The 56776-nt window shown below is 70.4% G+C and carries 54 protein-coding genes and 1 pseudogene (1 of these 55 only partly in view); 23 read left to right on the forward strand and 32 right to left on the reverse strand.

Annotated features, from left to right (window positions below; all coding sequences use genetic code 11):
* The 6 genes from ACPXB1_RS26460 to ACPXB1_RS26485 form a co-directional block, all read right to left on the reverse strand.
* On the reverse strand, positions 1-36 hold the 5' portion of the coding sequence (locus ACPXB1_RS26460; RefSeq protein ID WP_355596531.1) for an MFS transporter. It extends 1236 nt beyond the left edge of the window; 36 of the gene's 1272 nt are visible here — the first part of the coding sequence; it begins with the start codon at positions 34-36; its stop codon lies beyond the left edge, outside the window.
* Positions 23-1447 (reverse strand): aldehyde dehydrogenase family protein, encoded by a 1425-nt coding sequence (locus ACPXB1_RS26465; protein ID WP_355596533.1) that lies wholly within the window; start codon positions 1445-1447, stop codon positions 23-25. Before ACPXB1_RS26465 ends, ACPXB1_RS26460 begins: the two co-directional genes overlap by 14 nt.
* Positions 1440-3173, reverse strand: coding sequence for a thiamine pyrophosphate-dependent enzyme (locus tag ACPXB1_RS26470; protein WP_425735930.1), 1734 nt, complete (start codon positions 3171-3173; stop codon positions 1440-1442). The genes ACPXB1_RS26465 and ACPXB1_RS26470 overlap by 8 nt, the downstream gene beginning before the upstream one ends.
* Positions 3170-4243 carry an ABC transporter substrate-binding protein gene (locus ACPXB1_RS26475; protein WP_355596537.1) on the reverse strand — a complete coding sequence of 358 codons (1074 nt, stop codon included), beginning with the start codon at positions 4241-4243 and terminating at the stop codon, positions 3170-3172. Before ACPXB1_RS26475 ends, ACPXB1_RS26470 begins: the two co-directional genes overlap by 4 nt.
* Positions 4244-4356: 113 nt before the next feature.
* Positions 4357-5229, reverse strand: coding sequence for an ABC transporter permease (locus ACPXB1_RS26480; RefSeq protein ID WP_355596539.1), 873 nt, complete (start codon positions 5227-5229; stop codon positions 4357-4359).
* Between the two features lie 21 nt (positions 5230-5250).
* Positions 5251-6048: an ABC transporter ATP-binding protein gene (locus ACPXB1_RS26485; RefSeq protein ID WP_355596541.1), complete on the reverse strand. Its 798-nt coding sequence runs from the start codon at positions 6046-6048 to the stop codon at positions 5251-5253.
* Between the two features lie 173 nt (positions 6049-6221).
* Here ACPXB1_RS26485 and ACPXB1_RS26490 point away from each other — a divergent pair, with 173 nt between their 5' ends.
* On the forward strand, positions 6222-6842 hold the full coding sequence (locus ACPXB1_RS26490) for a cysteine hydrolase family protein (protein WP_355596543.1): 621 nt from the start codon (positions 6222-6224) through the stop codon (positions 6840-6842).
* On the opposite strand, the gene ACPXB1_RS26495 is transcribed toward ACPXB1_RS26490, so the two are convergent.
* The 3 genes from ACPXB1_RS26495 to ACPXB1_RS26505 form a co-directional block, all read right to left on the reverse strand.
* The gene (locus ACPXB1_RS26495) at positions 6773-7702 is read right to left on the reverse strand and encodes an IclR family transcriptional regulator (protein ID WP_425735931.1); all 930 of its coding nucleotides are present in this window, start codon (positions 7700-7702) and stop codon (positions 6773-6775) included. The two genes, ACPXB1_RS26490 and ACPXB1_RS26495, sit on opposite strands and share 70 nt — an antisense overlap.
* Positions 7703-7776: 74 nt before the next feature.
* Positions 7777-8976 (reverse strand): FAD-dependent oxidoreductase, encoded by a 1200-nt coding sequence (locus ACPXB1_RS26500; protein ID WP_355628338.1) that lies wholly within the window; start codon positions 8974-8976, stop codon positions 7777-7779.
* 2 nt (positions 8977-8978) lie between these two features.
* Positions 8979-9770 (reverse strand): maleate cis-trans isomerase family protein, encoded by a 792-nt coding sequence (locus ACPXB1_RS26505; protein ID WP_355596549.1) that lies wholly within the window; start codon positions 9768-9770, stop codon positions 8979-8981.
* 173 nt (positions 9771-9943) lie between these two features.
* On the opposite strand from ACPXB1_RS26505, the gene ACPXB1_RS26510 reads away from it, so the two are divergent.
* Positions 9944-10777: a GNAT family N-acetyltransferase gene (locus ACPXB1_RS26510; protein WP_355628341.1), complete on the forward strand. Its 834-nt coding sequence runs from the start codon at positions 9944-9946 to the stop codon at positions 10775-10777.
* A gap of 18 nt (positions 10778-10795) precedes the next feature.
* Here ACPXB1_RS26510 and ACPXB1_RS26515 read toward each other — a convergent pair whose 3' ends face one another.
* From ACPXB1_RS26515 to ACPXB1_RS26530, 4 genes are all read right to left on the reverse strand, one after another.
* Entirely contained in the window at positions 10796-11722 is a 927-nt protein-coding gene (locus ACPXB1_RS26515) for a hypothetical protein (RefSeq protein WP_355628344.1), read from the reverse strand.
* The gene (locus ACPXB1_RS26520; RefSeq protein WP_355628347.1) at positions 11719-13077 is read right to left on the reverse strand and encodes a hypothetical protein; all 1359 of its coding nucleotides are present in this window, start codon (positions 13075-13077) and stop codon (positions 11719-11721) included. The genes ACPXB1_RS26515 and ACPXB1_RS26520 overlap by 4 nt, the downstream gene beginning before the upstream one ends.
* Positions 13074-13379 (reverse strand): DUF6403 family protein, encoded by a 306-nt coding sequence (locus ACPXB1_RS26525; protein WP_355596557.1) that lies wholly within the window; start codon positions 13377-13379, stop codon positions 13074-13076. Before ACPXB1_RS26525 ends, ACPXB1_RS26520 begins: the two co-directional genes overlap by 4 nt.
* A 142-nt stretch (positions 13380-13521) precedes the next feature.
* Positions 13522-14250: an SDR family NAD(P)-dependent oxidoreductase gene (locus ACPXB1_RS26530; protein WP_355596559.1), complete on the reverse strand. Its 729-nt coding sequence runs from the start codon at positions 14248-14250 to the stop codon at positions 13522-13524.
* Positions 14251-14337: 87 nt separating this feature from the next.
* Here ACPXB1_RS26530 and ACPXB1_RS26535 point away from each other — a divergent pair, with 87 nt between their 5' ends.
* From ACPXB1_RS26535 to ACPXB1_RS26545, 3 genes are all read left to right on the forward strand, one after another.
* Positions 14338-15171, forward strand: a complete 834-nt coding sequence (locus ACPXB1_RS26535) for a patatin-like phospholipase family protein (protein ID WP_355628350.1) — start codon at positions 14338-14340, stop codon at positions 15169-15171.
* A gap of 46 nt (positions 15172-15217) precedes the next feature.
* Positions 15218-15679: a peroxiredoxin gene (locus ACPXB1_RS26540; protein ID WP_355596563.1), complete on the forward strand. Its 462-nt coding sequence runs from the start codon at positions 15218-15220 to the stop codon at positions 15677-15679.
* Positions 15680-15762: 83 nt separating this feature from the next.
* The gene (locus tag ACPXB1_RS26545) at positions 15763-16449 is read left to right on the forward strand and encodes a hypothetical protein (protein ID WP_355596565.1); all 687 of its coding nucleotides are present in this window, start codon (positions 15763-15765) and stop codon (positions 16447-16449) included.
* 6 nt (positions 16450-16455) lie between these two features.
* On the opposite strand, the gene ACPXB1_RS26550 is transcribed toward ACPXB1_RS26545, so the two are convergent.
* Positions 16456-16908 carry a MarR family winged helix-turn-helix transcriptional regulator gene (locus ACPXB1_RS26550; protein ID WP_355596567.1) on the reverse strand — a complete coding sequence of 151 codons (453 nt, stop codon included), beginning with the start codon at positions 16906-16908 and terminating at the stop codon, positions 16456-16458.
* Between the two features lie 96 nt (positions 16909-17004).
* Between ACPXB1_RS26550 and ACPXB1_RS26555 the strand changes: the two genes are divergently transcribed.
* Positions 17005-17526, forward strand: a complete 522-nt coding sequence (locus tag ACPXB1_RS26555) for a hypothetical protein (protein WP_355596569.1) — start codon at positions 17005-17007, stop codon at positions 17524-17526.
* A gap of 153 nt (positions 17527-17679) precedes the next feature.
* Here the strand turns inward: ACPXB1_RS26555 and ACPXB1_RS26560 are convergent, their stop codons facing one another.
* Positions 17680-18873: a GNAT family N-acetyltransferase gene (locus ACPXB1_RS26560; protein WP_425735932.1), complete on the reverse strand. Its 1194-nt coding sequence runs from the start codon at positions 18871-18873 to the stop codon at positions 17680-17682.
* A gap of 200 nt (positions 18874-19073) precedes the next feature.
* On the opposite strand from ACPXB1_RS26560, the pseudogene ACPXB1_RS26565 reads away from it, so the two are divergent.
* Positions 19074-19808: pseudogene (locus ACPXB1_RS26565) on the forward strand (class I SAM-dependent methyltransferase); the annotation flags it as partial.
* 39 nt (positions 19809-19847) lie between these two features.
* Here ACPXB1_RS26565 and cydB read toward each other — a convergent pair.
* Together cydB and ACPXB1_RS26575 are read right to left on the reverse strand one after the other, a co-directional pair.
* A complete protein-coding gene (cydB, locus tag ACPXB1_RS26570) occupies positions 19848-20846 on the reverse strand; it encodes a cytochrome d ubiquinol oxidase subunit II (RefSeq protein WP_355596573.1) in 999 nt (332 codons plus the stop codon).
* Positions 20847-20861: 15 nt separating this feature from the next.
* Entirely contained in the window at positions 20862-22277 is a 1416-nt protein-coding gene (locus ACPXB1_RS26575; RefSeq protein WP_355596575.1) for a cytochrome ubiquinol oxidase subunit I, read from the reverse strand.
* A 233-nt stretch (positions 22278-22510) separates the two neighbouring features.
* Between ACPXB1_RS26575 and ACPXB1_RS26580 the strand changes: the two genes are divergently transcribed.
* On the forward strand, positions 22511-23284 hold the full coding sequence (locus ACPXB1_RS26580) for a lysophospholipid acyltransferase family protein (protein WP_355628355.1): 774 nt from the start codon (positions 22511-22513) through the stop codon (positions 23282-23284).
* A gap of 31 nt (positions 23285-23315) precedes the next feature.
* Here the strand turns inward: ACPXB1_RS26580 and ACPXB1_RS26585 are convergent, their stop codons facing one another.
* Positions 23316-24152, reverse strand: a complete 837-nt coding sequence (locus ACPXB1_RS26585; RefSeq protein ID WP_355596579.1) for a nitroreductase/quinone reductase family protein — start codon at positions 24150-24152, stop codon at positions 23316-23318.
* A gap of 321 nt (positions 24153-24473) precedes the next feature.
* Between ACPXB1_RS26585 and ACPXB1_RS26590 the strand changes: the two genes are divergently transcribed.
* From ACPXB1_RS26590 to ACPXB1_RS26600, 3 genes are read left to right on the forward strand one after another with little or no spacing between them, the layout of a single operon-like run.
* Complete coding sequence (locus tag ACPXB1_RS26590) at positions 24474-25241, forward strand: glycerophosphodiester phosphodiesterase (protein WP_355628358.1); 768 nt, start codon at positions 24474-24476, stop codon at positions 25239-25241.
* Positions 25242-25258: 17 nt separating this feature from the next.
* Positions 25259-26653: an MFS transporter gene (locus tag ACPXB1_RS26595; RefSeq protein WP_053661158.1), complete on the forward strand. Its 1395-nt coding sequence runs from the start codon at positions 25259-25261 to the stop codon at positions 26651-26653.
* A gap of 57 nt (positions 26654-26710) precedes the next feature.
* Positions 26711-27427, forward strand: coding sequence for a thymidine kinase (locus tag ACPXB1_RS26600; RefSeq protein WP_425735933.1), 717 nt, complete (start codon positions 26711-26713; stop codon positions 27425-27427).
* Between the two features lie 84 nt (positions 27428-27511).
* Here the strand turns inward: ACPXB1_RS26600 and ACPXB1_RS26605 are convergent, their stop codons facing one another.
* Together ACPXB1_RS26605 and ACPXB1_RS26610 are read right to left on the reverse strand one after the other, a co-directional pair.
* Entirely contained in the window at positions 27512-28702 is a 1191-nt protein-coding gene (locus ACPXB1_RS26605; protein WP_355596583.1) for a low temperature requirement protein A, read from the reverse strand.
* Positions 28689-29147, reverse strand: a complete 459-nt coding sequence (locus ACPXB1_RS26610) for a hypothetical protein (RefSeq protein WP_355628361.1) — start codon at positions 29145-29147, stop codon at positions 28689-28691. Before ACPXB1_RS26610 ends, ACPXB1_RS26605 begins: the two co-directional genes overlap by 14 nt.
* Positions 29148-29293: 146 nt before the next feature.
* On the opposite strand from ACPXB1_RS26610, the gene ACPXB1_RS26615 reads away from it, so the two are divergent.
* Both ACPXB1_RS26615 and ACPXB1_RS26620 read left to right on the forward strand, forming a co-directional pair.
* Positions 29294-30997 carry an acyl-CoA dehydrogenase family protein gene (locus tag ACPXB1_RS26615; protein WP_355596587.1) on the forward strand — a complete coding sequence of 568 codons (1704 nt, stop codon included), beginning with the start codon at positions 29294-29296 and terminating at the stop codon, positions 30995-30997.
* Between the two features lie 29 nt (positions 30998-31026).
* Entirely contained in the window at positions 31027-32196 is a 1170-nt protein-coding gene (locus ACPXB1_RS26620) for a hypothetical protein (RefSeq protein WP_355628364.1), read from the forward strand.
* Between the two features lie 3 nt (positions 32197-32199).
* Here ACPXB1_RS26620 and ACPXB1_RS26625 read toward each other — a convergent pair whose 3' ends face one another.
* The 6 genes from ACPXB1_RS26625 to ACPXB1_RS26650 all read right to left on the reverse strand — a co-directional run bounded on the left by ACPXB1_RS26625 (position 32200) and on the right by ACPXB1_RS26650 (position 36770).
* Positions 32200-33198 (reverse strand): tyrosine-type recombinase/integrase, encoded by a 999-nt coding sequence (locus ACPXB1_RS26625; RefSeq protein WP_425735934.1) that lies wholly within the window; start codon positions 33196-33198, stop codon positions 32200-32202.
* Between the two features lie 143 nt (positions 33199-33341).
* The gene (locus ACPXB1_RS26630) at positions 33342-33767 is read right to left on the reverse strand and encodes an Hsp20/alpha crystallin family protein (protein ID WP_355596593.1); all 426 of its coding nucleotides are present in this window, start codon (positions 33765-33767) and stop codon (positions 33342-33344) included.
* 101 nt (positions 33768-33868) lie between these two features.
* Complete coding sequence (locus tag ACPXB1_RS26635; protein WP_355596595.1) at positions 33869-34363, reverse strand: GNAT family N-acetyltransferase; 495 nt, start codon at positions 34361-34363, stop codon at positions 33869-33871.
* Positions 34364-34417: 54 nt separating this feature from the next.
* Positions 34418-34933: a DUF2087 domain-containing protein gene (locus tag ACPXB1_RS26640; protein ID WP_355596597.1), complete on the reverse strand. Its 516-nt coding sequence runs from the start codon at positions 34931-34933 to the stop codon at positions 34418-34420.
* A 302-nt stretch (positions 34934-35235) separates the two neighbouring features.
* Positions 35236-35742: a DinB family protein gene (locus ACPXB1_RS26645; protein WP_425735935.1), complete on the reverse strand. Its 507-nt coding sequence runs from the start codon at positions 35740-35742 to the stop codon at positions 35236-35238.
* Positions 35739-36770 carry an aldo/keto reductase gene (locus ACPXB1_RS26650; RefSeq protein ID WP_425735936.1) on the reverse strand — a complete coding sequence of 344 codons (1032 nt, stop codon included), beginning with the start codon at positions 36768-36770 and terminating at the stop codon, positions 35739-35741. Before ACPXB1_RS26650 ends, ACPXB1_RS26645 begins: the two co-directional genes overlap by 4 nt.
* A gap of 114 nt (positions 36771-36884) precedes the next feature.
* Here ACPXB1_RS26650 and ACPXB1_RS26655 point away from each other — a divergent pair, with 114 nt between their 5' ends.
* On the forward strand, positions 36885-38438 hold the full coding sequence (locus ACPXB1_RS26655) for a glycosyltransferase family 39 protein (protein WP_425735937.1): 1554 nt from the start codon (positions 36885-36887) through the stop codon (positions 38436-38438).
* A gap of 37 nt (positions 38439-38475) precedes the next feature.
* On the opposite strand, the gene ACPXB1_RS26660 is transcribed toward ACPXB1_RS26655, so the two are convergent.
* The 3 genes from ACPXB1_RS26660 to ACPXB1_RS26670 all read right to left on the reverse strand — a co-directional run bounded on the left by ACPXB1_RS26660 (position 38476) and on the right by ACPXB1_RS26670 (position 41400).
* On the reverse strand, positions 38476-39690 hold the full coding sequence (locus ACPXB1_RS26660) for an MFS transporter (RefSeq protein WP_425735938.1): 1215 nt from the start codon (positions 39688-39690) through the stop codon (positions 38476-38478).
* 82 nt (positions 39691-39772) lie between these two features.
* A complete protein-coding gene (locus ACPXB1_RS26665) occupies positions 39773-41002 on the reverse strand; it encodes an RNA polymerase sigma factor (protein ID WP_425735939.1) in 1230 nt (409 codons plus the stop codon).
* 41 nt (positions 41003-41043) lie between these two features.
* Positions 41044-41400 carry a YciI family protein gene (locus tag ACPXB1_RS26670; RefSeq protein WP_425735940.1) on the reverse strand — a complete coding sequence of 119 codons (357 nt, stop codon included), beginning with the start codon at positions 41398-41400 and terminating at the stop codon, positions 41044-41046.
* Between the two features lie 281 nt (positions 41401-41681).
* On the opposite strand from ACPXB1_RS26670, the gene ACPXB1_RS26675 reads away from it, so the two are divergent.
* The 9 genes from ACPXB1_RS26675 (at position 41682) to ACPXB1_RS26715 (ending at position 51513) form a co-directional block, all read left to right on the forward strand.
* Positions 41682-42143 carry an HNH endonuclease gene (locus ACPXB1_RS26675; protein ID WP_355596609.1) on the forward strand — a complete coding sequence of 154 codons (462 nt, stop codon included), beginning with the start codon at positions 41682-41684 and terminating at the stop codon, positions 42141-42143.
* 596 nt (positions 42144-42739) lie between these two features.
* Positions 42740-43381, forward strand: coding sequence for a transcriptional repressor LexA (gene lexA / locus ACPXB1_RS26680; RefSeq protein ID WP_425735941.1), 642 nt, complete (start codon positions 42740-42742; stop codon positions 43379-43381).
* Between the two features lie 120 nt (positions 43382-43501).
* Positions 43502-45613 carry a P-loop NTPase fold protein gene (locus tag ACPXB1_RS26685; protein WP_425735942.1) on the forward strand — a complete coding sequence of 704 codons (2112 nt, stop codon included), beginning with the start codon at positions 43502-43504 and terminating at the stop codon, positions 45611-45613.
* Positions 45614-46003: 390 nt separating this feature from the next.
* Positions 46004-47386: a Mu transposase C-terminal domain-containing protein gene (locus tag ACPXB1_RS26690; RefSeq protein ID WP_425735943.1), complete on the forward strand. Its 1383-nt coding sequence runs from the start codon at positions 46004-46006 to the stop codon at positions 47384-47386.
* Between the two features lie 62 nt (positions 47387-47448).
* On the forward strand, positions 47449-48162 hold the full coding sequence (locus ACPXB1_RS26695) for an AAA family ATPase (RefSeq protein ID WP_425735944.1): 714 nt from the start codon (positions 47449-47451) through the stop codon (positions 48160-48162).
* A complete protein-coding gene (locus tag ACPXB1_RS26700; protein ID WP_425735945.1) occupies positions 48152-49507 on the forward strand; it encodes a hypothetical protein in 1356 nt (451 codons plus the stop codon). Before ACPXB1_RS26695 ends, ACPXB1_RS26700 begins: the two co-directional genes overlap by 11 nt.
* Positions 49504-50259 (forward strand): helix-turn-helix domain-containing protein, encoded by a 756-nt coding sequence (locus tag ACPXB1_RS26705; protein WP_425735946.1) that lies wholly within the window; start codon positions 49504-49506, stop codon positions 50257-50259. The genes ACPXB1_RS26700 and ACPXB1_RS26705 overlap by 4 nt, the downstream gene beginning before the upstream one ends.
* Positions 50260-50452: 193 nt before the next feature.
* A complete protein-coding gene (locus ACPXB1_RS26710) occupies positions 50453-50854 on the forward strand; it encodes a RusA family crossover junction endodeoxyribonuclease (RefSeq protein ID WP_425735947.1) in 402 nt (133 codons plus the stop codon).
* The gene (locus ACPXB1_RS26715) at positions 50839-51513 is read left to right on the forward strand and encodes a hypothetical protein (RefSeq protein WP_425735948.1); all 675 of its coding nucleotides are present in this window, start codon (positions 50839-50841) and stop codon (positions 51511-51513) included. The genes ACPXB1_RS26710 and ACPXB1_RS26715 overlap by 16 nt, the downstream gene beginning before the upstream one ends.
* 157 nt (positions 51514-51670) lie before the next feature.
* Here the strand turns inward: ACPXB1_RS26715 and ACPXB1_RS26720 are convergent, their stop codons facing one another.
* Genes ACPXB1_RS26720 through ACPXB1_RS26730 form a run of 3 tightly spaced genes read right to left on the reverse strand, consistent with a single transcriptional unit; the run spans position 51671 to position 56489 of the window.
* Positions 51671-53728, reverse strand: a complete 2058-nt coding sequence (locus ACPXB1_RS26720; RefSeq protein WP_425735949.1) for a hypothetical protein — start codon at positions 53726-53728, stop codon at positions 51671-51673.
* A gap of 53 nt (positions 53729-53781) precedes the next feature.
* Positions 53782-55797, reverse strand: coding sequence for a hypothetical protein (locus tag ACPXB1_RS26725; protein WP_425735950.1), 2016 nt, complete (start codon positions 55795-55797; stop codon positions 53782-53784).
* Positions 55794-56489 (reverse strand): hypothetical protein, encoded by a 696-nt coding sequence (locus tag ACPXB1_RS26730; RefSeq protein ID WP_425735951.1) that lies wholly within the window; start codon positions 56487-56489, stop codon positions 55794-55796. Before ACPXB1_RS26730 ends, ACPXB1_RS26725 begins: the two co-directional genes overlap by 4 nt.
* Positions 56490-56776: the final 287 nt, after the last annotated feature.

A 56776-nucleotide genomic window follows, 5' to 3' on the forward strand; every position in this document is an offset into this window, starting at 1 on the left:
AACCGGTGACCCGGCCGGGCGGTCAGCCTGCCGCACCAGCGCCTCCCATGCCGTACCCCTGCGGGGTGCCGCCGGTCAGCGAGGTCCACACCGACTTCGAGCGCAGGTAGAGCCGGGCCGCCTCGGTGCCGTTCTCGCGGCCGTATCCGGACAGGCCGACACCGCCGAACGGCACCAGGTCGGACATCACCCGGTAGGTGTTGATCCACACCGTGCCCGCCCGCACCTGCCCGGCGAACCGGTGTGCGCGGGCGATGTCGGCGGTCCAGATGCCCGCAGCCAGGCCGAACTCGGTGTCGTTTGCCAGCCGCAGCGCGTCGGCGTCGTCGCGGAAGGACGACACCGCGAGGACCGGCCCGAACACCTCCTCGCGCAGCAGGCGGGCATTGTCGTCCAACCTGTCGAACACCGTCGGCGCCACGTAGAAGCCGTTGCGCAGCCGCTCGGTGTCCGGCAGCGTGGCCTGCGCGACGAGCCGACCCGCGCCGCGGGACTCGGCGATGAACGCCGCCGTCTTGTCCCGCTGCACGGCGGTGATCTGCGGACCCAGGTCCGTCTCGGCGTCGAACGGGTCGCCCACCCGCAGCGCCCGTACCCGCTGGGCCACCCGGTCCAGCACGTCGTCGTAGATCGACTCGTGCAGGACCAGCCGGGAGCCGGCGATGCACATCTGCCCGCAGGAGGCGAATACGCCCAGCACCACTGCGTCCACGGCCTGGTCCAGGTCGGCGTCGGGGAAGAGGACCTGCGGCGACTTGCCCCCCAGCTCCAGCGCCACCGGGGTGAGGTTGGCCGCCGCCGACCGGGCGATCGCCTTGCCGGTGTCGTGGTGGCCGGTGAACACGATCAGGTCGACGTCCGGGTGCGACACCAGTGCCACGCCGGTCTCCCGGCCACCGGGCAGCACCCGCACCAGCCCGTCGGGCACACCCGCCTCGGCCAGCAGGCCGGCCAGCCGCAGGGCCGTCAACGGCGTCTCCTCGGCCGGCTTGAGCACGCAGGCGTTGCCGAAGGCGAGCGCCGGGGCGATCTTCTTGACCGCGAAGAAGAACGGCACGTTCCACGGGATGACACCGGCGACGACGCCGTGCGGCTCGGGCACCGTGTAGGTGTGGTACTCCGGCCCGACCGGGATGGTCTCGCCCCGTACCTGCTCGGCCCAGCCGGCGTAGTAGCGGAAGCTGTTCGCGGCCCGGATCGCCTCCCGGCGGGTGTCGCTGAGGATCTTGCCGGTGTTGCGGGTCTCGGTCTCGGCCAGCTCGTCGATGCGGGCCTCGATGAGGTCGGCGACCGCGTGCAGGATCCGGCTACGGTCGCTGCCGGTGCGGCGGGCCCACGCCGGCTGGGCGGCGCGCGCCTCCCGGACGGCGGCGTCGACCTCGGCAGGCGAGGCGGGCGCGATGTGGGTCAGGACCCGGCCGTCGATAGGCGAAACGACATCAGCCATCGGTGTTCCCTTCGTCGTGAGCCGGGCGCGCCCGGCGTGCCGGGTCCATCGACCCGGTGAGATGCTCGGGCACCCAGACGTCCAGCACGGCCGGGACGCGGTCGCGCGCCACCGCCGTACGGGCCCGGTCCAGGGCCGCGGTGAGGTCGGCCGCCCGCACCACCTGCTCCCCGTAGCAGCCCTGCGAGCGGGCGTGCGCCGCGAAGTCCGGCGACGGGGTGAGGTGGCCGCCGAGCACTGTGGGTTCGGTGACGGCCAGGCCGTCCGGGTAGTGCGCGGCAAGGGTTGTCGTGCCGGTGCGGTAGCCGCCGTTGTTGACCACCACGGTGACCACCGGCGCGTCGTGCTGCTGCTGCAACCACAGGCACGAGTCCGGCGAGCCGAACAGGTACGAGCCGTCCCCGGTGACCGCCACGGCGTGCGCGCCGCCGGCGGCCATGCTGGCGCCGGTGGCCGCCGCCACCGACCAGCCGAGGCTGGACCCGCCCTTCTCGAAGAGGGTGCCCGGCTTCGTCCGGCGGACCGGCGCGGTGTCGAACACCTCCCAGGTCAGCAGGTCGTCGGGGCGCAGGTGCCGGTCCAGGGCGGCGGCGATCAGCGCGGGCGTGGGAGCACCGGAGACCGCCGCGTTGCCACCGGCCGGTCGCGGCGCGGCGGCTGGCGGTCGTTGCCGCCGCCGGCGTACGGCGTCGGCGTCGCCCGGTCCGGCCGCGCCGACCTCGGCCAGCACGGCGGCGAGGAACGCCGCCGGGTCGGCGGTGGTACGCGCGTCGGCGCGCAGCTCGTACAGCGGGACACGACCCTCGATCGGGTCGGGCCCGGCCCAGCCGATCCACGCGTCGTCGTGGGGGCGTTCCACGGCGGGCATCCACGGCACCGGATGGTCAAGCACGATGATGACGTCGAACTCGTCAAGTGGCGCTGTGGTGTGCCACGGGTTGTCGTCGGGCAGGTTCATCCGGTAGCGGGTGGCGCGTACCTCCACGCCGAGGGTGTCGGCCAGCTCGGCCAGCAACGTCACGGCGTGCGGGTTGACGCCGACGCGGTCGGTGACGATGACGGGCCGCCGGGCGGTCGTGAGGCGGCGGGCCACCTCGCTGACCACGCCGGGGTCGCCCGGTCCCAGGGTCGGGATGCCGAGCCGTTGGGCGCTGGGGACCGGGTTGCCGACCGGGATCGGGTACCTGCCCACCTCTTCCGGCATCGCCAGGTAGACGGGGCCCCGCCGAGGCGCGAGCGCGACCTGGAGGCCACGCGCCACCACCAGTGCGGCGTCGTCGAGGGCGGACAGCTTGTAGTCCCACTTGACGTACTGCCGCACGATCGAGCCCTGGTCCCAGCGCTGCTGCTTCCAGAACACCGGCGAGTTGCGCGACTCGGCGCGGGTGGGCGGATAACCCGACATGATCATGATGGGGTGGTCGCCCCACATGGCGTTGTGGATGGCGCCGCCGTGGTGCAGCAGGCCGAGGTCGGCGTGGGCAGCGGTCATGGACGGCTGGCCGGTGACCATCGTTTCGCCCATCGCCGCGGTGAGCGCGACGTGTTCGTGGGGGCAGGTGATGATCTGCGGGGTCGGCTCGCCCTGGTGCCGGGCCTGCGCGCTTGCCTCCTGGAACGAGGTCAGCTCGGAGCCGCTGTTGAACCACAGCCGTCGCACACCGCTGGCCGCGGCCGCCGCCAGGACCGCGGAGGCGGCGCTGGCGGCGGCCGGGCCGCCCGTCACAGGTTCCTCGCGCGCTCGAGGTAGCTGCGGTTGATCAGTTTGTCGATCGGCGCAGCAGACTTCACCAGCTTGGCCTTGATGAGGCTCTCCTGACCCTTGAGCCAGGTCTGCTCGTTCATCTCCAGGGCCTTGTCCGGGCCGGCCGCCAGCCAGCTCTCCACAAGCAGCGGCAGCTCGGCACGGGCCTGGGCCGGGTCGGCCTCCGGGTTGTACTTGCGCAGGTCGTTGATGACCTGATCCCAGTTCGCTTCCTTGCTGGCGTAGTCGATCGCCTTGAGCACGCCGGCGAGGAACTTCACAGGCATGTCGCTGCCCGACTCGACCATCTTGGCGCTGGTGTTGTACGAGTCCGACGGCATCGGGGCGAAGTCGTCGGTGCTGAAGAAGACGACCTCGCCGACGTCCTTCTGGATGGTGGCCCGGTCGGTGTTGACGCAGATCCACGCGTCCACATCGCCCTTGCGGGCCAACTCGTACGCGGCGGTGCCGACACCGGTGACCGGACGCTTCACCGACGTGGGGTTGACCCCCGCGTTGATCAGCATGACGTCGAGCAGGTTCTCGGTGGCGCCGCCGGTGGAGACGATGCCGCAGGTGCGTCCGGCCAGCTCGGCGGGGTTGCGGATCGGCTTGTTCGGCAGGGACACCACCTCGAACTGCGACTTCTGCCGCACGCTGGCGATGCTGACGAACGGGGCGTCCTCGTTGGCCACCGCGATGATCGCGTTGATGCCGTTGGCCCGGGTCAGGTCGGCCGAGCCACCGAGCACCGCCTGGATGGCGGTGGCGGTGCCCTGCCCGCCCTTGATGTCCAGGCTCAGCCCGAACTCGGAGAAGAAGCCACGCTCCTTGGCGACCATCGTCTCCACGAAGCTCAGCGTCATGCCGGAGGCGGTCATGTACGAGCCGTTGAGGCTGCCGTCGGCGTTGACCTTGTCGTCGTCGCCGCCGCAGCCGGTGAGCAGCAGGGTCATGCCACCGGCGGTGGGCAGCAGGAGCCCGGCTGTGGTGCTGGCCCGAAGGAACGAACGCCGCGAGACCGGCGCGCCAATTGAACGGTCGTTTCTCATGAAGATCTCCCGGTACGGAGGAGGGGGATGAAGGTGTGCGACGGAGAAAGGCAAGGTGTGACCTGCCCGCGCCGCGTCGCGGCGCCGACCAGGGATCGGGAGGAGCGGACCTGTCAGGGGGTACGGCGTGGCTGCACGGACTCGTGCCAGGGGATCAGCAGCCGGCGGGCGCCGGTCACGATGCTGTAGAGGGTGAAGCCGAACAACGCCATGATCAGGATCGCGCCGAACAGTTTGTCGACCTGAAGGCCGTTCTGGAGGTTGACGGCGTACCGGCCGAGGCCCTTGTCACCGCCGAGGTACTCACCGACGATCGCGCCGATGGTCGCCTGGACGACCGCAAGCTCCATGCCGGCCAGGATGAACGGCATCGTGTACGGCAGGTCGGCGCGCCAGAACCGCTCCCAGCGGGACGCCTTCAGCGTCGTCATCAGGTCGTGCATCGAGCCCGGCACCGAACGGACACCGAACGAGGTGTTGATGAGCAGCGGGAAGAACGCCAGCAGCGCCGCCATGACCACCTTGGACGACGGGCCGAAGCCCAGCCAGAGGATGAACAGCGGGACCAGCGCGACCTTCGGCACCACCTGGGTGGCGACGATGAACGGTCGGGCGATGCGGTCGAACAGCGGCGACTTGCCGATCATCAGGCCGAGCCCCACGCCCAGGACGATGGCCAGCGCCAGACCCATGATGACCTCGTAGAAGGTCGTCCAGATGTGGGTCTGCCACACGAACGGGTCGGTGATCTGCTCGATGAAGGACTTGAACACCGCCTCCGGCGCCGGGAGCACGAACCGGGACAGGTCCGTGACCTCGACGTAGATCTTCCAGGCGACCAGGAACAGCGCGACGAGCAGAGGGCTGGTGTAGAAGGACAGCCAGCGGTTGTTGCGCAGTCGCTGCGACAGCGTCAGCGGCGGAGGGCGTAGCTGTTCTGCGGTAGGCGACGTCGGCGCCGGGTGGCGCTGATCTGTAGTGGTCACGTGCGACACCTCAGTTGCTGATCAGGCCGAGACGGCGGGTCGAATGTCGTTGTCCTGCTGCACCTCGCCGATCTGGCGGCGCAGCTCGGTCGCGAGGGAGCGGAACTCGGCGGACTCGGTCATCGCGAGGGTGCGCGGCCGCGGCAGCGTCACCTCGGTGATGGAGTGGATGTGACCGGGCTTGGTCCCCAGCATCACGATGCGGTCGGCCAGGAAGACGGCCTCGGAGACGGAGTGCGTCACGAAGACGACCGTCTTGCGGTTCTCCAGCCAGATGCGCTGCAACTCCGCGTTCATCATGTCGCGGGTCTGCGCGTCCAGGGCGCCGAACGGCTCGTCCATGAGCAGCACCTGGGGGTCGTGCGCGAGCGCCCGGGCGATGGAGACCCGCTGCCGCATACCGCCCGAGAGCTGGTGCGGGAGCTTGCTCGCCGCGTCGGGCAGCCCGACGAGGGCCAGCATCTCGCGGACCTTCGCCTCGCGCTCCCGGCGGCCGACGCCGGCCATCTCCAGCGGCAGGGCGACGTTGGCGCCCGTCGACCGCCACGGCATCAGCGTGGCTTCCTGGAAGACGAAGCCCAGCGGGCGGTCGGCGTTCTCCTGCCGGTCGCCGTGGTCGATTCGTACCCGCCCCACGGTCGGGCTCTCCAGCTGACCGATGATCCGCAGCAGTGTCGTCTTGCCGCAGCCGGACGGGCCCAACAGCACCACGAACTCACCGTCGGCGATGTCGAGCGAGACGTCGCTCAGCGCGAGCATCGACTGGCCACCGGCGCCGGCGAAGACCTTGCTGACGCCCTCCACTTTGATCGCACTCATGGGTACCCCTGTCACCGGCCGGTCCGTGAAATTACGCGACGCTGTTCGCTTGTGCAGTACGCCGTTCTGTTGGAGGGAACGTAAGCTATGTTCAGCGGCGAGGTCAATGGTCCGCAAGGCCCGACTCCATACGACTAGTTCCTTACTAATCGCCCAACCCCGGAGAAACCCTCATGGAACACCTGTCGCAGCGCACAGCGGTGCTGGTCATCGACATGCAGAACGACTTCTGCTCCCCCGTCGGGGCCATGGCGAAGCTCGGCGCCGACGTCAGCGTGAACACCGAGCTGGCCCGCAGGCTGCCGCGCTTCCTCGACCAGGCGCGGGCCGCGGGATGCCTGGTCATCTGGGTGCGGCAGGCCGCCCACGAGCAGCTCGTGTCACCGGCCCGGCGGGCCCGTGCCGAGGCGATGGGCCGCAGCCCGCTCAGCGTCTGCGCCGCAGGCTCCTGGGGCGCCGAACTCGCCGAGGGCCTGCGCCCCGAGCCGGGCGACTGCCACCTGGAGAAGACGCGCTACAGCGCGTTCGTCGGCACGCCCCTGCACAACCTGCTCCGCGCGCACGGACGTGACCACGTGGTGGTGGTCGGGACGGCCGCCAACGTCTGCGTGGACTCCACCATCCGCGACGCGTACATGGCCGACCTGACCACCACGATGCCGACCGACCTGGTCGGCTGGACCCGTGCGGACCTCGCCGAGGCGGCGATCCGCAACCTGGGCTTCTACTTCTGCGAGACGACGACCTCGGCCGAACTGGTCGCGGCGTGGTCCGCGACCGACCGCGTCGCCTGACGCCGGGGCGCACGCTTGCGCTGCACCGGCTCCGGCTGCGGGGCTTCCTGCGCCGCGGGGGCCTGATAGCCCAGCTCGGCGCTGACCTGGCGGGCCGCGTCGGCCACCAGCTCGCCGTACTCGACGAGCAGCTGCGCCGAGAAACGGTCCTGAGGGCCGCACAGCGACAACGACCCGTAGACCTCGCCGGAGGCCAGCCGGATCGGCGCCGCCACGCTTACCGCGCCGGCCTGCCGCTCGCCCCGGCTCACCGCGTAGCCCTGCTCACGGACCTCCCGCAGGTCGGTCCAGAGCTGCTCGACGGACGTGATGGTGGCCGCGGTGACCGAGACCAGCTCATGGGTGGCCAGGTATTCGGCGATCTCGGAATCGGGCAGGGCCGCCAGGATCGCCTTGGACGACGAGCCGGCGACAAGCGAATGACGGGAACCGAGCGTCACCGACATCCGGATCTCGTGCGGCGAGAGCACCTGGTCGGTGTAGACCCGCACCCACCCCTGCCGCATCGACAGGGTCGCGGTCTCCCCCGTGGCCTCCACCAACCGCCGCATGTGCCGGTTGGTGATCGCCTGCACGTCGATGGCACGCAGGGCGGCCAACCCGACCGCGAGAGCGCCCGGCCCGAGCCGGTAGCGCCGGGTGCCCTCGTCGAACGTGACGAACTGGTTGGCCGTCAGCTCCTTGAGGATGCGGTGGGCCACCGCCTTGGGCAGGTTCAGGACCCGGGCGACAGTCGACACCCCGATCATCTCCGGGCTGCGTTCGGCGAGGAGGTCGATCACGGCCAGAGCGCGACCCAGGCCGCTCGTCGTGTAGCGATGACCGTCCTCCGGCTCGGACGCCGGTACGCTGATCCCCATTCAGATCACCTCTCGAAGGTGCATAGGAACACGCCAGCGGTTGACCGATCTGGCTGTGGTGAACGGCCCGACGTCTAGTGCTGGATCCCGAGCATACTGACACGACGGAGGTAGTTTCGGGCGTCCTCGGGGTTGTCCGCGAGCGCCCGCAGGCGCAGCAGCCGCTCGCGGCGACCGGCCAGTTCGACACCGTCGGCCGAGGTGCGGTTCTCCGTCGTGGTCGGCTGGACGAAGCGCTCGGCGATCGACCTGCGACGTTGCGCGTACTCGCTGGTGGCCGTGTCCGGGTCCGGCTCGGCCAGCGCGATGGCTACCGCCACCGCGTCGTGGATGCCCGAGTTCAGACCCATGCCGCCGGTGGTGCTGCTCAGGTGGGCGGCGTCGCCGGCCAGCAACACCCGGCCGATCCGGAAGGACTCCGCGAGCCGCTGGTGGCTGCGGTAGGTCTGGTGCTGGCTCAGCGGCAACTCACGGGCGTCGGGCTTGCCGCCCAGCAGCAGGTCCACGGCGGCCAGGAAGGCCGGGTGCGTGCCGGACGGGGGCTCGTCGTCGACGCCGGTGCCCGTCGACAGCGCCGCACGCCAGATGTCGGGGGTTCTGATCAGCGAGAAACGGCCCTTCGGGCCGGACCAGTAGCCGACCGCGCCGAGATCGGGCACCGCGTCCTCGAAGCGGAACGGCGTGGCCACCACAAGGCTCAGCGTCGGGTACGTGAAACCGGGGAACGGAACGTCGAGCAGTTTGCGGGCGGTGCTGTGCGCGCCGTCGGCGGCCACCACCCACTGGGCGCTCACCACGCTCGGGGCGCCGTCGACGGTCACGTCCAACTCGACATGCGTGTCGTCCTGACGCAGGCCGACCACGTCGTGCCCGAACCGGATGTCGATGTTCGGCGTCTCGGCGACCGCGCGGCGCAGCAGCCGGACCAGCTTGTACTGCTCGTACTGCAACCGGAACGGGTACCGGGTCTCGCCTTCGAGCGCCTCGTAGGAGAAGCAGGCGGACTCGGTCAGCTCCAGGTCGCGGTAGTCCAGCCGGTGTACCCGGACCGCCTCCTTGAGCAGTGGGGCGGCCAGGTCGAGTTCGTCGAGCAGTTCGGTGGTCGGGGGGTGAACGGTGGAGCCGCGCCACTCCGACCGCACCTCGTCCGGGTCACGTTCGAGAACGATCACCGGGATGTCCCGGCGGGCCAGGGCGAGGGCCGTCACCATGCCCACCGGCCCGCCGCCGAGGACGACGACTGGGGCTTGCACGGCGTGACTGGTGGACGCCACGGTCACTCCTTCCCGCCGGCGACAACGCCGACGATTCCGGTCGAGGGGGTTTGGGTCAGGGTGGCGGCCAGGTGCCGCAACGCCGGGCTGGGCGACTCGCCCGCCAGGTGGGTGATCCCGGCGGTCTCCAGCAACTGCCAGGCGCCGGCGAGGTTCGACGACAGCACCGGGACGGGTGCCTGCGGCAGGACCTCGTCGAGGACGTCCAGGCTGGGTGCGCCCGTCCCGGTCAGCAGCACCGCGTGCCCGGGCGGGAAGCCGTCGTCGGCAAGCGAGCGCAGGGTCTGCAGCACTGTGTCGCGGACGGTGGTCGAGCTGAGGTCGTAGATGGCGCCCGTGCCGGGCACCGGCACCGGCGTGCCGACACTGCGGCCGTTCGCGCGCCAGAATGCCGCCGCCTGCTCGGTGAGCCAGTCCGGGTACGGCGAGATCAGGGTCAGTGACCGGACCGCGAGACGGTCGAGCACCTGCCGGACCGCGTTCGCCGCCCCGAACACCGGCGAGCCGAGGCGCCCGCTCGCCGCCTTGTCGGTGCGGTGCACGTCGCCGCGCCCCGGTCGGTAGTAGCAGCCGGTGCAGGCGACGTAGGTGGCCCGCAGGTCGAGGCCGTCGAGCGTGGCGGCGGTGTCCGGCAGCAGTTCGGCGTAGCGGTCCAGCCGCTGTGCGAGTGACCCGTTCACGACCGGCAGCCGGGCGACGTGGTAGCGGACCCGCGCTGGCAGCAGGCGACGGAGTTCGGGCTCAACCGTCGGGTTGGCGGGTGGAACAATGATGCCCAGAGCTGCCTCGACCATTACCAACCACCAAATCGTTCGACTGAGCCGTACGCCGTTCTACGTACTGGAACGATAGGGGCTGTGGTGGGGTCGGTCAACCCATTGCGGCCGACGGCTCGCAGGCAGTGACCAGGCAGTCGTGGCGCCACCCGCCCACCCGCGACGCGACCGCCGTGGCAGTCTGGTCCCCCGTGACAACCGACCAGACGATGCTCGCGCTCGCCGAACAGGCCGAGGCCGAGTTCATGTTCCAGTACGAGGCGGGGGCGCCCACCGACGTCCGAGCCGCCCTCGGCATGGCCGCCACCCGGATGGGCGGCGCGGTGGTGCTCTCCATGCGACACGACCCCACCGGCTACTGGAGCAAAGCGCTCGGGTTCGGCTTCGACGAGCCGGTCAGCGCCGACCTCATCGCCGCGGTGTGCGACTTCTACCGCGCCGAGGCGACACCTGCCGCCGTCCTCCAGATCGCTCCCGACCTGCTACCTGCGGACTGGGACGACATCTGCGCGCGGGAGAACATCACCGGCGGCAGCACCTGGGTGAAGCTCGCCGCCGAGATCGGAACGCTCCGACCCGGCCACACCGACCTGCGGGTCGGCCCAGTGCCCCCGGAGCTGCACGGCCAGTGGGCGTCGGTGGTGCTGCGCTGCTTCGGCATGCCCGAGCAGCACCTCGGACCGATGCTCACCGGCGCCGTGCGCGACCCCCGCTTCCAGCCGTACGCCGCCTGGGACGGCGACGAGATGGTCGCCGCCGCCAACCTGTTCGTCCACGGCGCTGTGGGCTCGCTCAACACCGGCGCGACACTGCCGAGCCACAGGGGTCGGGGCGCGCAGTCGGCGCTGCTGACGGCCCGGGCGGCCGCCGCGGAGCGGGCCGGCTGCCGGTGGGTCGTCTCCGAGACGGGCCGACCCGACCCGGGCTCGTCCAACCCGTCGCTGACAAACATGCTCCGGGTCGGCCTCACACCGCTGTACGAGCGGCGCAACTGGGTGTGGCGGGCGGAGCCGACCGGGTCGTGAAGCCGGCCGGCGCCGCCGTCACCGACTCGCCTGCGTCGCCCGCTGGCTCAGCTCGTCGACGTGCCCGATGAGCTGGCGCACGGCTGCGTCGTCACTCGCGTCGACGGTCTCGATGCGGTCGAGCAGCCCGGCGTAGTCCGAGGTCAGCTCCAGGTACCGCCTGCCGAAGTCCTTCTCGACATCGGTGACGCCGCTGCGGCGGCGCGTCGCCGCGTACCGCTTGTCGAGGTCGATGATCTGCTGAGCCAGCACGGCCGCGCCGGCGCCCAGCGCGCTACTCGCGTCGGCGTGCTCGTCGCGCCGGTGCCGACGGGCGGCCGCGAGCCGGCCCGCCCGGCGACCCGCCACATAGATCGCAGCCGAGCCGATGACGACGGCCACGATCGCCGCCCCCGCGAGCAGGAAACGCGGCAGCGACGGGCTGATCGTGCGCGTGCCGTCGGGTACGGTGCCGGCCTTCACCAACAGGTCGTAGTTGACGGTGACGACCTTCAGCGCGTCCAGCGGGCGGTCGGTGAAACTGTCGACGCCCCGGCTGATGATGGTCTCCGCCACGACGGCCCGCCCGAAGTTCTCGTCGTCGCGCCCGGGCAGCAACGCGCAGCCCCACGTGTCGTAGTCGTCGCCGTCGGGGCTCATCACCAGCACGACGTTTCCCTCGGCGGCGCGCCTGACCTGGCGGCAGCCGTCCCGCAGGTCGGCGCCCGGCTTGAGCAGCAGTACGACGAGCCGGCGGTTGCCGATGATCCGTTCGGCCGCGGCCCGGTCCAGGTCGACGCCCGGTGCCGCGTACACCGAGGACGTGCGGACCTGACGGGCGGCCGGACCGTCGAGCACCCCGCCGGTCCACAGTGCCCAGGCGGCAAGCACCAGGCATGCCAGCACGGCGAGACCGAAGGGTGTGCTGACCAGGGCGCCGAGCCATCCTCGAAGAGACTTCTTCACGACAACCTGCCCTGTAGGTAGAGCTCGGGGCGGTAACTGGTCAGGCCCGACGTCCGGGCGCCGTCGTCCAGTTCCTCGGCCGCCTCCTTCAGCAACGACAGCACGTGATGCTCCGGCAGCTCCTCGTCCAACGCGGCACGGGCCGCTTGGAGCTTGACGATGCCTCTCGTCAACGCCGGGTTGCTACGCGCGTCGGTCAGCAGGGACATCTCGACGGCGAGCGCCGTGAGACCGGCCAGCCGGGCCGGCGCGCCGTTGCCCCGCCGGATCCCCGTGCCGTCCGGCCGGCGCAGCGACCGCACCGACAGGGCCAGGAACGTCGCCACGCAACCCGCGAACAGCCACGGCAGCACGGGCAGCGCCACCCGCAGCGGGTCGACCGGCCGGTACGGCAGCGGACGGTCGAACAGCCCCGAGTAGCGGATGTCGGTGACCCGGTTCAGGTAGACCGCGAGCACCTGGTCCTGCGAATAGTCGTACTTACTGATCCGGTCGGCGAAGTGGCCGTAGAAGCTAGCCCCGGCCACCTCAGAGAAGTCCGCCGCCGGGCCGTGGTACTCGATCCAGTTGCCGTACATCACGATGATCGGGGTGTTGGGGAACAGGCCGGTCAGTGCCGGACCGAAGCGAGGCAGGGGCTCACCGAACGGCTGCGGGGGAAGCGCCACGTACAGGGCGCCGTCCGGGAACGCGGTCTTCGCGGCCTTGTCCGGCACCGCGGTGAGGCTCGCTCCCGCGGCGGCGTGCAGGCCCTTGGCCCGCAGGTCGGCGGCGACGGCGGTCAACTCCGGGCCGCTCGGCTCGCGCCAGCGCACCACGTCCTGGTCGGCCGGGGCGGGCACCTCCCGCAGCGCGGCGATCAGTGCCACGAGCGAGCCCGTCACGTCGGCGGTGGCGAAGCTCGCACGCCAGCTCGGCAGGTCATCGGGCACGGCCCGGTAGATGCCGCCGGACACCTCGGTGCCGATCACCGTGATGGTGGCGTTGTCCACGTCGCGTACCCGGCGTTGTTCGTCCTCGTCGAGCCAGGGTGGCGCGACCAGGATGCGGACAGGGTGGTCGCCGGCCACCGCACGGACCTGCTGCTCGTCCCACCGTGCGATCGAGCCGGGCAACCGCACCACGGGACTGCCGGCCACCAGCGCTGTCATCTCCTCCACCGACGGGACGGTCGGGTCGCCTCCCCGGGGAGGCGGGCCCTTCGGGACCGTCGTCGAGTCAGCCGGCGACCGGCCGTAGCTCACGTCGGCGCCGTGCTGCTGCTGGGCACCCAGGAAGATCACCAGGACGACAACGGCGATGCCCAGAAGCGCCCAACGCAGGGCCTCGTAGCGGTGCGACCTGCGGGCCGTCACGGGTGCGCCCGCCACAACCGGTCGGCCTGCCGGGCGTGTTGCTCCGCCGTCCGGGCTGCCGAAACCCCGCCGCGGTCGGCGGCGATCAGCTCGGCGCGGGCCAGCAACTGCTCGGCCGCCGGCACCGGGTCCGGTGCCGCGTCCCGGCTGACCGTCGCGCTGTCGATGGCAGCGCGGGCGGCCGACCAGGCGGCCCGCCGTTTGCGGTCGCGTGCCCGCCGGGCGGGGACCAGTGTCGTCGCGAGCCCGGCGCCCACCAGCAGGACGCCGCCGGCCAACCAGGCGAGGAGGGTGTGGGACATGCGCTCCAACCATCGGACGAGGGGTACGGCGGTCGCGCGACCAGGGGGTCGGGCGGCCGCGGGGTACGAACGAGTCTGACCGATGCTGTCGAACCGGCGCGCAGGAGGCCTCGCGGCACTGGGGCGGGGCGGACCGTCGGGATCAGAGGCCGCCGGAGACGCGCAACACCGTGCCAGTGGTGTACGAGGCGTCCGGGCCGAGCAGCCACGCGATGGCGGCGGCGATCTCGTCGGGTTCGCCGGCCCGGCCCAGCGGTATGCGGCCGGCAGCCCTGTCGGGACGGTCGGGCACTCCGGAGACGGCGTGGATGTCGGTGCGCACGATGCCGGGAGCGACGGCGTTGACCCGGATGCCACGCGGGGCGAGTTCCTTGGCCAGGCCGACGGTGAGGGTGTCGGTGGCGCCCTTCGCGGCGGCGTAGTGCACGTACTCACCGGGGCCGCCGAGGGTCGCCGCCGCCGAGGACACGTTGACGATCGCCCCACCGTCGGTCATCCGGCGGGCCGCCTGCTGGGCACAGAGGACGTACCCGATGAGGTTGACGTCGACGACGCGGCGCAGGTCCTCGACGCGCAGCTCGGTGAACGGGCCGATGGGGCTCGTGACACCGGCGTTGTTGACCAGGCCGGTGAGCGGGCCGAGCCGCTCGGCGGCGGTGAACAGCTCGTCGACCTGGTCGGGGTCAGTGGTGTCGGCGCACACCGCGACGGCAGCGACGCCGGCGGCCCGCAGGTCGGCGACGACCGCCTCGGCGGCGGCGTGGTCGCGGAGGTAGCACAGCGCGACGTGATGCCCGGCAGCGGCGAGGCGGCGGGCGGTGGCCGCGCCGATGCCCCGGCCTCCGCCGGTGATGACGGTGACGGGTGCCATGGTGCCTCCGCTGCTGTCCTGGGGCGCGTACCGGTCGCGCCGACGCTACCGTGACCGACGCGGACCGGTCGTCGAGAGGAGAGTCACATGGAACGGGCGTTGGTGCTCGGTGGTGGCGGGGTGACCGGCGTGGCCTGGGAGCTGGGTCTGCTGGCCGGACTGGCCGAACGGGGCGTGGACGTCTCCGAGGCGGACCTGGTGGTGGGCACGTCGGCGGGCTCGGTGGTGGGCGCGCAGGTGTGCTCGGGGCTACCACTGGAGCAGTTGTACGCCGAGCAGTTGACGCCGCCGTCGGGCGAGCGGCCGGCACGGCTGGGGTTCATGGCGCTGGCGCGGCTGGTCTGGGCCGGCGGGCGTACCCGGGACGCGGTGCGGTCACGGGCACGGATCGGGGCGATGGCGGTGGCGGCGCGTACCCCGTCGGAGGCCTCGCGCCGCGCTGTCATCGAGGCCCGCCTGCCGGTGCGGGAGTGGCCGGCACGGCGGTTTCTGGTGACCGCCGTGGACGCCGCCTCGGGCGAGTTCGTGGTGTTCGACGGCGACAGCGGAGTGTCGCTGGTGGACGCGGTGGGGGCCAGTTGCGCGGTGCCCGGGGTGTGGCCGCCGGTGACGATCGGCGCGCGCCGCTACATCGACGGCGGGATGCGCTCGGCGGTGAACGCGGACCTGGCGTCCGGCGCGCGGCGGGTGCTGGTGATCGCGCCGACGTCGGGGGCGTTCGGTCCGATGCCCCGGCTGTCGGCGCACGTGGCGCAGTTGCGCCAGGCCGGGTCGCGGGTACTTGTGGTGACGCCGGACGAGGGCGCGCGTAGGGCGATCGGCCGCAACGTGCTGGACCCCGCGCGGCGGGCCGGGTCGGCGCGGGCCGGTCGGGCGCAGGCAGCTGTGCTGGCGGATGAGGTGGCGGCGCTCTGGGCGTGATCGCTTACGCTCACCGCCTGTCCCGACTGACAAGCGGAGGTGCGCGGTGGCGGATGTGACTGTCGGCGACGTGGTGGAGGACTTCGAGCTGCCGGACGAGACGGGCACCCCACGGCGGTTGTCGGAGTTCCTCGCGACCGGTCCGGTGGTGCTGTTCTTCTACCCGGCGGCCCTGAGCAGGGGTTGCACGGCCGAGAGCTGCCACTTCCGGGACCTGGCTGCGGAGTTCACGGCGGTGGGCGCGACGCGGGTGGGCATCAGCCGCGACACAGTGGACAAGCAGGCGGAGTTCTCCGCGCGACACGGCTTCGACTATCCGCTGCTGTCCGACCCGGACGGGGTCGTCACGCAGCGGTTCGGGGTGCGGCGGCGGCTGCCGTTGGGTCCGCTGAGCACCAAGCGGATGACGTTCGTCATCGGCACGGACCGGCGTGTCATCGACGTCATCCACAGCGAGGTCAGCATGAACGACCACGCCGATCGGGCACTGCGGGCGCTGGGCGGCTGAACGGGCGCGAGCCCCGTGCGGCGCGTGTCGCAGTGGACTGGTATCAAGACAGCAATCAAACAGGTGTACGGAAGAGGGTTGCGATGGATGCCGGCCAGGGTTTGTCCACTGACGAGGTGCAGAGCCTGCGGGAGGCGTTGGCGGCCGGGCGTAAACCGCGGGTGGTGTTCACCGCCTCGGCGGGGCAGATCGCCGGCCAGGTGGGCCAGGTCATCGAGCTGACCGACCCGGAGGTGTCCGACGAGTTCGTGGTGGTGCGCTTCGGCCGCGACGAGCTGCCGTTCTCCCCCGCCGACCTGGCGATCGCCCCCAAGGGCGCCGGTCGCCGGGTTGTCGAGCCGAAGCCGGAGCCGCCGACACCGGAGCCCCCTGCGGCACCGGAACCGGAGTTCGTGTTGGACACGCCGCGGGTGCCGGCGCAGCGGCGGGAGGAGCCGAAGGTGGAACAGGTGGAGAAGCCGCCGGCGCGGCGGGCGGTCAAGGCGACCAAGCCGAAGGGCCCGGCAGGGCTGACGGTGACGCTGGCGTACGCCGACGGCGAGTGGACTGTCGCCGCGCAGCAGGGCAGCAAGGCGCTCGCGAAGCCGTACGTGGTGAAGCCGGCCGAGGCGCTGAAGATGGTGGCGCTCGTCGACGTGCCCGGTGTGCAGGAGGCGGTGGAGCAGATTCTCGGCACCGAGCGGGCCGAGGCCGAGCAGCAGGCCGAGAAACTGCGGGCCGAGTTGGCCGAGATCGAGGCACGGTTGGCGGAGCTGCGCGAGGCCCGCTGAGGCGGGTCAGCGCTGGCTGTGATGCTCCAGCAGCCGGGTTAGCAGGCGCGTCAACTCCGTACGCTCGCTTGCCGACAGCGGGGCGAGCAGGTCGTCCTGGACCCGGCCGACGGTGTCGGCCAACTGTCGGGCCTTGTCGGCGCCGGCGGCGGTGAGGCTGATGACGTTGCGGCGGCGGTCGGCCGGGTCGGGGGCGCGGACGACGAGCCCCCGACCGGCCAACTCGTTGACGGCCGCCACGACGTCGCTGCGGTCGATGGCGCAGCGACGTCCGAGGTCGGCCTGGCTGGCGGGGCCTCCCTCGGCCAGCGCGGCGAGCAGCCGGAAGTGGTAGCCGCGCAGGTCGTACGCGGCGAAGCCCGCGGCGACGAGTCGGGCGGCGTGGCTGGCGGTCTGACTGAGCAGCCAGCTCGGGGTGGTGCGTAGCCCCGCGGGCGCCTGCGGGGAGCTGGACTCCATGGGCAGCAGCCTAACAGCAATCGTTGGTGCGACCCACGACTCGTGCTACGTTGGCCGCACCAACGTTGGTGATGCCAACGTTTCGAAGGAGGCGTCATGTCCACTCCCACCCTCACCGGGCAGGTCATCGGCCAGGCCCACTACGCCACCCGGGCCCTGCTCGAACGGGCTGTCGCGCCGCTCGGCGTCAGCTTCGGGCAGGTGCTCGCGCTCAACGTCCTCGCCGCCGGTGCCGTCGAACGGGACCGGCTCGTACAGCGAATCACCGGCACACTCAAGGTCGACGAGCCCGCGGTGCAGCAGATCATCGCCGAGCTCCTCGACGCCGACCTCGCGCGCAATGCCTCCCCCGACGGTGGTGCTTCCGTCGGTGACGACAGTGCCGCCATCGGCGATGCTTCGGTCGGCGGCGACAGTTCCGCCGTCGGCCCGGCGATTCGGCTGACCGACACCGGGCGTGCCGTGCAGGCTCGCATCGCCGGGGCCGTCGGGGACATCACCGGCCGGCTGTACGGGGACATCCCCGCCGACGAGGCGGCCACCGTCGCCCGGGTGCTCACCCTGGTCACCCAGCGTGCCAACGCCGAGCTGGCCACACTTCCGGCGTCATCCATATGATCGACTCGGGTTCGGTGAAATCGCGGTGTCCGGGCGGCCGGAACACCCCGATTTCCAGGAGCCCGAGTCGATCAGGCTGGCCTACGGCGCGGCAAGCCGACCTGCGGCGCGGCGGCGGTCAGGCCAGAGTGCCGGCCCGGCCGACCCGGCCGGTCAGAAATAGTCGAGCATCTGCGCCGGGCCGCCGGCACCCAGCAGGTCCAGGGCGTCGGGCCGCACACCGGTGGCGTGCAGCAGACCCGCCTCGGCGACCGCCTGGGCGCGGGCGGCGCCGGCGTAGAGCAGGGCGAAGCCCCGTACGTTCAGGTGCAGGTCCGGCTCTACGCCGACCCGGGTCAGCTCGGCTGCGCCGTCGGCGACCGTCAACCGCCACGTGCCGGTGTTCCACTCGGCGAGCGGGTCGGCGAGGGCGAAGTCGACAGCACCCCGGGCGTGGGCGGGCCACCCCCGTGCGGCGACCGCCCGCGCCACGTCCACCGGCCGGTGCATCCACAGGTTGCGCTGGTGTTCGCGGGCCGACTCCAGCGGCAGGTGGGTGCTGACGGCGTCGCCGTCGAGGAGGCACAGCCGCAGGGTGGGCGCGACGCTTGCCCAACTGCCGAGCACGCCGACGAGTTCCCGGGCGGCCTCCGGGGTCACGGCCAGAGCCTCGTCGACGGTGAGCACGGAGTTGGCGTCGTAGCCACGGCCCCGCTCCCAGCTCGCGTAGCCGACCAGGTCGCCGCCGTCCTCGATGAGGGTGAGCGCGTCGCCGGGCAGGCCGCCGTCGGCGGCGGAGACGTCGAACAGTTCACCCCGGCGTGTGAGCATCCCGTTGCGGTTCCGGCTGACCCGCTCGTACAGGGCGGTGACGGCGGGCAGGTCCGCAGGAGTGCCGGCGCGGACGGTGAGCCGGGGATCCGGCCGGTGCCGGGGCAGCGCGGCGGTCGCCAGATCGAGGGTACGCAGCACGCCTGCCGCTTCCCAGCCGCAGGCGCGGTACGGGGCGGCGACTGTGGGATACAGCGCGCTGAGGGCCGCACCGCGCTCGTTGGCGCCGCGGAGCAGGGCGGTGAGCATCGCGCGGGCCGCTCCCCTGCCCCGGGCCTCGGGGGCGACGGCCACCCCGCCCACGTCGGCGGCCGGCACCGCCTGGCCACCCCACCACTGGTCGTGGTGCAGGTCGACGGCCTTGCCGACGAGCCGGCCGTTGTCGTCGAACGCGCCGTAGCGGGTCATGCCGGGCACGTCGACTCTGGTGCGCGGATGGCGTTGCTGCGGGTCGGATCCGAACGCGAGGCAGTTCAGCTCCCAGGCGTCGTCGAGGTCGTCGACGGTGAGTTCGCGGACGTGGACGGTGGCGGGCATCGGCACACCGTAGCGGGGCGGCTCGTCGCCGGGCCGCTCATTTTCGGCCGGGTACCGGTCGTCCCCTGTGCGCGCTCGGAGAAGGCTGGCACGCGCCCGCGCAGGGGCTTGCGGCCCGGTCCGCCAGAACATAGCGTCTCGACGTATCGGCCCGATACATCGGGTCGACATTCGGGAGAGGTGACGGCATGACCAGTGGGCAGTTGTACGACACCATCGGCGCCACGTACACGGTGACGCGGCGCACCGACCCGCGGATCGCCGCGAGGATCTGGGCGGCGCTCGGAGACGCGCGGACCGTCCTGAACGTCGGTGCTGGCACCGGCTCCTACGAGCCCACCGACCGCGACGTCACCGCTGTGGAGCCGTCGGCGCTCATGCGGGCGCAGCGCCCGGTGGGCGCGCCGCCGTGCGTGGCCGCCGTCGCGGCGAACCTTCCGTTCGAGGACCAGTCCTTCGACGCCGCGATGGCTGTCTCCACAGTGCACCACTGGCCGGACCCGATCGCCGGGTTACGCGAGATGCGACGGGTGGCCCGGCGGGTGGTGGTGTTCACGCACGACGACAGTGACACCGGGTGGCACCGCCGGTTCTGGCTCACCCGCGACTACCTGCCCGAGGTGGCACAGCTTCTCTCCGACCGGCCTCCGCTGGTCGAGCAGGCCCGCGCGATCGGAGCCCGCATCGAAGAGGTGCCGATCCCGTGGGACTGCGCCGACGGCCTGTTGGAGGCGTACTGGCGTCGGCCCGAGGCGTACCTCGACGAGCGGGTGCGCCGGGGTCTGTCGCTCTGGACCAGAGTCGGCCCGGAGGCCGAGCACCGGGCGGTGCGCGACCTGCGGGCAGACCTCGCCTCGGGGCGGTGGGCCGAACGCAACAGTGACCTCGTCGGCCTCGACGCGGCGGAACTCGGCCTTCGCCTGCTCGTGACCTGACCGGCCGCCGATCAGCGGCGGCCGGTCAGGTCACTTCCGTCAGTGCTGCGGGATGTTGGCCACGCCGATGCGCTTGCGGAACACCCAGTACGTCCAGCCCTGGTAGGCAAGCACGATCGGAGTGAAGATCACCGCCACCCAGGTCATGATCTTCAGGGTGTACGGGGTGGAGGCCGCGTTCGTGGTGGTCAGAGTGCCCGCAGCGTCGAGCGTGGACGGCATCACGTTCGGGAACAGCGCGGCGAACAGTGTGGCCACCGCCAGGCCGATGGCAACTGCCGTGCCGGTGAACGCCCAGCCCTCCCGGCGTACCTTGGCGGCGGCCAGACCACCGAGCAGGGCGACGGCCGCGCCGACGGCGAGCACGACGGCGGCGGGGCTGGAGCGGATGCTGAGCGTCCAGGTCAGGAAGCCCACCGCGAGCACCGCGGTGCCGACGCCCAGGCGCACCGCGAGGGCACCGGCGCGTTCCCGGATGTCGCCGGTGGTCTTCAGGGCGATGAACACCGCGCCGTGGGTGAGGAACAGCGCGAGGGTGGTCGCGCCACCGAGCAGTGCGTACGGGTTGAGCAGGTTGAACAGACCGCCGACGTACTCGTGGTCGGCGTCCAGCGGCACGCCGCGCAGGATGTTGGCGAACGCGACGCCCCACAGGATCGCCGGCAGCAGCGAGCCGACGACGATGGCGGCGTCCCAGCGGCGCTTCCAGGACGCCTCGGGGCGCTTGTGCCGGTATTCGAAGGCCACGCCCCGGGCGATGAGGGCCAGCAGGATCAGCAGCAGCGGCAGGTAGAAGCCGGAGAAGAGGGTGGCGTACCACTCCGGGAAGGCGGCGAACATGGCGCCACCCGCGGTGATCAGCCACACCTCGTTGCCGTCCCAGACCGGCCCGATGGTGTTGATCATGACGCGGCGTTCGCGGTCGTCGCGTCCGAGCACCGGCAGCAGCATGCCGACGCCGAAGTCGAAGCCCTCCAGGATGAAGTAGCCGGTGAACAGCACGGCGACGAGGAGAAACCAGATGGTGGTGAGGTCCACGATGGGGCTCCGGGATCAGTAGGCGAAGGCGAGCGGACGCTCGGCGTCGTCGTGGGTGTCGTCGATGGGGTGCTCTTCGCTGACGTCGGGCACGCCGGCCTTGGCGTAGCGCAGCAGCAGCTTGACCTCGATCACGGCGAGGGTGGCGTAGATCAGCGTGAAGGCGGTGAACGAGGTCAACACCTCGCCCAGCGAGACGCTGCGGGACACACCGTCGCGGGTGAGCATCTCGCCGAAGACGATCCACGGCTGGCGGCCCATCTCGGTGAAGATCCAGCCGAAGGAGTTGGCGAGCAGCGGCAGCACCGGCATGGCAAGCCCGGCGCGCAGCAGCCACTTGCTGCTCGGGGTACGGCCCTTGCGCTGGCTCCAGAGCACCACGAGGGCGATGGCGGCGGCGGCCAACCCGAAGGCGATCATGAAGCGGAAGCTCCAGTAGGTGATCGGGATGATCGGGGTGTAGCTGCCGGCGCCGTACTGGGCGGCGTACTGGGCCTGGAGGTCGTTGATGCCGTGCACTGTGCCGTTCGGGTCGCCGGTGCCCAGGTACGACAGCAGGTACGGGATCTTGAGGGCGAACACCTCGCGGCTGCCGTCGAGGCTGCCGATGGTGAGCACGGAGAACGAGGCGGGGCTCTCGGTGGAGTAGAGGCCCTCGGCGGCGGCCATCTTCATCGGCTGCACCTGGGTCATGATCTTGCCCTGGATGTCGCCGGTGATCACGACGATGGCGGAGGAGACCAGCACCACCCAGGAGCCGAACTTGGTGGCGAAGCGGTACGCGCCGGTGTCGGCGGAGTCCCGGTTGCGGATCACGTGGTACAGGCCGACGGCCACGACAAGCGAGCCGGCGACCAGGAACGAGCCGGCAAGCGTGTGCGGGAAGGTGATCAGGGCGACCTTGTTGGTCAGCACCGCCACGAAGTCGGTCAGCTCGGCGCGGCCGGTCTCCGGGTTGAGTCGGAAGCCGACCGGGTTCTGCATGAACGAGTTGGCCGCGAGGATGAAGTACGCGCTGAGGTTGGTGCCGATCGCTGCGGCCCAGATGCTGGCCAGGTGCAGGCGCTTGGGCAGCCGGTCCCAGCCGAAGATCCACAGGCCGATGAACGTGGATTCGAGGAAGAAGGCGACGAGTGCCTCGATGGCCAGGGGTGCACCGAAGATGTCGCCGACGAAGCGGGAGTAGTCGCTCCAGTTCATGCCGAACTGGAACTCCTGCACGATGCCGGTGACCACGCCCATCGCAAAGTTGATCAGGAACAGCTTGCCGTAGAACTTGGTGAGCTTGAGGTAGCGCTCGTTGCCGGTGCGGTGCCACATCGTCTGGAGGATCGCCACCAGCACCGACAACCCGATGGTCAGCGGCACGAAGAGAAAGTGGTAGACGGTGGTGACACCGAATTGCCACCGGGCGACGTCCAACGCGTCCACCTGAAACCCCCAGCTATTCATACTACGAGACGTAGTAGATACTACTGCTCGTCGTAGCGAAAGAGGCAGGGCCGGGGGGCCCGAACCGGCCCGGGACCAATGACCCTGATCACCCGGCCACCCGGCCCACCCGCCGCCAGTGGCGTCCAGCCCGTTCGGCCCGCCCACCCGACGTGATCAACCGGCCGACCCGCCCTCGCGGCCCCACCGCAGCGTGCGACGATGGCGCGCTGATGAACACCGCACACTCCCCCTGGCAGCCGCCGTTGATCTGGCGCGGCGCCCAGCTGCTGGCCCGGGCCGTGATGGCCCTGGTGGCCCGCCTGGAGGTCACCGGCGACGTCCCGGCGCACCTGCGCCGAGGGCCGTTGGTGCTGGCCGCCAACCACATCAGCCCCTTCGACCCGGTGGCGCTTGTCGCCGCCTGCCAGGTCCGCGGCATCTCCCCCCGCGTCATGGCGACCGCCGGCCTGTTCCGCGCCCCGGTGGTCGGCACCCTCATGCGCCACGCCGGCCACATCCGTGTCGACCGCGGCACCAGCGCCGTGCACCGGGCACTCGACGCCGCCACGACCGCCGTCGCCGCCGGATCGGTGATCCTCATCTACCCGGAGGGACGCATCGGGCTGGACCCCGGCATGTGGCCCGAGCGCGGCAAGACCGGCGCCGCCCGTCTCGCCCTGGACTGCGGCGCACCCGTCATCCCGGTCGCGCAGTGGGGAGCCCACGAGGTGCTGCCCTACCGGGCTCCCCGGGGGATGCTGCGCCGCCTGGCCCGCGCGGTGTGGCACCGCCCGGTGATCCGCGTGCACTTCGGCGAACCCGTCGACCTGGGCGAGGTAAACGCCTCCGACCCCGGCGCCGCCCGCCGGGCCACCGACCGGATCATCGACGCGCTCACCGACGCCCTCGCCCCGCTGCGCCCCGACGAGCCCGACACACCCCGCTACGTCGACCCGGGCCGCCCGAGCGACAGCAGCCGGGTACACCGCCGCAGGTCGGGCTGACCCACCTCAGGGCCAGCCCGACCGGTACCTGTCAGTCGGCGGCGTTCAGCAGCGGCACAAGCTGCTCCTCCTCGTATGCCAGGTGCGCCCGTACCTGGTCGGTGAGCCGGGCCACCTCGCGGCGCAGCACCTCCCGGTCCGGCTGCGGCGTACCCAGGACAGCGCGCAACTCGTCAAGCGCCGCCGCCACCGCCCGGTGCTCGTCGGCGAGCCGGGCCAGCACCGTAGCCAGGTCGGGCCGCTGGTCGGCGAGCCAGGCGAACAGGCCGGCGTCTTCGCGCTCATGGTGGCCGTGCAGCCCCTGACACAGGCTCAGGCAGTTCACCCGTAGTTGCGCGCCGACGTGCGGCCCGGCCTTGTCGACCTCCTGTTGGATCAGCGCGAGTTCCCGCCGGAACGCGTCGTGCACGGCGACCAGCGCCGTACCCGGCGGGCCAGGCGGTGGCGTCGGCGGACCCGGCAGCGGCTCCAGCGCCACCACCGGCAGCGCGCGCCCCGCCCGGTCCTGGTACTCGCCCCAACCGGGATCGGCCGCCACCGCCCGAGCGAAGACGGCGTCCCGTTCGGCCCCGGTCAGCACGTCGGCTCTGGCGCGATAGGTGAAGACCCCGTCCTCCACAGTGACCTGCGGATCGGCCAGCAGATTGCGGAACCACTGCGGGTCACGTGGCGCCCCACCGGCGGACGCGATGACCAGGACCCGCTCCCCGCCGTCGGGCAGATAGCCCAGCGGGGTGGTGTGCGGGGCGCCGGTACGCGCCCCAGTGGTGGTGAGCAGCAGCAGGCGGGCGTTCTCGAACCAACCGCCGACGCGACCGCCGTTGGCGCGGAACTCCGCGATGATGTCGTCATTGAAGCTGTGTGGCACGTGACTCCCAGGAGACAGGGGCCCGCCGCGACCACGGCGCGGCGAGCGCGGACAGACAAGAATGGCCGGCCACGCGGCGGTGACGACACGACGCGTGAGCGCGAACCCGAGCACGGAGGAAGGCGGAGACGGGCGGGCCTCGGGCCCACCCGGGGGTCACTCGCCCGCCGGGTGCCCTGTCCGCTCGTGGCCAATGGCCGACCCGGCAGTCACGACACCGAATCTAGTGGCCGCCGCGGCGCTGCGGCAATCCGTTTCCGCCGGGGCAATCGTTTCCGGGCGGGCACCGGCAGGCCACCGGCGGCAGGCATACTGCGTCGCGTGCTGACCCCACCCGGCTACCTCGACGCGCCAGGGCCGCTGGCGTTCGCCCACCGTGGCGGCGCCGCCGAGGGCGACGAGAACACCACCGAGGCGTTCGCGCGCGCCATCGGCCTGGGCTACCGGTACGTGGAGACCGACGTGCACGCCACCGCCGACGGAGTTGCGGTGATCTTCCACGACCCGACGTTGCGACGGGTCACCGGTGAGTCGGGGCGCATCGCCGACCTGAGCTGGGCCGACCTCGCCTCGGTACGCGTCGGCGGCGCCGCCGTCGTACCCCGGCTCGACGAGGTGCTGGCCGCCTGGCCGCAGGTCCGCTTCAACATCGACGTGAAGGCCGACGGCGGCGTCGAGCCGACGGTGGCCACCGTGGCCCGGGCCGGCGCCAGCGACCGGGTGCTGCTCGCCTCGTTCAGCGACGCCCGGCTGGCCCGGCTGCGCGCACTCACCGACGGGCGGGTCGCCACCGGCCTCGGCATGCGCGGGGTGGCCCGACTGCGCCTCGCCTCACTGCACGGCCGCCCGCTGCGACTGCCCCCGTCGGTGGTCGCCGCGCAGGTGCCACCACGCTACGGACGGGTACCGGTGGTGGACCGCCGATTCCTTGACTACTGCCACCGTCTCGGCCTTCAGGTGCACGTCTGGACGATCGACGAACCTGCCCAGATGCACGACTTACTTGATCGTGGTGTGGATGGCATCATGACCGATCACGTCGGCCTGCTGCGCGACGTCTACCGCAGCCGCGGCCACTGGGCCGCCTGATCGTCGAAGGACCCCCGATGGCCGAAACCGTGACCCCCACGGTGGACGACACCCCGCCCCCGGCGAGCACCCGCCGCGAGCGCAGCGGCTGGTACATCTACGACTGGGCGAACTCCGCGTTCCAGACCACGGTGATCACCGTGTTCCTCGGCCCGTTCCTGACCACCGTCGCCGAGCTGGCCGCCGGCTGCGAGTTGGGCGCCGACACCTGCAACGGGTACGTCTACCCGCTGGGCATCAAGGTCGCCGCCGGGTCCTACTACCCGTACCTGATCTCGCTGTCGGTGTTCCTCACGGTGTTCGTCCTGCCGGTCATCGGGGCGATCGCCGACCGGTCGGCGCACAAGAAGCGGCTGCTCGGTGGGGCCGCGTTCACCGGCGCCGGCGCGACCATCCTGATGGCCTTCGTGACCGGCGACCGCTACCTGCTCGGCGGTGCGCTGTTCCTGATCGCCAACATCTCCTTCGGCGCCGCGATCGTCGTCTACAACTCGTTCCTGCCGCAGCTCGGCGGCCCCGACGAACGCGACGGCATCTCCAGCCGCGGATGGGCCCTGGGCTACCTCGGCGGCGGTCTGCTGCTGGCACTCAACCTGGTGGCGATCACCCTGCTCGACAAGGGCGACGACCCGCAACGCACCCTGGACCTGGCCCGCTGGTCGATCGTGTCCGCCGGGGTGTGGTGGGCGCTGTTCACGCTGGTGCCGCTGCGCTGGTTGCGCGAGCGTCCCAGCGTCGCGGCCCTGGCCGGCGGCGGCGGCAACGTGCTCATCGACGGGTTCCGGCAGCTCGGGCGCACCATGCGGGAGATCAAGGCGTACCCGCTGACGCTGTACTTCCTGCTTGCCTTCCTCGTCTTCAACGACGGCATCCAGACCGTCATCACCCTGGCCAGCCAGTACGGCACCGAGGAGCTGCGGCTGGAGCAGAGCACACTGATCATCACGATCCTGCTCGTGCAGTTCCTCGCCTTCGGCGGCGCGTTGACCCTGGGCGCGCTCGCCAAGCGCATCGGCGCCTGGAAGACGGTGCTGCTCAGCCTGGTGCTCTGGACCGTGGTTATCCTCGCCGCGTTCCGGCTGCCCGCCGAGGCGCCGGTGCCGTTCATGATCCTCGGCGCCGCCATCGGCCTTGTCCTCGGCGGCAGCCAGGCGCTGAGCCGGTCGCTGTTCAGCCAGCTCATCCCCGCCGGCAAGGAGGGCGAGTACTACGGGTTCTACGAGATCAGCGACAAGGGCACCAGCTGGCTCGGCCCGCTCGCGTTCGGCCTGGTGTTCCAGCTCACCGCCTCCTATCGGGTGGGTCTGGTCTCCCTGCTGATCTTCTTCGTGGTCGGGTTCCTGCTGCTGCTCGCCGTACCGATGCGCCGGGCCATCATCGCCGCCGGCAACACGCCGCCCCGGGTGCTCTGAGCACGCCGCCCATCGGCCGACCTATCCAGGTCGGCCGATGGGCTAGGCTGCCCGACCGTGACCGACGACGCCGCCACCGCCCCCACCTGCCTGGCCCACCCACACGCCGGCCCGCACCACGCGGCCGGATGCGCGGCGGCCAGCGGATCCGATGGGCGGCCCCTGCACGCCGCGGCGTTGAAGTTCTTCTGGGGGCCGATGGACTGCGGCAAGTCGACGATGGCGTTGCAGATGAACTACAACCACGCCCGGCAGGGACGCCGAGGGCTGGTCACCACCCGCATCGACCGCTCGCTGGGCCCGCAGGTCACCACCCGCATCGGCCTGGCCCACGAGGCCATCGAGGTCACCGACGACCTCGACCTGCGGGCACTCGTGCGGGGCCGCTGGGCCGACGGGGTACGCGTCGACTACCTGATCTGCGACGAGGCCGGCCTCTACTCGGTCGAGCACGTCGAGCAGATGGCCGAGCTTGTCGACAGCTACGACGTGGACGTGTTCGCGTTCGGCCTGGCCACCGATTTCCGGTCCTGCCTGTTCCCCGCCGCGCAGCGGCTGTTCGAACTGGCCGACGAGGTGGCCCGCATCCAGGTCGAGGTGCTCTGCTGGTGCGGGCGGGAGGGCCTGCTCAACGCCCGGGTCGTCGACGGGCAGGTGGTCCGCGAGGGCGCGCAGGTCGTCATCGGCGACACAGCGGCCACCGCCGACGTGCGCTACCAGGTGCTCTGCCGGCGGCACCACCGCAGCGGCGACCTGGGCCCCCGCGCCGCCTGACCGCCGCGCTGTGACGCGGTGACCTGTGCCTGCGCGGCGTGACCTCGGCGGCGTGACCTTCGCCTGCGCGCCTGACCGCCGCGCTCAGGCGGGCCGGGCGGCCCGCCGGCGGTCCGACAGGATCACCGCCACGGTGACCGCCAGCGCCGCCGCGGCGCACGCCGCCACCGGTACGGCCAGCCCCACACTCACCGGCACCAGCGCCACCAGCGCCGCGACCGCCACGAGTCGGTTGACCGGTCGGTTCCTCCACAGCACCGCCTTGTAGGCGGCGTGCCCGGCGAGGAACAGCGCCGGCCCACCCAGGATGAACAGCGCGGCGACAAGCGTTGCCGGTGCGCCGGGCTCGCGCAGCAGCCGCTCGTCGCCCGCCGAGGTGACGACGATTCCGGCGACCATCACCGGGTGCAGGTAGTTGAACGCCAGCCGGCTCAGCGCGCCGGTGCGGTCACCGGCACGGGCGAGGACCTCCGTGGCGGCCGCAGCCGACCGGGCGAAGTACACCCACCACAGCGCCACCGACCCGGCGAACGCCAGCAGGAACGCCCCGGACGTCACCAGGTCCAGATGCCGGGTGAGGGTGCTGCCGGTGACCAGGATCGACTCGCCGAGGGCGATGAGGATGAACGCCGCGCAGCGTTCGGCCAGGTGCCCGCCCTCGACCATCCACCGTTCGGGTCGGGTGCGTTCCCGCCGGGGCAGCGGGTAGCCGATGGACAGGCCGATCACGTCGATCACGATCGCCGCCGTCCACACCGCCTGCCGTGCGGTCCCGCCGACCAGACCGCCGATGAGGATGAGCACCGACGTCCCCACCGCCCACGTCAGCGACTGCTGAAAGCCCGCGACCAACCACGGGCTGCCCCGCACCGCCCACAGGCCGAACACCGTCCTGCTCACCTGCACGGTCACGTAGACGATCGCGAAGAACAGCCCCATCCCGGCGAACGCCTGCGGGATCGCTGCCGACAACAGCAAGCTGCCGAGCGCCACCCCGAGCAGTATCGCCCGCACCGGTCCCTGGTCCGGGTGCAGCCAGTTGGTCAGCCAGGTGGTGTAGACCCAGACGAACCAGACAAGCGCCAGCAGCAGGGCGGTACGCCCGGCGCCACCCCAGTTCGGGTGCTCGATCAGATAGTGCGCCAGTTGGGTGATGCTGAAGATGAAGACCAGGTCGAAGAACAGCTCGCTGGAGGTGGTCGGCTCGACCCCGTGGCGTTCCCGCAGCAGCCGAGGGTGCGTCGGGTGGGCGGCCGGCGGCTCAGAAGGGGTCACCGCACACCCGCCAGCCGCCGCTCTCGCGGACCACCGGCAGGCGACGTTCCTCGTTGAGCCCGCCGTCGCGGGTCACCTTCACCGTCACCGTGCCCACCGGGCGCCCACTGCGGGTCGCGACCGACACGTCGGTGATCTCGTAGTCGGTGACCATCGGGGGCGTACGCACCCAGCTGGTGAAGCCGATCGGGCTCCACTTGCTGCGCGCGTCGGAGCACAGCCGCTCGTACGCCTTGTCGCTGTCGCCGAGGGTCACCTCGGTCAGGAACCCGTCGGCGGTCTCCCGGATCGGGCCGGCGGCCTGGCGCACGGTTTGCAGGTTCCACACGCCCAGCCCGGCCACCCCGACGCAGCACAGCGCCACGCCGAACCCGACGACCGCCAGCCCGGTGCGCATCGGGCGTTGCCGCCGGGCCGGTCGGCTCCACGGCTGGCCGGCACCCACGACTACCGACCGTAGAGAACACCTTCCCTCAATACGGGACAAGTCGGAAAATGGTGCGTCCCGTGCGCGGCTATGCCCTGTTCGCGGCGGCCACGGATCGTCTACCGTCGGCGCACATCCCCCGAGCAGTGCCAGGGAGCCGACCGATGAGCCGTTTCGTGCAGCCGGTACCACCGCCCACCGACCCGTACGCCGGTGATGCCCTGCTGCGGTCCTGGCTGGAGCGTCACCTCGGACCGGCCGGGCACGCCGCCGCCAAGGGGCGCCTCGCCGACCTGGCCGCCGACGTCGTCGGGCCGCTGCGGGCGGCGCACGCCGACGCCGAGGCGCATCCGCCCACGCTGGTCCGCTACGACGCCTGGGGCGCCCGCGTGGACCGGATCGACACGTCGGCGGGCTGGCAGGCGCAGCGCGCCGCCGCCGCACGGCACGCCGTGGTGGCGCTGCCCTACCTGCCGGACGCGCGGGGCACCTGGGGCGCCGCCGCGCGGGTGGTGCAGCACGCCCTCCTGCACCTGTACGGGCCGGAGTCGGCGACGTTCTCCTGCCCGGTGGCGATGGCCGACGGTGCTGCGGCACTGCTCAGCATGCCCGACGTCGACGCCGGGATCCGGGACGCATGGCTGCCCCGGCTGATCTCCACCGACCCGACCACCGCCATCACCAGCGGGCAGTGGATGACCGAGGCGCAGGGCGGCTCGGACCTGGGCCGATCGAGCACTGTGGGCCGGCCCGCGGCGGACGGCTCCTGGCGACTGACCGGCGAGAAGTGGTTCTGCTCCGCCGCCGACGCGGCGATGGCGGTGGCGCTGGCCCGACCGGAAGGCGCCGGACGCGGCAGCCGGGTGCTCGCACCGTTCCTGGTCCCCCGCTACGCGGCCGACTCACCGCTTGCCACCGGCGCGGCACCGGACGCGCCCGCCCCCGGTGTGACTGTGCACCGGCTCAAGGACAAGCTCGGCACCCGCGCACTGCCCACCGCCGAGATCGGCCTGCACGACGCGTACGCCGTACCGCTGGGTGACCCCGCGGTGCCCGGCCTGGTGCGGGCGATGACCCTGGTCGTGGTGACCCGCGTGCACAACGCCGCCGCGGCGGCCGGCGGGATGCGGCGCGGCCTGGCCTACGCCCGCGCGTACGCCGACGTGCGGCACGTCGCCGGTGGCGCGCTGGTGTCCTCGCCGCTGCACCGGGCCACCCTGGGCACCCTCGGCGTCGACGCGGCGGGCGCGTTCGCGCTGGCCGGGCACGCGTTCGCGCTGCTCGGGCGGGTGGAGGTCGGCGCCGACCCGGAGGCCGCGGCGGAGCTGCGGATCGTGGCGCCGCTGGCGAAGCTGGCCACCGGGAGGCTCGCCGTCAGCTCGGCAAGCGAGTACGTGGAGAGCTTCGGCGGGGCCGGCTACGTGGAGGACACTGGCGTGCCCCGGCTGCTGCGCGACGCGCAGGTGCTGCCGATCTGGGAGGGCACCACGAATGTGCTGGCACTGGACGTGCTGCGCGCACTGACCCGCGAGGACGCCGGAGCGCCGCTGCTGAGCCGATTGGCTACCGCCGTCGACCTGGCCCGGCCGCTGTCGCCCGCGCTGGCCGACACCCTGGCCACGGCCACCTCCGAGTTGGGCGACACGATCGCGGCGGTGACCGCCGACCCGGGCACGGAGGCGGTGTCGGCCGGTGCTCGTGGCCTGGCGCTGCGCCTGGCGTACGCGCTCACCACCGCACTGCTGGTCGAGCACGCCGCGTGGGGCGACGAGCAGGCGGAACTGGTGGCCCGGCTGTGGGCGCGACGCTGGCTGCGGCACGAGGAGATCGCCGAGGACGCCCACCACCACCTGGACCTGCTCTGCTGACCGGTCGGCGGGAGCGGAGGTGACGGCCGGTGGACGTCCTGATCGATCTGGGCGAGTCCCGGGGAGCGCCCACCCTGGATGACCGACCGCCGGCCGCGCCGTCGCGGCCCGGGCGGGTGGCGCTGGCGCTGGCGGTGTGCGCGCTGCTCGGCGGGTCCACCGCTCCCGTGCGCCTGCCGTCCCAGGCGGGGCCGCCGGTGCTCGGCCGCTCCACCCTGCTCGTCGCCGGTGAGCTGCTGCTTGTCGTCGATCCGGATGCCGGCCCGCCGACGGTGAGCGCCTACGACGCGACGGCGCCACACCTCCCGCCACGGTGGCGGGTTGCCGTGCCGGACGCCGCGAGCTGGTCCGCGCAGGCCGCCGGTGACGTGCTGCTGCTCACCGAGCGGGACCAGGCGCGCCAGGTGATGGCGACCGCCGCCCGGTCGATGCGCGACGGGAAGCCGCTGTGGCGGCGGGCCGAGCGCCTGTACGCGGCCGGCGACGCGGCGGTGGCAGTGAGCGAGGTCCGCAGCGCGTCGGAACCGGGGCGTCGGGTCGAGGGGGCGGTACGGGGTGTCGACCTGACCTCCGGGGCCACCCGCTGGTCGGTGTCGGTGCCGTCCACAGCAGTGGTGCAGGTGCTGCCCGGCCCACCCGCGCGGGTGCTTGTGGTGCAGGACGACGGGCTGGTTCGGCTGCTCGACGCCCGCGACGGCGTCGCCCACGGCCAGGGGTCGCTGCCGCCGGCCGACTTCGGCCCGGACAATCCGCAGGCCATCGGCGGTCATCTGGTGTTGCGCCACCCGACCGGCACGGCGGCAGCGGTGAGCGGGTACGACCTGCCGGGGCTGACGCGGCGATGGGAGGTGCCGGTGCCGCGCGGAGAGTTGACGGTGCGCAACTGTGAAGGTCTGGTCTGCGCGCAGGACCGGCACGGCCGGTGGGCGCTCGACCCGGCCTCGGGGGCACGGAGTTGGGTGTGGCCGGCCGGGACGCGATGGCACACCGTGGCGGGCTCGCGAGGCGGCACCGACGCCCTGGTGCTGCTCCAGCCGGCGGCGGACGGCCACCGCGTCCTGGTCGCGACAGTCGGTCGGGACGGCCCTCGGGTACGCGGTGTCCTCCCCTCGGGGGTGACCGACTGTCGGCGTGCCGGGGCCCGGTTGATATGCCGCGAGACCGACGGCCGGGTGACGGTGTGGCCGCTCGACACGTGACCGTCAGGCGCGGCGGCGGGCCCGCGCCGCCCACACCGCGTACGCCGGGTCGCGGTCGAGGTTGTGCCGGTCCCGGTCGTAGCGGCGGGTGGTGCGCGGGTCGGCGTGGCCCATCGCGTCCTGCACGTCTTCGAGGGGGACGCCCTCGGAGCGGGCGGTGGTGGCGAAGGCGTGCCGTAGCGAGTGCGGGGACAGCCGCGCCCAGGCCGGGATGCCGGCGGCGCGGGCGAGGCGGCGGACGATCCGGAACACGGAGTGCCGGTCCAGGCGGGCGCCGCTGGCGGTGACCAGCAGGGGCCCGGTCAGCTGCGTCACCGGTACCCGGGCGGCGGCGGCCCGCTGGGCCAGGTACGCGTCCACCGCGTACCCGGTGCCGGGGGTGAGGGCGCGGCGGCGCTGCTTGCCGCCCTTGCCGACGAAGCGCACGCTGCGGTGCCCGCGTTCGGTGCCCAGGTCGGTGAGGTCCAGCGAGACCAGCTCCCCGACCCGCAGGCCCAGGTCGGCCAGGAGTGCGATCGCCGCGCGGTTGCGGGCGGCGGTCGGGCCGGTGTCCGCGTCGGCGGCGTTGAGCAGGGCGTCGACCTCGTCGGCGCTCAGGCCGATGGTCGCGGAGTGGTCCCGGTCGACGCGGGGCCGGTCCACACCGGAGACCGGATTGGCGGGTACTCCGCCGAGTTTGACGAGGAAGTCGTACCAGCTGGACAGCGCGGAGAGCCGGCGTGCCACTGTCGCCGGGGTCAGTGGTCGACCGGTGCGGGCCACGACTGTCGACTCCAGTTCGCGCGCGTACTCGTTGATGTGCAGGAACGAGACCCGCAGCGGGTCGAGGTCACGGCCGGCGCACCAGCGTAGCCAGGCGATGACGTCGCGGCGGTAGGCGTCGCGGGTGTGTTCGGACAGTCGGCGGTTGCGCAGCCACGCCTCGGTGACGTCGACAGGCCCCTTGGGCAGGGCCGGTCGGGCGGTGGGGCGGGTGAGCGCCGGAGCGTCGGAAGACACCATGTGAAAAAGCTTCTCAGCGGAGGATGGGATTGCCACGCAGGCGCGCCGACAACGCCCACCCCCTCGCGAGCCCCGCCCGCACACACGGCCGGCGGTCGGCACCTGAACCAGGTGCCGGCCGCCGCGGCTCGCGTGTGTCTGTGTCAGGCGTTGATCTGGCGCCGTGCGTCGCCGTTGGCCTTGATGGTCACTCGGCGGGGCTTGGCGCGCTCGGCGACCGGGATGCGCAGCGTCAGCACCCCGTTCTCGTAGCCGGCTTCCAGCTTGTCGGTGTCCAGGGTGTCGCCCAGGAACAACTGCCGGGTGAACGTGCCCATCGGGCGTTCGGCGGCGACAAGTTCGACGCCGTCACCGGCGGGCCGGCGCCGCTCGGCGCGGACGGTGAGGACGTTGCGCTCGACGGTGCAGTCGATGCTGTCCGGGTCCACGCCGGGCAGGTCGAACGCCGCGTAGAAGTAGTCGCCGTCGCGGTAGGCGTCCAGGTGCATCGCCGCGGGACGGGCTGCCGTACCGAAGAACTGCTCGGCGAGGCGGTCCATCTCGCGGAACGGGTCGGTACGCATCAACATTGTCATGCCTCCTCGGTTCTCCTGGCCGAAGGTTTGAGTTGAGTCGGGGTGACTCAACTTCCTCTTCTTATTTACCGCGTCCTGCGGCAGTCGTCAACTGCTCACTCCAGCCGTTTTTCAAACCAGTGCTCGGCGTACGGGCCCTCCGAGTACCCGGGGATCTCGACGTAGCCGTGCCGGGCGTACAGGGCGCGGGCCTCGACCAGGTCAGCGCGGGTGTCGAGCCGAATCCGGTCCACCCCGGCCGAGCGCGCCCGCTGCTCGACGGCCGACAGCAGCGCCGCTCCCCCACCGACGCCACGATGCGCCGGACGGACGTACACCCGGGTCAACTCGGCCCAGCCCGACTGCCAGCGCAGCCCGGCGCAGCCGGCCAGGTCCGCGCCGTGGTGAGCGACAATCAGCAGCCCGCCCGGGGAGGTCAGGTCGTCACTGGGCAGCTCGGCCAACGCCGCGTCGACCTCGCCGGGGCGATCCGGACGGCCGTAGTACCGCACCACCATCTCGGTCATGTACTCGCGCAGCAGCAGCACCGCGTCGGGGTGGTCAGGTAGGCAGAGGCTGGTCAGCCAGGTTGATTCGGCGGTGGTGGTCACCTGTCGATCATCACCGCCCGGTCAACGGCATTTCGACGGGCCGGGCAAGGACGATCAGAGCCGCTGGTAGACGCCGTGCTCGCGGGCGAGCAACTGCTCATCGATCAGATACCGGCGCAGCGTCGCGTGATCCGACCCTCCGGCGGCGCACCACGGCTTGAGCGCCTCGTCCACGGCCCGCTCGGGATAGCGGGTGCCCAGCTCGAACGAACGTTCCGCGATGTGTGCCAGCAGCACCCGCCGCCGGCCCCGCTGCGCCGGCAGGCCCACAAGGACGTCTCCACGCAGAAAGGTCCGCAGCACCGGGTCGCCGCCCGGTCCGGCCTCGTCGGCCGGGCGGCTGTCACGCGCCGCAGCCCGCAACGACACCTCGTCGACAGTGAGCGCGCCGTCCGCGCCGGTCACGAGGCCCGCGTCGGTCAGCCGGCGGACCCCGGTGAGCACCACCCGCGCCGCAAGGCCGGTCCGCTGCGCGACGGCGGTCGCGCTTGTCGCACCCAGCACGATCGCCGCGAAGATCCGTCGCCGTCCGTCGTCGGCCAGGGCCCCGGCCAGAGCATGCGCAGTCACGCCGGTCACTCTTCCATCGGCGGTACGTCGACAGCCACGCAATTTTCGGCGTACGCGCCTGGCCGAGGGCGGCTAAGCCAGCCGTGCATGCAGGTGCATGTCGTGCCACCCGTCAGCGTGGCGAACCGACTCACGCAGTACGCCCTCCATGGTGAAGCCAGCCTGGGTGGCCACCCGGCACGACGCCGCGTTGGCGGTCGAGTGCTCGAGCGCCAGCCGGTGCAGACCAGCCCGCGCGAAGCTCCACCGGGCAGGGCGGGTGCGACGAGCAGCGGCATTCGTCCAGTGTGGAGCAGACCGGCCTACTCGCCGGTCGGGCCGCCCGCGAGTTCCGTGACCACGTCGAGGTGGCCGAGGTGGCGGGCGTATTCCTGGACCAGGTGGAACAGCACCCGCTCCAGCGATGCCGGGGCCGCGCCCTCCCAGCGCGGCCCCGGTGCGCCGATCTCCGCCAGGTCGTGCGCCGTCACCACCGCCGTGGTGTGCGCGCCCTGCGCCCGCAGTGCCGCCACCAGGTCCGAGCGGGTCTCCTCCGGGGCGACGTACCAGCGGTCACCACGGCTGTCGCCCCACGGCTCGGCGACCTCCCGGCCCTGGAAACCCCACTCGATCCAGCGCAGCTCGACGTGGCGCAGGTGCTTGAGCAGTTCCAGTGGCGTCCAACCCGACGGTAGGCGGCTGCGCCGCAGCTCCGGCTCCGCCAGCGCGGACACCTTCGCCACGACCGACTCACGGAAGTAGTCCAGATAGGTCAGGAAAACCTCCGCGCGGCCGCCGGCCGGGTCGGTGGGCTCGGGAAACGACGTCATGCCGAGCTGGGGAGGTCCCGACCGCGCTGGCGCACACCTGCGCTGCCGTACGGATAGTCGCCCACAAGCGGGGCGCTTGCCTCGTCCAGCAGTCGCGTCTGCTCGGCGTCGAGGGTCAGATCGGCGGCGGTCAGGTTGTCGTCGAGCTGTTCGATGGTCCGCGCGCCGAGGATCACCGAGGTGACCGCCGGCCGCGCCGCCAACCAGGCCAACGCCACCGCCGACATCGACACACCGCGCTCCCCGGCGACCTGACCCACCGCGTCGAGCACCCGCCAGGTGCGCTCGTCGGCGTTGCGACCCGCGTACGCCTCGACGCCGCGCTGCGGGTTCTCGCCCAGGCGGGTCGCTCCGGTGGGCGTGCTGTCGCGCTGGTACTTCCCGGTCAACCAGCCACCGCCCAGCGGCGACCACGGCAGGATGCCGATGCCCTCGTTCTCGCAGACCGGCACCAGCTCGAACTCGATCTCCCGGGCCAGCAGGTTGTACTGCGGTTGCAGGGTCACGATCGGGGTGAGGTTGAGGTGCTGGGTGAGCAGCGCGGCCTTCTGCAACTGCCATCCGGTGAAGTTGCTGACCCCGGCATAGCGGATCTTGCCGGCGCTGACGGCGTCGTCGAAGAAGCGCAGCGTCTCCGGCAGCGGAGTAAGCGGATCCCAGGCGTGCGCCTGGTAGAGGTCGACGGCCTCGACGCCGAGCCGCCGCAGGCTGGCCTCCAGCGCCCTGGTGAGGTGGACGCGGGACAGGCCGGCGTCGTTCGCCCCGGGGCCCATCGGAAACCGGCCCTTCGTGGCGATGACCAGGCGGTCCCGGACATCGGGCCGTGCGCGCAGCCAACGGCCGACGATCTCCTCGGAGACACCGGCGGAGTAGACGTCGGCGGTGTCGATGAACGTGCCGCCGGCATCGACGAACCGGTCCAGCTGGGCGAAGCTGCCCGCCTCGTCGGTCTCCGCGCCGAAGGTCATGGTGCCCAGGCACAGGGTCGAGACCACGGTGCCGGTGGCACCCAGAGTGCGATATCGCATGTCGTCCTTCCAGTTCCGTGGAACAAGCCGATCTTCGCACCTGTCGCGCGCACGCGCCGACCGGCCGAAGCGCGCGGGCACCCGCACGGGCACGTCGCGAGGGATGATGTGCGGGTGAGCGAGCCCGCCGTCGACACGGCCCGACCGCACCCGCCGGAGCGGTCGGCGCGGCCGGAGGTGTCACCGGAGCCCGGCCCGCGTGCCGTCGGCCCGGTCGTGGTGTCCGCGGTCACCAGCGTGACGCTGCTGCTGCTCGCCGGCCGCTACGGCTATCACCGCGACGAGCTCTACTTCCTGCTCGCCGGCCGCCACCTGGACTGGGGCTACGTCGATCAGGGTCCACTGGTCCCAGCGCTTGCCCGCCTGCTCGACATGATCGCCCCGGGAAACCTGGTGGTGCTGCGGACGCCGTCGGCGATGGTGGCCGGCGGCGCGGTGCTGCTGGTCGCCGCCATCGCCCGCGAGTTGGGCGCCGGCCGCGCCGCGCAGACCTTCGCCGCGGTGCTTGCCGCACTGTCCGGCATCGTGCTCGCCAACGGGCACCTGCTCAGCACCACGACCGTCGACCTACTGGTCTGGCTGGCGGCAGCGTGGTGCGTGGTGCGGTTACTGCGCACCGGAGACACCCGTTGGGCGCTCGGTATCGGGGTGGCGCTCGGCGTGGGGATGCTCAACAAGGTGCTGCCCGCGCTGCTGGCCGGGGGCCTGATCGCCGGGGTGCTCATCGCCGGGCCGCGCCGGCTGTTGCGCGACCGGTGGGTGCTCGTCGCCGCCGGGATCACCGCGCTGCTGGCCGCACCGAACCTGATCTGGCAGGCCGTACACGGGTTCCCGCAACTCGGTGTGGCAGCCTCCATCGCCGACGGCGACAGCTCCTACAGCGGCCGCCTCGACGCGTTCATCCTCCATTTCGTCATCATCAGCCCGTACGCCGTACCGATCTGGATCGCCGGTCTCGTCGCGCTGCTGCGCCGGCCGCAGTGGCGGGCGTACCGGGCGGTGGGTTGGTCCTGGTTGGTAGTGGTCGTCGTCGTGCTGGTCGCTGGCGGCAAGGGCTACTACGACGCGCCGTTGATGCTGGTCCTCACCGCCGCCGGCGCGGTGGTGACCACCGCCTGGGCGTCGCGTGGGTCCGTCTGGCTGCGTCGAGGGCTGCTCGCTGTGGGTGTGCCGCTGTTCCTCCTGCCCAGCATCGTGTTGCTGCTGCCGGTGCTGCCGGCCGAGCGGCTGCCCGGGTTCGTGGTCGACGTCAACTACGACGCCGGTGAGACCATCGGGTGGCCGGCGTTCGCCGACTCGCTCGCCGCCGTCCACAGTGGCCTGCCACCGGAGGAGCGTGCGCGGGCCGTCGTCCTCACCGGCAACTACGGCGAGGCCGGCGCGGTGGCCCGGTACGGCCCGTCCCGTGGCCTGCCAGCCGCCTACTCCGGGCACAACAGCATGGTCGACTTCGGCAGGCCACCCGCCGGGGCCGACGTGGTGATCGCCGTGGGCTGGGAGCGCCCCGACCCGCTGACCGCCTGGTTCGACGCGTGCGCGCTCGCCGGGCGGGTGGACCAGCGGGTCGAGGTGGACAACGACGAGAACGGTGGCCCGATCTACGTGTGCCGGGGGCTGCGGCGTCCGTGGGCGCAGATCTGGGACACCGAGGTACGCCGCACCGGCTGACCTGTTCCGCGGTCCCGTCGACCCGGGGCGATCCCCTCTACACGGCGATCTTCGCGTCTGCGCGTTCGCTCGCGGGGCGTACGCGGTCACCTGTCGCCCGACCCGCCACCAGGGCGACCGCGACGAGCAGCGGCACCAGCGCGGCCAAGGTCCAGCGCAGGCCGATGTGGTCGGCGGACCAGCCGATCACCGCGGGCGCGAGCAGGATGCCGGTATAGGTAAGAGTGGTGAACCGGGCGACCACGATTGCCGCACCGGGGCCGGCGCTGTCAGCACCTACGCTGCCCACGACACCGAACAACACCGGCAAGGGGGTGGCCAATCCGGCGCCCACAAGCGCGAACCCGGCAACGGACAGCGCCGGCCACGGACTTGCCAGGGCCACCGCCACGCCCACTGCGGCGACGGATGTGCCGACCTGGAGCAGTCGCGTCGCCGACGTCCGCTCCTGGAGGCGGTCACCGACCAGCCGGCCCGCTGTCTGGAAGATCGCGAACAGCACGTAACCCATGCCGGCCGCGCCCAGCGACGCGCGCAGGTTGTCGTGCAGGTAGACACCGCTCCAGTCGGCCACTCCCGCCTCGACGGTCAGCACGATCGCGCCCATCACGCCGAACAGCACCACGCGCAGGCTCCACCCGGCCCGCCAGCCGGCGCGGACACCGACCGGCGCCGCGTCGGTCCCGCGATCCGCGGCGGCCGGCAGCAGCATCCGGCCGCACACGACCGACAGCGGAATCAGCACCCCGGCCAGCAGCAGGTAGTGCACAGTGCGGGACATCCCGATGTGCGCCGCGCCCGCTCCGAGCAGCGCGCCGGCAACAGCGCCGATGCTCCACGCCGCATGACAACCGTTCATGATCGGCCGCGTCAACCGGTGCTGTACGGCCACCGCGTGCGCGTTCATCGTCACGTCGAGCATTCCGTGCACCGCGCCGAACACCAGGTGCACCAGGATCTGCCACCACAGGTCGGGTGCCGCACCGACCCCCACCAGCAGCAACGGCAGCACCACTGTGGCGGCTCGCACGATCACCCGGCTGCCGGTACGGGCCACGACGGTGCCGACGGTCTGCATCATGATCACGGCCGCGACGCCGAACATCGCGGACAGCAGACCCAGTTGTCCGGGGGTCAGCCCGAGGTCGATCTTCAACGAGGGCGTCCGTACCGCCAGGCTGGCGATCAGCAGTCCGTTGACCCCGAACACCGCGGTGACAGCCCAGCGCGCTCGGATCGTCGGCGTCCGCATACCCTGCTCTCCCTCTACCGCTTCGTCATCGTGCCTTCAACCAGACGACGAATGACGGAATCGGCTTTCGACAGGGCAGTCCTCAGAGGTGGCCCCGGATCTCCTCGAGGCGCTCGGTGAGGAACGCGCGCTCCACCTCGTTGCCCGTCAGCGCGAGCGCCTCCTCGTACGCCGTCTCGGCCTCGGCCCAGCGCTGGAGGCGACGCAGGAAGTCCGCGCGGGCGGCGCTGAGATAGCCGTAGGTGGCCATTGCCGGCATGTCGAGCAGCGGTTCGAGGGCTGCGAGGCCGGCCTCCGGTCCGTCGCGCATACCGAGCGCCACCGCCCGGTTGAGGTCCACGACCGGCGACGGCCACAACGAGCGCAGCACGTCGTACAACGCGACGATCTCCGCCCAGTCCGTGTCCGCCCAGCTCGGCGCCTCGGCATGCACCGCGGCGATCGCCGCTTGTACGGCGTACCGGCCGGGCGGCTGCCGACGCAGCGACTCCACAAGCAGAGCGACACCCTCGCTGATCTGGCCGGTGTCCCAGCGGCTGCGGTCCTGCTCAGCGAGCAGCAGCAGGCGTCCATCTGCGCCCACCCGGCTCTCCCGCCGGGAGTCGATGAGCAGCATCAGCGCCAGCAGGCCGGCCACCTCACCGTTTCCCGGCAGCAGCACATGCATCACCCGGGCCAGGGTGATCGCGCCGTCGATCAGGTCACGGCGGATCAGTGACTCGCCGACCGGCGCGGCGTGCCCGGTGGTGAAGACCAGGTGCAGCACCTCGAGCACCGCGTCGACCCGCTCAGGAAGCTCCTCCCGTGCCGGCACCCGGTACGGAATCCGAGCCGCGCTGATCTTCTTCTTGGCCCGGGTGATCCGAGCCGCCATTGTCGTCTCCTGGACGAGGAACGCCCGGGCGACCTCGACGGTGGACAGACCACACAGCAGCCGCAACGTGAGGGCCACCTGGGCGTCGCGCGACAACGCCGGGTGACAACAGGTGAAGATCAAACGCAGCCGGTCGTCGTCGACGACCGGTGCCTCGACCCCCTCCTCCGGGCCAGGCACCGACTCGTCCACCACGAGCAATGGCAGGGCGCGCCGCAACACCGAGGCGCGGCGCATCCGGTCCAGGGCACGGTTGCGCGCCACGCTTGTCAGCCAGGCGGCGGGCCGTGCCGGCACGGGGGTTTTGCGGCCCCACGTCTGCAACGCCTGGGCGTACGCGTCCTGCACGCACTCCTCGGCCAGGTCCAGGTCACGGGTGTAGTGCACAGTCGCGGCCAGTACCGCGGCCCATTCTGCCCGGTGTGCCCGTGCGATCACCTCGGCGACGCCCCGTGACGCCGCCGAGGTGTCCCCTGCGCTCAGCCCACGTCCACGATGGGCCGAACCTCGACCGCACAGTGCGTCATCTTCAGCTCGGGAAGCCGCTGCGCCATCGCGATCGCCCGGTCCAGGTCGGAGGCCTCCACCACGTAGTAACCGCCGAGCCCTTCCTTGGTCTCCAGGAACGGCCCGTCGGTCGGGGTGGCCCGGCCGGCCGGATCGCCGTGCAGGGTCGTCGCCGTTCCGCCCGGCTCCAGCTGGTGGCTGCTCAGCACAGCCGAGCCGGCTGCCGCGACAAAAGCCGCGTGGCCGTCATCCAGACTCAGGATCTCCTCGGCAGTCATGGTGGCCCACTCCTGCTCATTGCCGTAGATGAGAAGCATGTACTTGGCCATGTGTCAGGTCCGTTGGTCTCGGGGCCCGGTCGGCCCGTGCACTGATACGACGAACGAGCTCCCCGCTCATCGACACCCTGAAGCACAGTAATGGCGAGCACACGGTGGTGGCAGGCACATCCGCACGGCTTCGGGCTGGTGGTGACCGGGTCCAGCAACCTCGGGGCAACGCAGTACAGCTGTAACCTGCGCGGAAGTCGCCGACGGCACCGCCGTGGAACTACCGAACAGGCGGCCCGTGCTGGCCTTACCCGGGCACGCCTCCCGGCTAAGGTGACACCATGCTCAGCGGAGTCAACGGTCTGTCGCGACACTTCACCGAGGACACTCTGCGCCAATACCTGCTGCAGCGTTCGGTCCGACAGGACGACGGCTGCCTGATCATCAATGGCTACGGCACCCAGCGTGGTGTCTACCAAAAGGTCGCGGGCCGAGCCTGGGCGCACATCGCGGCCTACGCCGCCTTCGTCGGCGGCTACGACCCGGCCCTGGACGTCGACCACCTCTGCGATGTGAAGGACTGCATCGAGCCCACTCACCTGCGGCAGATCAGTCATGCCGACAACTGCCGTGCGCGCACACAGGCGCCCACCTGCCGCAACGGGCACGCCCGCGAAATCGACGAGTCGACCGGGCGATACCGGCGGACTTGCCGCGCCTGCAACCGGGACAACCAGCGCCGCTGGCGGGAGCGCCAGGCCGCGGAGGTGGCCGAGGCCCGCGCGGCGTACGCCCGCACCTAGGCAATGTGCAAAACGCCATCAACCGTCAGTGACTGTACGGGCGGTGGCGACGTCCTGCCTGAGCAATATTGGTGATGGCCGGCCCCGCTCTGTGGCCGACCATCACCCAGCCCGACTACGTGCCGGCACTCAGAAGCCTCCGGCTGCTCGCCGTCGGCGGAGGGCTATTCGGTGGGCGCTCGGGGCGCTGGGAGCCCGTGTTGTTGGCGCCTCTAGTGGTTGATCGACTCGGGTTCCTTGTAATCGGGGTGTCCGGCTGGGGTGGATGCCGCGGTTTCAAGGAGCCCGAGTCGATCATCGCCTGCGCGCGTCGGTCGGTCGGCGCAGTTCGCAGTTGACCTGTGGCACCACGCCTAGGAGCTGGGTGGGAGGAGTGGGGTCTGTTGAATGCCACGCGAACGTCAGTAGGTTTGCCACCGACTGTCAGTGCTCCTCCTGAGGGCTGCTGATTGTCGCCGCAGTAGATCGCTTGTGGTCAGGCGTGACCACCGACGTCTCCGACCTGCGACGTTCAGGGAGCGCACTGGCAGTGGTCCGCCGAGCCCGGCGCGCCGTCGATTAGCACATATGATCGAAGTCTGGGGTATGGTGCGGGCATGTTCCGAGCGGATCCGCCACCGGAGTTGAGCCCTCGTCAGCAACAAATCCTGACGGTTATCCGTGAGTGGGTCCAACGTCATGGATACCCGCCGACCGTCCGCGAGATCGGTACTGCGGTCGGACTTAGTTCTCCCTCGTCGGTCGCGCATCACCTGAAGGCGCTTGAGCAGCGCGGCCTTTTGCGCCGTGCAGCCCGCGGGCCTCGTGCCGTTGACGCCCGCCCTTTGACCACAGCTGACACCCGCGGGACGTCAGTTGCTCCGTCGGGGGTCAGCGTTCCGTTGCTGGGCTCGATCGCCGCCGGCGCTCCGATCCTCGCCGAGGAGCACATCGAGGAAATCCTGTCCCTACCCGCCACGATGGTCGGCCGCGGCACGCTGTTCGCGCTCCGAGTGCGAGGAGACTCCATGATCGAGGCTGGTATTGGGGATAGAGATGTCATCGTCGTGAGACAGCAGGCGGTGGCCGACAACGGCGACATCGTTGCCGCCTCAATCGACGGCGAGGCCACAGTCAAGGTCTACCGCGCTCGCGACGGGAGGACCGAACTCGTGCCGCGTAACCCGCTGTACCCCGTCATACCCGGAGACCATGCGACGATCCTCGGCAAGGTGGTCTGTGTGCTTCGCCGCCCCTAAACAGCCGCAGCCGTGTCGACCGTTGCACGGCGTCACGTCAGCGTTCACCGGATCCGTGACTGCTCGACACCCGAATCGTTAATCTCTGGGCTCTATTCATGATGCTGAGGAGATGGGCGCGTGTCGCGTACCTGGTCAGACGAACCGATAGGCAGCGGCGATGAGGATCTTCTCGATCGGTCGCGGTTCGCCCTCCGGGTCGCCGACGTCATCCAGGAGGCAGGATCGGCAGGACCCAGCACGGTGTTCGGCTTGGTCGGCCCGTGGGGTGGTGGGAAGACCTCTCTGATCAATCTGGTGGAGAAGGAGTTGCCGCCGCCGTGGATGGTCGTGCGCTTTACTCCGTGGGCGGCGTCGAGTGTCGCCGATCTGCTGGCGGAGTTCTTCGCCACCATCGCCTCGGCGCTTCCGCCGGAGAGCAGGGCGGCCAAGGCGCGGGAAGCGTTGCTGGCGTGCGCGAAGGTGGCCGCGCCGGCGGCGTTGCGACTGCTCCCAGTTGCTGGTGAGCCGGCGGCGGATGTCGCTTCGGCGATCGGGGGCCGGTTCGGTCAGGACAAGCCGTGGTCCATGCGCTTCGAGCAGGCTTGTCAGCAGTTGCGGGAGCTCGGCATCCCGGTGCTGGTGGTGGCCGATGACATCGATCGGCTGGACGCCGCTGAGCTAGCGGCTCTGCTGAAAGCGGTACGGCTTCTGGGCCGGTTTCCCGGCGTGCACTACCTGCTCGCCTACGACCAGGCAACCGTAATCGACGTCCTGAGCAGCTCCGCGACCGTGGGGTCCGGTACCAGCCGAGCGTTGGAGTATCTCGAGAAGATCGTGCAGTATCCGATGCCGATTCCGCCGGCGCAACGGTCTCAGCTCGACCGGATGCTGCGCACCAGCTTGACCGGCATCGTCAGCGAGGCCGGGCATGAGTTCGACAACTATGCCGCCGACCGCTTCTCTCTGGCGTACCAGGACCTGATGGCGCGGACGATGACCACCGTCAGGTCGGTGCAGCGTTACCTGGCCCAGGGCAGAGCGTATCTGCCCTTGATCGGCAAGGGTGAGATCGACGTCGTGGACCTGCTCGTGCTGATCCACTTGCGTCTGCATTTTCCGCGGTTGTATGACCGGCTACCGAGCTGGCGTGGAGATCTGACCGGACAATTGGACCTTGCCGCGCTGGCCTCCCCGGAGACCGGCGCACCGGACTGGCCGGCACGAATCCGCGACGCGGACGTCCCGGCCGAGCTCGCCCATCCTGTGTACACCGTGCTGCGTGATCTTTTCCCGGCCATGGGCGGCATCCAGGTGACGCACGGTAGACCCGCACGGGGTTGTCGGGTCGGTAACCCCGCATATTTCGACCGCTATTTCGCCCTCGGTATCCCACAGGACGACGTTCCCGACTCGCTCGTGCGACAGGCGCTGCTCGGTGTCGTCACCGACGAACACGCCCTTAGCCGGGGTGAGTTCGCGTCGATCGTCACCGGCGACGACGAGGACCTTGCCCTGCGTGCCCTGCTCAAGGCAGGGCCGCTGTCGCTGGCGATGCAGCCGCCGGCGACGGCGCAACTGGCCGCGTTCGTCGCCACACTGGTGCCGCGTCTGTCTGACGCCGCGACGTTGACAGGCAACGTGCGCAGCACCGCCGTGAGTTGGCTGGCCGCGCTGCTGCAGCAGGCCACCGTCGATGACCCGGCTCGGCTGGTAGCGACGCTCGTCGACGCCGCGGGGATCAACGCAATCGTCCAGGCGACCGCAGTCATGACCCGGGACCGGCGAGGGCAGCCGCCGCCGGGGCTGCGGGCACTGCTGCCCCACGTGGCAGAGCACGCCCGCGGCGCCGTCACCGAGAACTTCGCCGCCGGTGACGCTGCCTCCAGGTCCGACCTGATCATGACGATGGTGGAACTGATCGAGGAGGCCGGCATGAGCGACATGCTCACTGCGGAAGTCCGCGCCGGGCTCAACCGGGGCGCGTGGACGTTAGAGGACGTTGCTTCCCGCTTCGTGACGGTGCACCAGTTGGTGGGCGGATCCGCCGGGTGGGAGATCGACGAATTTCAGCCGCAGCGATTCAGCAGACTGCTTCGTCCCGAGCTTGGCGCTACCGCAACCGTCCCTGCAGACGACCTTGCACCTCCGGAGGTTGACGACGACGCATCCGGCATCGACAAGCACGATGTTTCGTGGCCGAACCGGCGACGGGTAGCACGCCGTGCCCTGGAGCGCCTCGGGTGGAGTTGATGCGTGGCAGGCAGGAGGGGCAGCGTAGTCAGTGACCGCAAAGGCATCCCGCAGGCGCAGGAGTTGCCTTCGATCTTGTGACGCGATCTTGGCGAGGGAGGGCGGTACGTGGCACGCCCCAACACGGAACAGTGGAGCACTGCCCTACACCGGCTGCGGCAAGCCCGCGATTGCGGCGAATGCAGCGGGGCGCTCGTGCGGCTGACCGCCGACGGGTTGGGAGTCACGGAACGTTCGGTGTGGCGGCGATTGGCTACCACACCGAGCGAGCCGGCACGGTTTGAGCTGTCGCAGACCGACCGGGACGCCTACGTCGACTTCCGCGGCAACATCGCGGCTGTTCACCGAGCCCGAAGCGCTGTGCTGGCCGGGCGCACTACGGTGGCCAGCGTGCCGCTGCCCGAAGAGTTCGTTCGGGGTTGGTCCCAGGCCGCGCCCGTGTCGCTGCGGACCTTCTACCGCGCGTTCGCCGCCGAACTCACTCCGGCGGCGGCTGCGGCGGCTACGAAAGGCGACCGGGCGCGGCGGGCGCGGCTGGTTTATCTGCGGCGCCGCGGTACGCACCGCAACCAGGTGTGGGAAGGCGACCATAAGAACCTGCCAATCCTCGTCCTACCGCCGCGCGGGCCGGCGACGACACCGTGGGTGACGATGTTCACCGACGACGCGACCCGTGTCATCGTGGGTTGGGCGATCGCGCTGACGCCGCACGCCGGCACCGTGCTGACCGCGTTGCGTATGGGTGTGTTGCCCGACGACACCGGCCCCGCCTGTGGTGTGCCCAGCATGCTGCGCCTGGACCGTGGTATGGAGTTCGCCGCAAGCGCGGTACGCGCCGCCGCGCACACGCTCAGCATCGAAGTGCACGTGCTGCCTGCCTACCACGCCAACGGCAAGGGCAAGATCGAGCGGGTCAACCGCACTGTCGACCAGATCCTGTTGACGATGTTGCCGGGCTTCACCGCAGGCCCTCGCGATCTCAACAATCGGCTGTCCGGGCCACTGGACGACCGCTCCCGGGCCCGCGCCGGCTACGCCGAGCAAGCCGCCGCCGGCGATCCGGCAATGCTGCCAATGCGGTGGAGCGTGTTCGTCGAACGATTCGCCGCCTGGGTGAGCTGGTACAACACCGAGCACATCCACAGCGGCATCGGTGGGCGAACCTCGGCTGCCGCCTGGTCGGCCGACCCGACCCCGCTGCGCATGTTCCCCGAGGAACAGTTGCGGCATCTGCTGCTCGCCGACACCGCACGCACCATTCAGGCCGACGGCATCCACTTCCGAAACCTGGTCTACGTGTGCCCGGCCGGGAAACTACGCGAGCGCCGTGGCCAGCGGGTGCGGCTGCGCTACATGCCGCATGATGACCGGTTCGTGCACGTCTACCTCGACGAGCGGTACCTGAGCACCTGCTATCCGGACAACGCGATCTCTGACGAGCAGGCCGAACAGTTTTATGCCGCCGCCCGGGCGGCCGAACGCGCTGCGGCGGCGACCAAACGCGCCGCCCGCCGCCGCGGGCACCGCCGGCTGGCGGCCCTGGCTGCCGCCGGCGAGCCCGTCACCGAGTCCCGGCTCATCACTCCAGCTGACGTCGCCGCGCTCGACTCCCGCAATCCGGACGGTCCCCTTGCGCAGCGACGTGGTCCGGTGTCGACCAGCCTGCTCGGCATCGGCCCACCCGTTCCGCTGGACGGCCCCATACCCCTTGATGACCTGCTCGCTGCGCCGGAGCACACGTCGGGCGATGTCTGCCAGGACGAGCGATGGTGACGCGCCGGGCTCCGGAGGCCGGGCCACCGGGTGCCCGGAGAATCTCGACGCCGCAGCTGCAGATGGCCCGCCATGTGGTCACCGACACCGCAGAGCACCTGGCAGTCGGGGTCATCCACGGCCTTGCGGGACTGGGCAAGACCTTCGCTACTCGCACGTGCACCTCGGCGCTCGCGACACGGACCCGCGCCACCGACCGCATTGAGGTGGTCACTATCGCATTTCCGGCCCGGCCCACCATGCGGTTGCTTGCTGACCTGATGCTGCAGACACTCACCGGCACGCCACCGGCCCGCCGCGACAACCGGTTCTACCTCACTGCGGCGCTCGTGCGTGAGCTCGCCCGCGTGCCCCGACTGGTGGTGGTGGACGAGGCGCAGCGACTGCCCGAGGAGTGCATCGAGCTGCTGCGTTACCTGCACGATCATGACGACACCGCGTTCGGGCTGCTCTACGTCGGCGGCAACGGCTGCTGGGAGGTGCTCTCGCGCCAGCCGATGCTGCGCTCGCGGGTCTGGCGGCGACAGAACTTCACCCCGATGAGCCGGACCGAGGTGCCGCAGGTGATGCGCTCCTACCACCGGCTCTACGCCGACGCCGACGACGACCTGTTGCACTACATCGACGACAGATTCGCCCATGGCATCTGGCGCAACTGGGCCTTGTTCTCCTCCACCGCTTACCTACTCGCTAAACGGTCCCGCCGGACGATGCTGGATCTCGAAATCATCGACAACGCGTTCGCGCTCAACGCCGGCGGCGGCGATGCCAGCTGACTCCGACCGGCCACGGATCGTCATCGTTGGCGATCCCGATGACACCCCGGCCACCGTGAAACTCCTCACCCGGATCAACGACCTGGACCGTGGCGTGCTCGTCGTGCACCCGACACCCGGAACCACCGGCCGCACCGATCTCGCCCTGGCCGTGCTCGCTGCACTCGGCAAACACCTTGATCCCCGGTTGGCGCACCATCGACGCGACTGGTGGCACCTGGCCCATGCCTGGGCGGTCGGACACCACATCGAGCATGTGGTCGTCGACCGCGCCCACACCCTGTCCGCCGACCTAATCCACGATCTGGTCAGCCTGGCTCACGCGGCGCGAGCCGGCACGGTGTGGTTTGTCGACGCCACCACACCCGGCACCGCGCCGGCACTCGCCGGGCTTGACGCCGCCACGGTTGCCTTCCCCCACCACCTGCACGCCCTTGCCGACCTCGTTCCGCGCAGGCCGCCCCACCGACCCGACGGTTTCGGGCACATCGCGGCGTTGACCATGCCGCACGCGGGCTTCCTCACTTTCCGCTACGCCTGCCAGCGGCAACTACCCGCCGACCAGGTACACCACGTCGACGCGGCCTGGCGGGCCACGTTCGACGCCGTTCAAGCCTGGCTCCTGCGTCTACCTCCGCTCGACCGGAGCGTCCGGCCGGCTGCCGCGCAGGTCCGGGCCGCGCTGCCGGCTATCGGCGAGACACTCAGCGTCCGGCTCGCCGCCCTGCTCTACACGGCCGCCAACCAGGCGACCGCGATGCTGCGCCTCCGCGCGACCGAAGCCGCCCTGTTCCGGCACGGGCTATGGCTGCGCCACCAACCCCGACGAGCCACAGGACAGCAGCACCTACTGCGATGCCCGCTCACCCCCATCGTGGCGGCCACCATCCACCGCACCGTGTCCACGAATGCTGCGGCCGCCGCGGTGCTACACCTCGTCTACCCGCTCGACAGCATCGGTCATGTGCACACGGCAGTGCCGCATGCTTGGCGCGTGAATAACCTAGACATCGACGGCAGCCAACTGCTGACCCACCACGGCGCCATCCCCGTGCCGTACCCCGCCCAGCCCGCGCTGCGAGCTCACCTGAATTTCCTGACCGTCACCGGCCGCAACACCGCCGACGCCCCGTTGATCGACCAGCGACGCCAAGACCAGACACGCCTTGCCCAACAGGTCCTTGCCCCGCTGAAGCTCACGCCGACGACAGCTCCCCGGCAAGGGTTCCGTGACAGCGTCTACCTCTACGGGTACGCCACCGCCTGGATGGCCGATCGAGGCCTGTCCCTGCATGCCCTGACCGACCTGGACCCGGTCGACGGCCCGATCTCTCTGCGATCATGAGCGGCCAACCGTCCACTTTCGGCCACCTCTTGCTCGCCCATGCCCGCGCCCGAGGCGTGACCAGCCAAGAGGTCGCCACACTCTTGGGCCTGCCCATCGCCGCCGTCCGCCGGCTCACCGGAGCGCACGAACTGCACCAGCACTCGGCGAGCACACTGCGCGCCCTAGCCGAGCGACTCGACCTGCCGTGGCCTGAGTGGCTGGCCACCGGACTCGGCCAAGCCCAGACCGCGCAGCCACACGACCGCGCGGATCCGACCCGCGTCCACGCCGTGCTCACCGCGGCCCTCGGCCACGGGCTGCACCTGAGCGAGATCGCCCAGATTCTCGACTGGACCATCGACCGCGTCGCCGCAGCGGTCACGTCGCTAACCCGCCGCATTCGCCTCGACGGAACTTATCTGCGCCGCGCCGAGGACACCATCGCCCTTGAGCTCAACCCCGACGTGCTCGACGACAACACCTGGCGACGGCTTCACCGGGTGCTGTACGGATACGGCCTTAGCCCGGATGTGCAGGTGCTGCACTTGATCTACCAGGTGATACGCCTGTACGGCCCACGTGCCCTACGGCCGGATCCTGACATGCTCGATGAGGCCATCGACAGCGGCTTGCTCGTTTGGCAGACCGACGACACAGACGGTGCGGCTGCCCAACTACACCTGCATCCGGACGTCAAGTACAGCCTGGGCATCACCCAGTACCGCTACCCGACCGAGGAACCCACCGATTCCCCTTTCACCGGTACATGAGCGCGCCCTGGCGCTTGCGTCACGCGATGTGGTCAGCTGCACGCCGCGTCCATCTTGATCGCATGTCGGCTTCTGCCCGAAATCTGTCGAGTGAGCCTGTGCCAGCCAGCGCTCAGGGGCGGTAGGCTGCTCTAGTCGGCCACCGAGTACGGGCGGGTGCACATTGTGGGACTTCGCCGTTAGAGGGGTTCCCGTGTCGGCGCAGACCAAAAACTCGAAGCGTAAAGCGAGTTGGATCGCTGCCGTTCGAGAGCGCTCCGAAACCATGATGGGCGATCAGTTCCCGCTGAGCTGTCCGGTGGCAGTTGGGGTTACATATTTTTACGACGTAGACGTCTGGAGCGAAAAGCCCGGCGAAAGGCTCGATGTCGACAATTGCCTCAAGCCGATAGTCGATGGGCTTCTGCCTGGAGTTATTGTGGACGACCAGCTGGTAAGAGACGTATCTGGCTCGCGACGGCCGCTCGACCCGAGCCTTCGTCTCCTCAATCCTTCCGAAGCGCTAGTAGAAGGTTTGGCCTGGGGAGAAGCTTTTGTGCTCGTAAGGATTGGGCTTCCGGTCAATGAGGAGGAGATCCTGTGGATCGGCGTGTGACGAGAGAAGAAGTCCAAGGTCGGATTGGGTCGATCCCGAATGGATTCACTCTGCATTTTGAACCTTCCGCTGGGATTCTGCCAGAAGCACTGAAAACTTTGCGCCTGGATGCCGTGGCCACGGATGGGCGACATGGCGTGGTATACGAGATCGTTGTAGGTCGGCGGGCACTTCAGGACGAGGCGCGAGTGGAGAAACTTCGGCGACTCAGGAAAGCAATTCAATCCACTCCGGGCTGGAGCTTCGAACTGATCATTCTCCCTGAGCCGCCCCCAGAAACACTGCCCTTGAGTGACGTAGATAAGCGCGTTTCGGAGATACAGTCCACCCTGGCCGTGGGTTTCGAAGAATCGCGCAACAGTGTTGTGCTTGATGGCTTATTCCTGATCAGTTTTGCTCTTCTCGAATCCTGCATGGCCATGATCGCGTTTGCTGCTGATGTCGATTATCAGCCACTAGCCGCCCGGATTGGCGCGGTACTTACCGAGGAGGGAATTCTAGATCAGGATCAGCTAGATCAGATACGTAATTTTCAGAACGTGAGGAATGGGCTTGCTCACGGCTCTCATCATGTCCGGGCAACCATGAATGACGTCATTAACCTTCTCGCGCTCGTCCGAGAAATCCGAAGACTTGCAGACCATCCAATTGCAGGTTAAGTAACGGTCAGTCGTGCGCCACTCTGCCGCGAACCAAATACTGCTTCGTGCCGATGAAACATGGCCCGTGCAGCGAGTTTTCCCGAGCCAGGCCGGGCGCAGCTTGTCGTGGCGTCGCCGCCGGGTGAGGTTCCTGGAACAGTCGGGCAGTCGGGGGCTACTGCGCGGCCCTAGGCTGCGCAGTGCGTCGCGCGCGAGAAAGGCGAGCTCGCCTGGTGAGTTCAGAAGGGGTGAAACCTCCGATGGGCAGGACACCGATCAGGATGAATCTTGGCGTCTCCGTGGGACTGCGGGCGAGCCACGTGTGCCAGACGCTGTCCTGGAGGCTCGTGTAGCCCTTGCTGTGGTTGCTGTGATCGCCGATGAACAGAATACAGAACGGTGGAGTTGTAGCGGTGTAGTTGGCGGCCTGCGCGCTGTACTTGGCTTCGAGCCCGTCGCGGGTCCATTTGCTCTCGTGCCGTTTGACTTCGATGATGAAGCGCATGCCGGGCTGCGGGGTGTAAGTAATGTCGGTGCGTCCGGAGGCGACGTCGATGACTTCCCGCTGGACGCTGCCCGGCTCGAGCATGCCGGTGAGGTACTGGAGGCAGTCGTTCTGGACGTCCTCTTCCAACCAGAGCTTCTGGCCCGGTTTCGGTGGGCCGAGGTAGGCGGTCATGGCGCCGAGCTTGTCGGCTTGAGCGTCGAAGCGGTCGTGGAGGAATCTCAGGAAGTGGGTTTGCAGACTGGTGAAGTAGCTGCGCGCTGGTTCTTTCCATGCGGGGCTTTCAGCTAGCGCGGCGTGCAACGATTCCAGTTGACTGTCGAGGAGGACGTTGCCGGTGAGTGCGAAACCGCGAGCGTGGTCGTCGAGCACGCCAAGAATTCTGTGGTGGACGGCGGGGTCGAGGTTATCGGGCAGCCATGTTGAGAACGGCTGTCCGGCTACAGGTTTTCCCGGCGGCTCCGCTGGGGCGCCCGATTGTAGGGCGCCTCGTCGGGCCTGCACCCTCTTTACTAGCTGCTGCGCATCGGGGTGCCGGCTCAGTTCTGCGTCGTGCTGGAGGGCTTGTTCGAGGTGGTACAGCAGCGCCATCTCCTGGATGAACGCCCCTTCGACCGCAGGAGCGAGGATCTGTTCGAGCCCGTCCCCGGCGGAGGTGGTGTAGACGGCGCGGCCGGCCTGATACACCTGCAAGACCTCAGCGAGCACCTTGGTGGCGTCGAGCCAGCTCGGTTCCAGCAGCCGCGTGCTGACGTGGCGCAGGGTGGCAACGAGTTGATGCCACGCTGCCTCGGTGTGTCCGCGGGCTTCCAGCCAGGGTGGCTGATGCCTGCGGGCAGCCCAGGCGAAACGTTGCGCAACTGTAGCGTCGAGGTCGTGTGCTGTGCTGACGAGGCGGTCGCGGACGGTGCTGGTCCGCTGGCCGTCGAGGTCGGCGAAGGCGAGCGCAGCGGTGACGGCCAGGCGGTAGGCGCGAGCGTCCAGGCGTGCTTCTTCGGCGTCTTCGACGTTTGCCAGGCGCAGCGCCGCGACTTTCAGAAGCCGCATGACTTCGTCTGCTTGGTCGGCGTGCAGTGCTGCGCTCAGCGTTGCCAGTGCCAGTTCGTATCGGGCGTCGTTGCGGGCGGCTGGCGGCAGCGCCGGCGCATGCTCCAGCGTGTGCAGCACGCCGAGGAGGCCGTCATCGCGGTAGTGGTCGTAGGCGATACCGATGAGAAGGGGCAGCCGATGCAGCGCGTCCGGCGGTTCGTCGCCCCGGATATCGGTCAGCAATCCCGTGAGCCGACGGTGGTTGAGGTATCCGCCGAGGCAGAGCGGCAACAACCCGGCGATGGCTGGGTGGGCATAGGCGGGGTCTTCTCCGCCGTCGAGTGCCGCCTCAGCGTGCCGTAACAGCGCTGTAGCCGCTTTCCGGCCGTAGGCGTTCGACAGAACCGGCTCGTTGTTCAGGATCTCGCATGCTTCCAGAAGCACCCAGGCGCGGTAGGGCTGCCGGAACCCTTGGTCGATGGCGGGTGTCAGGGCGGCAAGGGTGTCTTGTGTTGCCGGGACGTCGGGGTTGACCAGCGACTGCAGCAGCAGGGGCAGGTGGGGACCCGTGGCCAGCACCTGCGCTTCGGCGATGATGACGTCAGCGCCGCCCAAGTCGGAGAGAGAGGGCCCGAGGTCGAGTTGTTGGTCGGTCGCGGTGGCAGCCCAGGACGTCAAAGCGTCCTCGGCGGCTCCCATTCACGCCTCCCGGTTTCTCTCGTCCGCTGCTGCCACCTAAACATGCCCTGTGGCTAGAACATGAACGGCCCGCTGCTGGTGATGATTCTCTCGGGTGGCAAGACGCCTTCGACGTACTCGGGCTTGGCGGTCGTCACGATGACCTGAAGACCGGGTACCTGCTTGCTGAGCTTCTCGAGTTCGGCCACCAACCGGGTGGCGTCCGGTGTGACGACTTCCTCGCTGCCCACCGCGTCGATCAACAGTAGACCGGGATGCGCGGGGACGCCGCGTTGCATGCTTACTCGCAGCATCGCGATGACGACGGCGATGCGTACCCGCAGGCGCTCCCCGGGTGGGAAGCCCTCATCGTCGAAGGGGGTCTTGGCCCCGTCCTTCGTGGCGTTGAGATTGCCGTTGCGCTTGAAGTCGACAGACTCCAGATCCCGTACACCGAAGTCACGCGCGAGCGCGACGATCTGCTGGTTGAGGTCCGGAAAGAGATGATTCCCGGCGTCCGTCACCACCTTAGTGAGCACCTTGTGCGCGACGGAGAGGACTGTTGCGGTCGTGTCGGACTCAGGCTCTGCCGCGCTCTGCGTAGTCTCGTTCACCTGCAACTGGCCTTCCAGCCGCGCTGCGCGTAGCTCTAGGTCGCGTAGCACCTGGTAGGCCGACGCGGCTCGAATGCCGTCGAGACGGGCACGGGCGGCGTCATGGTCCGTCTGCGCCTGAGCCAATTCCTGCTTTCGCAGGCCCAGATGATCGCTGATCTGCCGACGCAGGTCTTGTTGCCCGGCGAGCTCACGCTCCAGCTCCGCGATGCGTGCCTGCGCGAGATCGGCGTTCACTTGCGGCAGTGGGCGGGTGCACACCGCGCAGGACGCGTCCTTCCGCTCGATGACATGACGGCCGCCGTCGATCGGTTCCTCGCAGCGAGGACAGCAACTAGGAGATAGCAAGCCCAACACCCGGCGCGCCTGCCAGGTCTCACGGGCGTCCATGACCTGCTGCTGCGCCAACAGGCCCGCACGCTCGGCACGCTGGTCGGCGTCTTCGGCATCGGCGTACGCCTGCCGTGCCGTTCGCAGCGTGTCCAGCGTGACGTCGACCCGCGCCAGGGCCTCTGTTGCCAGCGGGCCGGCACTGCGATGGGCCTGCTGTAGTTGCTCGCGGACGTCGTCGAGTTCCCGCTGCCACCGCTCATGGTCTGCTCGGCGTGCGGCCTGGTCCTGCTCGGCGCGGTGCGCTGCTTGGTTGCTCTGCTTCACGAACCGCTTGGACACCGTCGACAGCTGCGCCAGCACCGAGGCATACGGCATGCCGATGAACAGTTCCAGAAGCTTGCCGGGCAGCCACGAGAGTGATGGATAGTCGCCGAGGAGCATCTTGCTGCCGCCGGGATTCAGGTAACAGGCACCGAAGTACACGGGCCAGCCATGCAGCTGCGCAGCGCCGCGGCCATCGAGCCCGCCGGCCGGGTTCCAGATCCTGGTGTAGGTGAGGCCGAGAGCCTCCATCATGAAGGTGGTGATCAGCTCCTCCACCTGCTTCGCGTCACCGGCCTCGGCAAGCGGGCGCAGCTCGGCATCCTCTGCGTCAGTGAGCTCGGCGGCATTCCGCGCTGACAAGATACGGCAGCGAAGCCGGCTCGGATTCTGCGAGGCATCGTGTTCCAGGACCAGCCGCACCGCCTGGCCCGTCACGACAACGTCGACGGTGATCCGGTGGACCCACTTCTTGATGTTCGGCGCCAGTTGGCGGGGGGAACCGCGCAGCGCCCAAACGATGAACTCCAGGATGCTCGTCTTGCCGACAAAGTTGTCGGGATACATGATCGCCCAGACACCGGTGGTCAGCCGCTGATCGATCGAGAAGGCGGTGCCGTCGCTCTTGGTACCCGCGACCCGCAGCCGCTGCACCTCGATCTGGCGGGGAGCAGGAACCGGGCTGGGCAGGGTGATCCCGACTTCACTCAACGCGGTCGCCACCGCCTCGACCGGCAACGCGCACTTGGCCGCCACCTGCTGCAGCACTTCACCCGGGCTCGGCGGCGTCCAAGCCTGCCCCTTGCCCTCTCCGAAGCTCATCGCGGCACCGCCGCAAACTGCGTCTGCCCCGGTGCGCCGGACGTACGTAAGGCCTCCAACCGTGCGCGGACCTGTTCGGTGATCGCAGGAATGTAGGACCCGATGGGAGTGCCGGCGTAGTCGCGTTGCAGATACTGCCGGTCCTTGATCTGAGTACCGCCCACGCCGTCAACGAGACTCACCACCATGCGGGTTCGTTCCCGATACCACTGCAGCGACGGCGCTTCACTGATCATCCCAGCCGCTGTCGCTCGTCCCTGGTGGAGCAGATAGTAGTTGTGCTGAAGGATCCGATCACCACCCACCCGATGACGCTTACGAGCCAATCCCTTCTCTACCAGGACCGCCAGCGCATTGTCCAAGTCCTCAAAAGCGCCGAAACGATGCCTGAGCATCGGGAACCGGCGCAGATCCGGCTCCTGGCCGGCCAGAATGCGCGTCGCCTCATTGACCAGCCCCGGCGATTCGGGATCGGCTTCGTAGTCGTTGAGCAGCTCATTGGCCAGGTAGTCCGGGTTGCGGACCCAGAAGTCCAGCTTCTGCAATCGCACCTGGGTGTGAACCACGCCAACAGCGCCTATGGGCACCTCATGATCGTCGGTGTCAACGGGTTCCGCAGCAGCGTCGAGCAGCAACAGAAGGCGGACCGCGTCCTGCCACAGGGTGGCTCGCCGTACCGGGAACTCGGCCATGGCATGAGCCAACCCGATCGACACAGCCGGTGTCTAGACTGCAACCCAAAGTGGAATCGGCTCAGAGTTCGGCGCGGGAGGGCTCGAGCGCTCCCCCGGTGCCGGGGGTCATGGGGGGTCAGGAGACCGGTCCAGCAGTTGGCAAATCTCGACCCTAGCGCCAGTGAGATTTCGGCGACGGCCGCTGCTCACGCGACGGTGGACCATCCCTAAGGGACGTCTCGTAACTTGGTGGTCGGTCCATGGTGGATCATCTTGGGGTGCAGGTGATCTCGGCGGCTCGCCAG

It is taken from the genome of Micromonospora sp. DT68 (genome assembly GCF_049847245.1).
Classification (GTDB): Bacteria; Actinomycetota; Actinomycetes; order Mycobacteriales; family Micromonosporaceae; genus Micromonospora; species Micromonospora profundi.

Bases quoted from the DNA above. Each gene is read 5' to 3' on its own strand.
- ACPXB1_RS26465 (WP_355596533.1), bottom strand. From the start codon at position 1,447: ATGGCTGATGTCGTTTCGCCTATCGACGGCCGGGTCCTGACCCACATC.
- ACPXB1_RS26505 (WP_355596549.1), bottom strand. From the start codon at position 9,770: ATGGTCGAGGCAGCTCTGGGCATCATTGTTCCACCCGCCAACCCGACG.
- lexA (WP_425735941.1), top strand. From the start codon at position 42,740: ATGTTCCGAGCGGATCCGCCACCGGAGTTGAGCCCTCGTCAGCAACAA.
- ACPXB1_RS26660 (WP_425735938.1), bottom strand. From the start codon at position 39,690: ATGCGGACGCCGACGATCCGAGCGCGCTGGGCTGTCACCGCGGTGTTC.
- ACPXB1_RS26720 (WP_425735949.1), bottom strand. From the start codon at position 53,728: ATGGGAGCCGCCGAGGACGCTTTGACGTCCTGGGCTGCCACCGCGACC.
- ACPXB1_RS26650 (WP_425735936.1), bottom strand. From the start codon at position 36,770: ATGCGATATCGCACTCTGGGTGCCACCGGCACCGTGGTCTCGACCCTG.
- ACPXB1_RS26475 (WP_355596537.1), bottom strand. From the start codon at position 4,243: ATGAGAAACGACCGTTCAATTGGCGCGCCGGTCTCGCGGCGTTCGTTC.
- ACPXB1_RS26630 (WP_355596593.1), bottom strand. From the start codon at position 33,767: ATGTTGATGCGTACCGACCCGTTCCGCGAGATGGACCGCCTCGCCGAG.
- ACPXB1_RS26555 (WP_355596569.1), top strand. From the start codon at position 17,005: ATGTCCACTCCCACCCTCACCGGGCAGGTCATCGGCCAGGCCCACTAC.
- ACPXB1_RS26525 (WP_355596557.1), bottom strand. From the start codon at position 13,379: ATGTCCCACACCCTCCTCGCCTGGTTGGCCGGCGGCGTCCTGCTGGTG.
- ACPXB1_RS26550 (WP_355596567.1), bottom strand. From the start codon at position 16,908: ATGGAGTCCAGCTCCCCGCAGGCGCCCGCGGGGCTACGCACCACCCCG.
- ACPXB1_RS26705 (WP_425735946.1), top strand. From the start codon at position 49,504: ATGAGCGGCCAACCGTCCACTTTCGGCCACCTCTTGCTCGCCCATGCC.
- ACPXB1_RS26485 (WP_355596541.1), bottom strand. From the start codon at position 6,048: ATGAGTGCGATCAAAGTGGAGGGCGTCAGCAAGGTCTTCGCCGGCGCC.
- ACPXB1_RS26730 (WP_425735951.1), bottom strand. From the start codon at position 56,489: ATGGCCGAGTTCCCGGTACGGCGAGCCACCCTGTGGCAGGACGCGGTC.
- ACPXB1_RS26725 (WP_425735950.1), bottom strand. From the start codon at position 55,797: ATGAGCTTCGGAGAGGGCAAGGGGCAGGCTTGGACGCCGCCGAGCCCG.
- ACPXB1_RS26625 (WP_425735934.1), bottom strand. From the start codon at position 33,198: ATGGTGTCTTCCGACGCTCCGGCGCTCACCCGCCCCACCGCCCGACCG.
- ACPXB1_RS26535 (WP_355628350.1), top strand. From the start codon at position 14,338: ATGGAACGGGCGTTGGTGCTCGGTGGTGGCGGGGTGACCGGCGTGGCC.
- ACPXB1_RS26675 (WP_355596609.1), top strand. From the start codon at position 41,682: ATGCTCAGCGGAGTCAACGGTCTGTCGCGACACTTCACCGAGGACACT.
- ACPXB1_RS26695 (WP_425735944.1), top strand. From the start codon at position 47,449: ATGGCCCGCCATGTGGTCACCGACACCGCAGAGCACCTGGCAGTCGGG.
- ACPXB1_RS26645 (WP_425735935.1), bottom strand. From the start codon at position 35,742: ATGACGTCGTTTCCCGAGCCCACCGACCCGGCCGGCGGCCGCGCGGAG.
- ACPXB1_RS26580 (WP_355628355.1), top strand. From the start codon at position 22,511: ATGAACACCGCACACTCCCCCTGGCAGCCGCCGTTGATCTGGCGCGGC.
- ACPXB1_RS26615 (WP_355596587.1), top strand. From the start codon at position 29,294: ATGAGCCGTTTCGTGCAGCCGGTACCACCGCCCACCGACCCGTACGCC.
- ACPXB1_RS26595 (WP_053661158.1), top strand. From the start codon at position 25,259: ATGGCCGAAACCGTGACCCCCACGGTGGACGACACCCCGCCCCCGGCG.
- ACPXB1_RS26530 (WP_355596559.1), bottom strand. From the start codon at position 14,250: ATGGCACCCGTCACCGTCATCACCGGCGGAGGCCGGGGCATCGGCGCG.
- ACPXB1_RS26560 (WP_425735932.1), bottom strand. From the start codon at position 18,873: ATGCCCGCCACCGTCCACGTCCGCGAACTCACCGTCGACGACCTCGAC.
- ACPXB1_RS26490 (WP_355596543.1), top strand. From the start codon at position 6,222: ATGGAACACCTGTCGCAGCGCACAGCGGTGCTGGTCATCGACATGCAG.
- ACPXB1_RS26700 (WP_425735945.1), top strand. From the start codon at position 48,152: ATGCCAGCTGACTCCGACCGGCCACGGATCGTCATCGTTGGCGATCCC.
- ACPXB1_RS26495 (WP_425735931.1), bottom strand. From the start codon at position 7,702: ATGGGGATCAGCGTACCGGCGTCCGAGCCGGAGGACGGTCATCGCTAC.
- ACPXB1_RS26670 (WP_425735940.1), bottom strand. From the start codon at position 41,400: ATGGCCAAGTACATGCTTCTCATCTACGGCAATGAGCAGGAGTGGGCC.
- ACPXB1_RS26545 (WP_355596565.1), top strand. From the start codon at position 15,763: ATGGATGCCGGCCAGGGTTTGTCCACTGACGAGGTGCAGAGCCTGCGG.